At 71.9% G+C, this 56,356-nt stretch carries 56 protein-coding genes (1 of these 56 running past the window's edge); 12 read left to right on the top strand and 44 right to left on the bottom strand.

The features are described from left to right. A protein-coding gene (locus tag DEI84_RS09245; RefSeq protein WP_258371745.1) for an ATP-dependent DNA helicase RecQ crosses the window boundary here: on the top strand, nt 1–1,644 show its 3' portion. Its footprint begins 552 nt before the window's first position; only the last 1,644 of its 2,196 coding nucleotides appear in the window; its start codon lies beyond the left edge, outside the window; its stop codon occupies nt 1,642–1,644. 91 nt (nt 1,645–1,735) lie between these two features. On the opposite strand, the gene DEI84_RS09240 is transcribed toward DEI84_RS09245, so the two are convergent. From DEI84_RS09240 to DEI84_RS09165, 17 genes are all read right to left on the bottom strand, one after another. Then, the gene (locus DEI84_RS09240) at nt 1,736–2,611 is read right to left on the bottom strand and encodes an oxidoreductase (protein ID WP_110890583.1); all 876 of its coding nucleotides are present in this window, start codon (nt 2,609–2,611) and stop codon (nt 1,736–1,738) included. 79 nt (nt 2,612–2,690) lie between these two features. Further along, nucleotides 2,691–3,221, bottom strand: a complete 531-nt coding sequence (locus DEI84_RS09235; protein ID WP_181420399.1) for a hypothetical protein — start codon at nt 3,219–3,221, stop codon at nt 2,691–2,693. A gap of 175 nt (nt 3,222–3,396) precedes the next feature. After that, nucleotides 3,397–3,948 carry a hypothetical protein gene (locus tag DEI84_RS09230; RefSeq protein WP_146236338.1) on the bottom strand — a complete coding sequence of 184 codons (552 nt, stop codon included), beginning with the start codon at nt 3,946–3,948 and terminating at the stop codon, nt 3,397–3,399. 177 nt (nt 3,949–4,125) lie between these two features. Next, complete coding sequence (gene der / locus DEI84_RS09225; protein ID WP_110890580.1) at nt 4,126–5,646, bottom strand: ribosome biogenesis GTPase Der; 1,521 nt, start codon at nt 5,644–5,646, stop codon at nt 4,126–4,128. Nucleotides 5,647–5,718: 72 nt separating this feature from the next. Further along, nucleotides 5,719–6,414 carry a (d)CMP kinase gene (cmk, locus tag DEI84_RS09220; protein ID WP_110890612.1) on the bottom strand — a complete coding sequence of 232 codons (696 nt, stop codon included), beginning with the start codon at nt 6,412–6,414 and terminating at the stop codon, nt 5,719–5,721. Between the two features lie 164 nt (nt 6,415–6,578). Further along, nucleotides 6,579–7,718 carry a prephenate dehydrogenase gene (locus DEI84_RS09215; RefSeq protein ID WP_258371744.1) on the bottom strand — a complete coding sequence of 380 codons (1,140 nt, stop codon included), beginning with the start codon at nt 7,716–7,718 and terminating at the stop codon, nt 6,579–6,581. Nucleotides 7,719–7,812: 94 nt separating this feature from the next. Further along, entirely contained in the window at nt 7,813–8,565 is a 753-nt protein-coding gene (locus DEI84_RS15850; RefSeq protein WP_258365797.1) for a pseudouridine synthase, read from the bottom strand. A 518-nt stretch (nt 8,566–9,083) separates the two neighbouring features. Further along, nucleotides 9,084–9,974 carry a hypothetical protein gene (locus DEI84_RS15845; protein ID WP_220032884.1) on the bottom strand — a complete coding sequence of 297 codons (891 nt, stop codon included), beginning with the start codon at nt 9,972–9,974 and terminating at the stop codon, nt 9,084–9,086. Next, nucleotides 9,971–10,705: an SMC-Scp complex subunit ScpB gene (gene scpB / locus DEI84_RS09205; RefSeq protein WP_110890578.1), complete on the bottom strand. Its 735-nt coding sequence runs from the start codon at nt 10,703–10,705 to the stop codon at nt 9,971–9,973. The genes DEI84_RS15845 and scpB overlap by 4 nt, the downstream gene beginning before the upstream one ends. After that, nucleotides 10,695–11,588, bottom strand: a complete 894-nt coding sequence (locus DEI84_RS09200) for a segregation and condensation protein A (protein WP_375342343.1) — start codon at nt 11,586–11,588, stop codon at nt 10,695–10,697. The genes scpB and DEI84_RS09200 overlap by 11 nt, the downstream gene beginning before the upstream one ends. Continuing rightward, on the bottom strand, nt 11,572–12,450 hold the full coding sequence (locus tag DEI84_RS09195) for a ParA family protein (RefSeq protein ID WP_110824029.1): 879 nt from the start codon (nt 12,448–12,450) through the stop codon (nt 11,572–11,574). Before DEI84_RS09195 ends, DEI84_RS09200 begins: the two co-directional genes overlap by 17 nt. 106 nt (nt 12,451–12,556) lie before the next feature. Further along, on the bottom strand, nt 12,557–13,387 hold the full coding sequence (locus DEI84_RS09190; protein ID WP_110890577.1) for an SseB family protein: 831 nt from the start codon (nt 13,385–13,387) through the stop codon (nt 12,557–12,559). Nucleotides 13,388–13,390: 3 nt separating this feature from the next. Next, entirely contained in the window at nt 13,391–14,137 is a 747-nt protein-coding gene (gene priA, locus DEI84_RS09185; protein WP_110890576.1) for a bifunctional 1-(5-phosphoribosyl)-5-((5-phosphoribosylamino)methylideneamino)imidazole-4-carboxamide isomerase/phosphoribosylanthranilate isomerase PriA, read from the bottom strand. A gap of 20 nt (nt 14,138–14,157) precedes the next feature. After that, nucleotides 14,158–14,796 (bottom strand): imidazole glycerol phosphate synthase subunit HisH, encoded by a 639-nt coding sequence (gene hisH / locus DEI84_RS09180; RefSeq protein WP_110890575.1) that lies wholly within the window; start codon nt 14,794–14,796, stop codon nt 14,158–14,160. Continuing rightward, on the bottom strand, nt 14,793–15,395 hold the full coding sequence (hisB, locus tag DEI84_RS09175) for an imidazoleglycerol-phosphate dehydratase HisB (RefSeq protein ID WP_110890574.1): 603 nt from the start codon (nt 15,393–15,395) through the stop codon (nt 14,793–14,795). Before hisB ends, hisH begins: the two co-directional genes overlap by 4 nt. Next, on the bottom strand, nt 15,392–16,498 hold the full coding sequence (locus tag DEI84_RS09170; RefSeq protein WP_110890573.1) for a histidinol-phosphate transaminase: 1,107 nt from the start codon (nt 16,496–16,498) through the stop codon (nt 15,392–15,394). Before DEI84_RS09170 ends, hisB begins: the two co-directional genes overlap by 4 nt. Nucleotides 16,499–16,590: 92 nt before the next feature. After that, complete coding sequence (locus DEI84_RS09165) at nt 16,591–16,953, bottom strand: LysM peptidoglycan-binding domain-containing protein (protein ID WP_110890610.1); 363 nt, start codon at nt 16,951–16,953, stop codon at nt 16,591–16,593. A 256-nt stretch (nt 16,954–17,209) separates the two neighbouring features. Here DEI84_RS09165 and lexA point away from each other — a divergent pair, with 256 nt between their 5' ends. Next, nucleotides 17,210–17,854: a transcriptional repressor LexA gene (gene lexA, locus DEI84_RS09160; protein ID WP_110823889.1), complete on the top strand. Its 645-nt coding sequence runs from the start codon at nt 17,210–17,212 to the stop codon at nt 17,852–17,854. 142 nt (nt 17,855–17,996) lie between these two features. On the opposite strand, the gene hflX is transcribed toward lexA, so the two are convergent. Continuing rightward, entirely contained in the window at nt 17,997–19,541 is a 1,545-nt protein-coding gene (gene hflX, locus DEI84_RS09155; protein WP_110890609.1) for a GTPase HflX, read from the bottom strand. 61 nt (nt 19,542–19,602) lie between these two features. Here hflX and DEI84_RS09150 point away from each other — a divergent pair, with 61 nt between their 5' ends. Continuing rightward, nucleotides 19,603–20,214: a class I SAM-dependent methyltransferase gene (locus tag DEI84_RS09150; protein WP_110890572.1), complete on the top strand. Its 612-nt coding sequence runs from the start codon at nt 19,603–19,605 to the stop codon at nt 20,212–20,214. 162 nt (nt 20,215–20,376) lie between these two features. On the opposite strand, the gene dapF is transcribed toward DEI84_RS09150, so the two are convergent. From dapF to DEI84_RS09080, 14 genes are all read right to left on the bottom strand, one after another. Then, a complete protein-coding gene (gene dapF, locus DEI84_RS09145) occupies nt 20,377–21,267 on the bottom strand; it encodes a diaminopimelate epimerase (protein WP_110890571.1) in 891 nt (296 codons plus the stop codon). Beyond that, nucleotides 21,264–22,328, bottom strand: coding sequence for a tRNA (adenosine(37)-N6)-dimethylallyltransferase MiaA (miaA, locus tag DEI84_RS09140; RefSeq protein WP_375537650.1), 1,065 nt, complete (start codon nt 22,326–22,328; stop codon nt 21,264–21,266). Before miaA ends, dapF begins: the two co-directional genes overlap by 4 nt. Further along, nucleotides 22,315–23,808, bottom strand: coding sequence for a tRNA (N6-isopentenyl adenosine(37)-C2)-methylthiotransferase MiaB (gene miaB / locus DEI84_RS09135; RefSeq protein WP_110890570.1), 1,494 nt, complete (start codon nt 23,806–23,808; stop codon nt 22,315–22,317). Before miaB ends, miaA begins: the two co-directional genes overlap by 14 nt. A 62-nt stretch (nt 23,809–23,870) precedes the next feature. After that, nucleotides 23,871–24,812, bottom strand: a complete 942-nt coding sequence (locus tag DEI84_RS09130; RefSeq protein ID WP_110890569.1) for a regulatory protein RecX — start codon at nt 24,810–24,812, stop codon at nt 23,871–23,873. After that, complete coding sequence (gene recA, locus DEI84_RS09125) at nt 24,809–25,867, bottom strand: recombinase RecA (protein WP_110823884.1); 1,059 nt, start codon at nt 25,865–25,867, stop codon at nt 24,809–24,811. Before recA ends, DEI84_RS09130 begins: the two co-directional genes overlap by 4 nt. A gap of 261 nt (nt 25,868–26,128) precedes the next feature. Then, entirely contained in the window at nt 26,129–26,353 is a 225-nt protein-coding gene (locus DEI84_RS09120; RefSeq protein WP_110890568.1) for a DUF3046 domain-containing protein, read from the bottom strand. Between the two features lie 66 nt (nt 26,354–26,419). Then, entirely contained in the window at nt 26,420–26,728 is a 309-nt protein-coding gene (locus DEI84_RS09115; RefSeq protein ID WP_110823882.1) for a helix-turn-helix domain-containing protein, read from the bottom strand. Nucleotides 26,729–26,882: 154 nt separating this feature from the next. Beyond that, on the bottom strand, nt 26,883–27,389 hold the full coding sequence (locus DEI84_RS09110; protein WP_110890567.1) for a CinA family protein: 507 nt from the start codon (nt 27,387–27,389) through the stop codon (nt 26,883–26,885). After that, nucleotides 27,386–28,018, bottom strand: coding sequence for a CDP-diacylglycerol--glycerol-3-phosphate 3-phosphatidyltransferase (pgsA, locus tag DEI84_RS09105; protein ID WP_110890566.1), 633 nt, complete (start codon nt 28,016–28,018; stop codon nt 27,386–27,388). Before pgsA ends, DEI84_RS09110 begins: the two co-directional genes overlap by 4 nt. Nucleotides 28,019–28,022: 4 nt before the next feature. Next, nucleotides 28,023–30,974, bottom strand: coding sequence for a DNA translocase FtsK (locus DEI84_RS09100; RefSeq protein ID WP_110890565.1), 2,952 nt, complete (start codon nt 30,972–30,974; stop codon nt 28,023–28,025). Between the two features lie 100 nt (nt 30,975–31,074). Then, nucleotides 31,075–32,751: a ribonuclease J gene (locus DEI84_RS09095; RefSeq protein WP_110823878.1), complete on the bottom strand. Its 1,677-nt coding sequence runs from the start codon at nt 32,749–32,751 to the stop codon at nt 31,075–31,077. A gap of 48 nt (nt 32,752–32,799) precedes the next feature. After that, a complete protein-coding gene (gene dapA, locus DEI84_RS09090; RefSeq protein WP_110823877.1) occupies nt 32,800–33,777 on the bottom strand; it encodes a 4-hydroxy-tetrahydrodipicolinate synthase in 978 nt (325 codons plus the stop codon). Between the two features lie 109 nt (nt 33,778–33,886). Beyond that, complete coding sequence (locus DEI84_RS09085; RefSeq protein WP_110890564.1) at nt 33,887–34,411, bottom strand: dihydrofolate reductase; 525 nt, start codon at nt 34,409–34,411, stop codon at nt 33,887–33,889. Continuing rightward, nucleotides 34,411–35,214, bottom strand: coding sequence for a thymidylate synthase (locus tag DEI84_RS09080; RefSeq protein ID WP_220032700.1), 804 nt, complete (start codon nt 35,212–35,214; stop codon nt 34,411–34,413). Before DEI84_RS09080 ends, DEI84_RS09085 begins: the two co-directional genes overlap by 1 nt. A gap of 112 nt (nt 35,215–35,326) precedes the next feature. Here DEI84_RS09080 and DEI84_RS09075 point away from each other — a divergent pair, with 112 nt between their 5' ends. Further along, nucleotides 35,327–36,229: a TIGR01777 family oxidoreductase gene (locus DEI84_RS09075; protein ID WP_110890563.1), complete on the top strand. Its 903-nt coding sequence runs from the start codon at nt 35,327–35,329 to the stop codon at nt 36,227–36,229. A gap of 16 nt (nt 36,230–36,245) precedes the next feature. On the opposite strand, the gene DEI84_RS09070 is transcribed toward DEI84_RS09075, so the two are convergent. Together DEI84_RS09070 and DEI84_RS09065 are read right to left on the bottom strand one after the other, a co-directional pair. Beyond that, entirely contained in the window at nt 36,246–36,653 is a 408-nt protein-coding gene (locus DEI84_RS09070) for a tetratricopeptide repeat protein (protein WP_110890562.1), read from the bottom strand. A gap of 48 nt (nt 36,654–36,701) precedes the next feature. Continuing rightward, the gene (locus DEI84_RS09065; RefSeq protein ID WP_110890561.1) at nt 36,702–37,448 is read right to left on the bottom strand and encodes a 4-hydroxy-tetrahydrodipicolinate reductase; all 747 of its coding nucleotides are present in this window, start codon (nt 37,446–37,448) and stop codon (nt 36,702–36,704) included. Between the two features lie 22 nt (nt 37,449–37,470). On the opposite strand from DEI84_RS09065, the gene DEI84_RS09060 reads away from it, so the two are divergent. Further along, nucleotides 37,471–37,968, top strand: a complete 498-nt coding sequence (locus tag DEI84_RS09060; RefSeq protein ID WP_110890560.1) for a GNAT family N-acetyltransferase — start codon at nt 37,471–37,473, stop codon at nt 37,966–37,968. On the opposite strand, the gene DEI84_RS09055 is transcribed toward DEI84_RS09060, so the two are convergent. Beyond that, nucleotides 37,965–38,567: a histidine phosphatase family protein gene (locus tag DEI84_RS09055; protein ID WP_110823873.1), complete on the bottom strand. Its 603-nt coding sequence runs from the start codon at nt 38,565–38,567 to the stop codon at nt 37,965–37,967. The two genes, DEI84_RS09060 and DEI84_RS09055, sit on opposite strands and share 4 nt — an antisense overlap. An 8-nt stretch (nt 38,568–38,575) precedes the next feature. Next, on the bottom strand, nt 38,576–39,910 hold the full coding sequence (locus tag DEI84_RS09050; RefSeq protein ID WP_110890607.1) for a pitrilysin family protein: 1,335 nt from the start codon (nt 39,908–39,910) through the stop codon (nt 38,576–38,578). 246 nt (nt 39,911–40,156) lie between these two features. Between DEI84_RS09050 and DEI84_RS09045 the strand changes: the two genes are divergently transcribed. Both DEI84_RS09045 and DEI84_RS09040 read left to right on the top strand, forming a co-directional pair. Beyond that, nucleotides 40,157–40,828 (top strand): TetR/AcrR family transcriptional regulator, encoded by a 672-nt coding sequence (locus DEI84_RS09045; RefSeq protein WP_110823872.1) that lies wholly within the window; start codon nt 40,157–40,159, stop codon nt 40,826–40,828. Nucleotides 40,829–40,883: 55 nt separating this feature from the next. Beyond that, nucleotides 40,884–41,411 (top strand): YbhB/YbcL family Raf kinase inhibitor-like protein, encoded by a 528-nt coding sequence (locus DEI84_RS09040; RefSeq protein ID WP_110890559.1) that lies wholly within the window; start codon nt 40,884–40,886, stop codon nt 41,409–41,411. A gap of 115 nt (nt 41,412–41,526) precedes the next feature. On the opposite strand, the gene DEI84_RS09035 is transcribed toward DEI84_RS09040, so the two are convergent. After that, the gene (locus DEI84_RS09035; protein WP_110823870.1) at nt 41,527–43,815 is read right to left on the bottom strand and encodes a polyribonucleotide nucleotidyltransferase; all 2,289 of its coding nucleotides are present in this window, start codon (nt 43,813–43,815) and stop codon (nt 41,527–41,529) included. A 278-nt stretch (nt 43,816–44,093) separates the two neighbouring features. Here DEI84_RS09035 and DEI84_RS09030 point away from each other — a divergent pair, with 278 nt between their 5' ends. Next, nucleotides 44,094–45,332, top strand: a complete 1,239-nt coding sequence (locus DEI84_RS09030; RefSeq protein ID WP_146236337.1) for a lytic transglycosylase domain-containing protein — start codon at nt 44,094–44,096, stop codon at nt 45,330–45,332. A 22-nt stretch (nt 45,333–45,354) separates the two neighbouring features. Here DEI84_RS09030 and DEI84_RS09025 read toward each other — a convergent pair whose 3' ends face one another. From DEI84_RS09025 to DEI84_RS09015, 3 genes are all read right to left on the bottom strand, one after another. Continuing rightward, nucleotides 45,355–45,975, bottom strand: a complete 621-nt coding sequence (locus DEI84_RS09025; RefSeq protein ID WP_110890557.1) for a CE1759 family FMN reductase — start codon at nt 45,973–45,975, stop codon at nt 45,355–45,357. 184 nt (nt 45,976–46,159) lie between these two features. After that, nucleotides 46,160–46,429, bottom strand: coding sequence for a 30S ribosomal protein S15 (gene rpsO / locus DEI84_RS09020; protein WP_110823867.1), 270 nt, complete (start codon nt 46,427–46,429; stop codon nt 46,160–46,162). 141 nt (nt 46,430–46,570) lie between these two features. Then, on the bottom strand, nt 46,571–47,020 hold the full coding sequence (locus DEI84_RS09015) for a VanZ family protein (protein ID WP_181420398.1): 450 nt from the start codon (nt 47,018–47,020) through the stop codon (nt 46,571–46,573). A gap of 130 nt (nt 47,021–47,150) precedes the next feature. On the opposite strand from DEI84_RS09015, the gene DEI84_RS09010 reads away from it, so the two are divergent. The 3 genes from DEI84_RS09010 (at nt 47,151) to DEI84_RS09000 (ending at nt 49,691) form a co-directional block, all read left to right on the top strand. Then, complete coding sequence (locus DEI84_RS09010) at nt 47,151–48,173, top strand: glycoside hydrolase family 6 protein (RefSeq protein WP_110890555.1); 1,023 nt, start codon at nt 47,151–47,153, stop codon at nt 48,171–48,173. Nucleotides 48,174–48,242: 69 nt separating this feature from the next. Then, nucleotides 48,243–49,295 carry a M4 family metallopeptidase gene (locus DEI84_RS09005; protein WP_110890554.1) on the top strand — a complete coding sequence of 351 codons (1,053 nt, stop codon included), beginning with the start codon at nt 48,243–48,245 and terminating at the stop codon, nt 49,293–49,295. A 63-nt stretch (nt 49,296–49,358) separates the two neighbouring features. Further along, complete coding sequence (locus tag DEI84_RS09000; protein WP_110890553.1) at nt 49,359–49,691, top strand: protealysin inhibitor emfourin; 333 nt, start codon at nt 49,359–49,361, stop codon at nt 49,689–49,691. Nucleotides 49,692–49,761: 70 nt separating this feature from the next. Here DEI84_RS09000 and DEI84_RS08995 read toward each other — a convergent pair whose 3' ends face one another. From DEI84_RS08995 to DEI84_RS08985, 3 genes are all read right to left on the bottom strand, one after another. Further along, the gene (locus DEI84_RS08995) at nt 49,762–52,020 is read right to left on the bottom strand and encodes an ATP-binding domain-containing protein (protein WP_110890552.1); all 2,259 of its coding nucleotides are present in this window, start codon (nt 52,018–52,020) and stop codon (nt 49,762–49,764) included. 71 nt (nt 52,021–52,091) lie between these two features. After that, nucleotides 52,092–52,934: an aldo/keto reductase gene (locus DEI84_RS08990; protein WP_110823861.1), complete on the bottom strand. Its 843-nt coding sequence runs from the start codon at nt 52,932–52,934 to the stop codon at nt 52,092–52,094. Further along, nucleotides 52,934–53,305, bottom strand: a complete 372-nt coding sequence (locus tag DEI84_RS08985; RefSeq protein WP_110823860.1) for an FKBP-type peptidyl-prolyl cis-trans isomerase — start codon at nt 53,303–53,305, stop codon at nt 52,934–52,936. The genes DEI84_RS08990 and DEI84_RS08985 overlap by 1 nt, the downstream gene beginning before the upstream one ends. Before the next feature lie 69 nt (nt 53,306–53,374). Here DEI84_RS08985 and DEI84_RS08980 point away from each other — a divergent pair, with 69 nt between their 5' ends. Continuing rightward, nucleotides 53,375–54,694: an MFS transporter gene (locus tag DEI84_RS08980; protein WP_110890551.1), complete on the top strand. Its 1,320-nt coding sequence runs from the start codon at nt 53,375–53,377 to the stop codon at nt 54,692–54,694. 116 nt (nt 54,695–54,810) lie between these two features. On the opposite strand, the gene DEI84_RS08975 is transcribed toward DEI84_RS08980, so the two are convergent. After that, a complete protein-coding gene (locus tag DEI84_RS08975; RefSeq protein ID WP_110890550.1) occupies nt 54,811–56,292 on the bottom strand; it encodes an aspartate ammonia-lyase in 1,482 nt (493 codons plus the stop codon). Between the last annotated feature and the right edge of the window lie 64 nt (nt 56,293–56,356).

The raw sequence follows: 56,356 nt of genomic DNA, 5'->3' as shown, positions 1-56,356 counted from the left end.
TCCGACTGGGGGCACGACTTCCGACCCGACTACCGGCGCCTGGCCGAGCTGATCCGCTCCCTGCCGCACGGTGTCCCGGTGCTCGCGACGACGGCGACCGCGAACGAGCGCGTCGTCGAGGACGTCGCCGAGCAGCTCACCGCCGGCCCCGAGGACCCGGTGTTCACCATCCGCGGGTCGCTCGCCCGGGCCTCGCTGCGGCTCGGCGTGCTCACGCTGCCGGACGCCCGCGCCCGGCTCGGCTGGTTGCTCGCGCACCTCGGCGACCTGCCCGGCAGCGGCATCATCTACACGCTCACGGTCTCCGCTGCCGAGGACATCGCCCGCCTGCTGCGCGAGTCCGGGTACGCCGTCCGCGCCTACACCGGCCGGACCGACAACGAGGAACGCGAGCAGCTCGAAGGGCAGTTGAAGGGCAACGAGCTGAAGGCCCTCGTCGCGACGAGTGCGCTCGGCATGGGGTTCGACAAGCCCGACCTCGGTTTCGTCGTGCACATCGGCGCGCCGTCCTCGCCGGTCGCCTACTACCAGCAGATCGGTCGTGCGGGCCGCGCGACGGACAACGCCGACGTGCTGCTGCTGCCCGGACGCGAGGACCAGGAGATCTGGCAGTACTTCGCGAGCGCGTCCATGCCGACCGAGTCGCGCGCCTCGGCCGTGCTCGGTGCACTCTCCCCCGACAGCGCCATGTCGACCGTCGCACTCGAAGGGCTCGTCGACATCAAGCGGTCGACGCTCGAGCTCCTGCTCAAGGTGCTCGACGTCGACGGTGCCGTCCGTCGTGTCGGCGGCGGCTGGGTCACGACCGGCCGCCCGTGGGAGTACGACGCCGCCCGCTACGAGCGCGTCGCCGCTGCCCGTGCCGCCGAGGCCGCGTCGATGCTGGCGTACGAGTCGACCAGCGCGTGCCGGATGCAGCTGCTCCAGCAGGACCTCGACGACCCCACGGCCGAGCCGTGCGGCCGGTGCGACAACTGCGCCGGCGCCTGGTACCCGACGGACGTCTCCGACGCGGACCGCTCCGGTGCCGCCACCGCGCTCGACCAGGTCGGCGTCGAGATCGCCCCGCGTGCGCAGTGGCCCTCGGGCATGGCGTCCCTCGGGGTCGCGGTGAAGGGCAAGATCCCGGCCGGGGAACTCGTGGCCCCGGGCCGTGCGGTCGCGCGACTCACCGACCTCGGGTGGGGCGGGTCGCTCCGGGCGCTGTTCGCGACCGGCACCCCGGACGGGCCGGTGTCCCGCGAACTCGTCGAGGGCTGCGTCCGAGCGCTGAAGGACTGGCCCTGGGAGGTCCGACCGACCGGCGTGGTGGCCCTGTCCTCGCGCTCCCGCCCGCAGCTCGTCGCCTCGCTCGCGCAGGCCCTGTCCTCGATCGGGCGGCTGCAGCACCTCGGCACCCTGGACCGCGACGGCGGCGTCCCGCGCGGCGACGGTGCGACGAACAGCGCCTACCGGTTGTCCGGCGTCTGGGACACCTTCGTCGTGGGCCCGGAGCTGGCCGCCGCACTGCAGGCACACGAGGGGCCGGTGCTGCTCGTGGACGACCTGGTCGACAGCCGGTGGACGATGACGGTCGCGGGTCGCGAACTCCGCCGGGCCGGAGCGTCCGCCGTGCTGCCGTTCGCGCTCGCCACCGTCGCCTGACCGGCCGCCACCGACCGCCACCGACCGCCACTGACGAACGGCCGGGAGGGGCGTGGCGGGGTCGTCACGCGCCTCCCGTCCACCCCGGCCGCTACGCGGCCGTCCCGATCGCGTCGAGTTCCGCCACGGCGTCGTCCGGCAGCACGAACCCGGCGGACGCGACGTTGTCCCGGAGGTGCGCGACCGACGAGGTCCCCGGGATGAGCAGCATGTTCGGCGACCGCTGGAGCAGCCATGACAGGGCGACCGTGAGCCGCGACACCTCCAGGCGCGCCGCGACCCGGTCGAGGGCCCCGGACTGGATCGGCGAGAACCCACCGAGCGGGAAGTACGGCACGTACGCGATGCCCTGCGACGCGGTGAGGTCGACGAGGGCGTCGTCCTGTCGGCGGGCGACGTTGTACATGTTCTGCACGCAGACGATCGGCACGTAGCTCTGCGCCTCCGCGAGCTGCTCCGCGCTGACGGTCGACAGACCGATGTGCCGGACGAGCCCCTCCTCCTGCAGGCGGGCGAGTGCCTCGACCTGCGGGGCGATCGAACCCGGCTCCGGGGCGTCGAACCCGCCCATGCGGATGTTCACGACGTCGAGCCGGTCGAGTCCGAGGGTGCGGAGGTTCTCGTGCACCTGCGCGACGAGGTCGTCGGGCTCTCGGGTCGGCACCCAGTTGCCCTTCGCGTCCCGGACCGACCCGACCTTCGTCACGATGTGGACGTCCTCCGGGTACGGCGCGAGTGCTTCGCGGATGAGCTCGTTCGTGACGTGCGGGCCGTAGAACTCGGCGGTGTCGATGTGCGTGATGCCGAGGTCGACGACGGTCCGGAGCACCCGGACGGCCTCGTCGTGGTCGGCAGGCGGTCCGAACACGTGCGGCCCGGCCAGCTGCATGGCGCCGTACCCGACGCGTGTCAGGTCGAGGTCGTCAGCGATGCGGTAAGTGCCGCCGGGGAGGGAGGTGGTGGTCATACGACCCACGATGCTCCTCGTGGTCCGGGCGACACGCATCCTCGAATGGTCCTGGGGTACGCGGTCGGGTCCGCCCCGGCTACCGTGCGTCGCGGCGGGCCGGCTTCGGGAAGGTGCGCCGCATGTGGTCGCTCGTCAGCACGTCCCCGATCCCGACCATGAGGACCGAGAAGACGATCTGCTCGATGACCATCCAGAACGGGTACAGCCCGGGGATCGCCGCGATCACCAGCGTCACGATCGGGAAGACCCGGCTGAACAACCGCAGCCGCTGGTACGCCCAGTAGTACCCGAGCTGCGCCCGCCACGCGAACACGTACAGCGTCAGGGTGATGAGCAGCACGACCGTCGCGCGGAACCAGACCGCCCACGGGACGTCCTGGCCGGCCCGGGTCAGGAGCACGGCGACGAGGACCGCGGTCAGTCCGACGACGGTCTCGGCGACGAGCAGCCAGCGGATCCAGCGGAACGACCGGACGGTGTCCGGGTGGGCGAGCATGTCCTCCCGGATGACGTAGCCGCCCTGCCGTCCGCCTGCCAGGCGGTCGAGCCGGAGTCGTGTCCACGCACGGTCCGCCCGCGCGGAGAGGGCGGGCGGGTGCGGCGTCACCGTCCCATGGTGCCCCATCCGGCCACATCGCGGGGCCACCGGATCTATGGCGGGGCCCCGGGATCTGCGGCGTAGCCACGCGGGGTCCGCGCCGCGGTCACCGACCCTCCCTCGGACGAGCGGTCGGGCGCTGCCATCCATCCCGCACGCACCACAGCGCGCACGGCTGCCCCGGTCAGGAGACGGGCAGCAATTCCGCTCCGCCGAGCACGGCACCGGTGCCGGCGTCGACGAGCAGGACGGAGTGCACCACCGACGGCAGGTCCTGCGGGTCGACGATGACCAGCACGGGGTGTTCGCCGTCCGGCGTGAACGAGCCGAAGTCGGCCGGAACGTCGTCACCGGTCCACCGTGCTCGGTCGGTCCCCACGACGTCACCCGAGGACAGCTGGACCCGCACGGCACCGACGTGCGACCCGGTCGCCCCGGACCCCGCATCGACCCGGACACCGGTGAGGGTGATCTGGACGACCTGTTCCCCGACGACCTCGAGGCGGACGGTGCCCCGGACGTCACCTCGGATCGGAACGAGGTCGCCCGCGATCGGCAGAGCCCGTCGCCACCAGGGAGCCGACGCCTGCCCGTCGTCGACGGGCAGTCCGGTCGCGGCGTCGACCACGGTCGTGTCACCGCTGGTAGCAGCACCGGCGCCCGCGCCAGCGCCGGACGGGACGACCGTCGCGTCGGACGTCGGCTCGTCCGGGATGAAGCCGTGGCCGATGGCCATCCGGGGTCCGTCCGTGCTCGGGGACGGCGACGGCGTGGACGCCGACGTCCGGTCATCCGGAGCGGACCGCAGCGCGACCGCGCCGACGCCGACCGCGACGAGCAGGACCAGCCCCGCCACGAGGGGCGACCGACGCGGTGACGTCGATCGCTCCCCTCGCGGCGCGGCCATGACCGGTCAGCGCTTCCGGCGCTCGCGGACGCGCATGTTGACGATGATCGGGGTGCCGTCGAAGCCCCAGACCTCGCGGAGGCGCCGTGTGATGAACCGGCGGTACTGCGGGTCGAGGAACGCCGACGTGAACAGCACGAAGGTCGGCGGCTGGGTCGACGCCTGCGTGGCGAACAGGATGCGCGGCTGCTTGCCACCGCGGACCGGGTGCGGGTGCTCCTGCACGAGTTCGGCGACGAAGGCGTTGACCTTGCCGGTCGGGATGCGGGTGTCCCACGACTCGAGTGCGGTCTCGAGCGCCGGCACGAGCTTCTCGAGGTGGCGTCCGGTGCGGGCGGAGATGTTCACGCGCGGTGCCCAGGTGACGTGCGCCAGGTCCTGCTCGATCTCGCGCTCCAGGTAGCGGCGGCGCTCGTCGTCGAGCAGGTCCCACTTGTTGTAGGCCAGGACGAGTGCGCGCCCGGACTCGAGCACGAGGTCGATGATGCGGAGGTCCTGCACCGACACCGGTTCGGTCACGTCGAGGACGACGACGGCGACCTCGGCCTTCTCGAGGGCGGCGGTCGTGCGGAGCGAGGCGTAGAAGTCGGCACCCTGCTGCATGTGCACGCGCTTCCGGATGCCGGCGGTGTCGACGAAGCGCCAGGTCTTGCCACCGAGTTCGACCTGCTCGTCCACCGGGTCACGGGTCGTCCCCGCGAGCTCGTTGACGACCACGCGCTCCTCGCCGGCGGCCTTGTTGAGCAGCGAGCTCTTGCCGACGTTCGGCCGGCCGAGGATCGCCACGCGACGCGGGCCACCGATCTCCTGCTTCGCGACCGCGGACACGTCGGGCAGCGTCGCGATGATGAGGTCCAGGAGGTCCGCGACACCGCGACCGTGCAGGGCCGAGACCGGGTGCGGCTCGCCGAGGCCGAGGTTCCACAGCGCGTGGGCCTCGAGGTCGCGGCGCTCGTCGTCGGACTTGTTCGCGACGACGATGACCGGACGGTCGGTGCCGCGCAGCATCTTCACGACGTGCTCGTCGGTCGCGGTGATGCCGACCGTGACGTCCACGACGAAGAGCACCGCGTCGGCGAGGTCGATCGCGACCTCGGCCTGGGCGGCGACCGAGGCGTTGATGCCCTTCGCGTCGGGCTCCCACCCGCCGGTGTCGACGATGGTGAACCGCTTGTCGTTCCACTCGGCCTTGTAGCTGACGCGGTCACGCGTGACACCCGGGGTGTCCTGCACGACGGCTTCACGCCGCCCGAGGATGCGGTTCACGAGCTGCGACTTGCCGACGTTCGGACGCCCGACGATCGCGAGCACCGGCAGCGCCGGCAGGTACGCGACGCCGTCGACGCCGAGCTTGCCGGCTTCGAGGAGTGCGACGTCCTCCTCGTCGAGGTCGTAGTCCTCGAGCCCGGCACGGAGCGCGCTCGCACGCTGGTCCGCTTCGGCCTCGTCGATGTCGGCGAGCCGCTCGCCGAGGGAGTCGTCGTACTCGGGGAAGTCGTCGTCGCTTCGGTCGTCCAGCTGCGCCATGGTGGTTTCCTTGCCGGCGGCCGGTCGGCCGCGTGTTCGTGGTTCACGTGCGGCCGTGTGGCCGCCTCGTCGTCAGTTCGTGGCCGAGCGGGCCAGGTCGACCACCGCCTGCACGGTCTGGTCGAAGTCGAGGTCGGTGGAGTCGAGGGTGGTGACGCCGTCGGCGGCGTTCATGAAGTCGACGACCTTCGCATCGGCAGCGTCCCGACGGGCGAGGGCGGCCGACGTCTCTTCGGCCGACTGGGTCGTGACCTCTGCCGACCGACGTGCCATCCTAACGGATTCGTCGGCGGTCAACAGGATGCGGACTTCGGCGTCCGGTGCGACGACCGTCGTGATGTCCCGACCCTCGGTGATGATGCCCTGTCCGTCCGCCTTCCGCATGACCTGGCGGAAGAGCGAGACGAGCTTCGCGCGCACGTCGGGCAGCTTCGCGATGTGGGCGACCGCCGCCGTGACCTCGGGCGTCCGGATGGCGTCCGTGACGTCGACACCGCCGACGCGCACGAAGTAGTGGTCGGGGTCGGTGCCGATCTCGTAGTCGAAGTGGTCCCAGCTGGCCAGGACCGCGGCCGGGTCGTCGAGGTCGACGCCGAGCTGCAGGGCGTGCCACGCGAGCGCACGGTAGGCGGCGCCGGTGTCCTGGTAGCCGAAGCCGAGTGCGCGGGCAGCGGCGCGGGACACGCTCGACTTGCCGCTGCCTGCGGGGCCATCCACGGCGATGACGAACTTCGCGACGAACGCGCCGGCCGGGAGCCCGGCGGGCATCGGGTCACGCGTGGAGCCGAGTTCACCGGCACCCTGACCGTCCGCACCACCGGTGACGTCGCCGCCGCCGAGGGGTCCGGGCTGGTCGGCGGGGGTCGGCAGACCGGAGTCGGGGCCGTCCGGGCCCCCCGTCACGCCGGACTCGAGTGCGGTGTCGTGCTCGTTCAGGCCCATGCTGCTGCGATCCTCCATCCGCGACCCTCGAGTTCCTCGACGAGTCGCTGTTCGTGCTCGGGGACGACCGACACCTCGACGATGCCGATCTGCGCCCGTGGCGAGTGTTCGAGGTGCAGGTCCTCGAGGTTGATGCCGAGCTCCCCGATGGTGGTGAGGAGCGCGGCGAACTGTCCGGGACGGTCGTCGATCAGGACGACGACACGGGCGAACCGGGCGGTGGAGCCGTGCTTGCCGGGCAACCGCTCGACACCCCGGTTGCCGGACGCGATGGTCTCGGCCAGGCTGCGGGGCGACCCGGGGGCCGTCGGGTCGGCGAGCGCGTCGATCACCCGGTCGAGCTCGTCCCGCAGGTCGGTCAGCACCGGTCGGATGTGTGCGGCGTTCGCGCCGATGATCTGCACCCACAGACCCGGGTCGCTCGCGGCGATGCGCGTGACGTCGCGCACCCCGCCGCCGGCGAGCCCGAGGGCCTCCCCCGGAGCGTCCCGGAGTCGGGAGGCCATGAGCGTCGACACCAGTTGCGGGACGTGGGAGACGACGGCGACCGCCTGGTCGTGGGATGCGGGGTCCATCGGGACGACGGTCGCGCCGAGGTCGAGCGCCAGGTGCTCCACCGGGGCAGCTCGCTGGTGGGTGATGTCGTCGTGTCCGGCGATCACCCACGGACGGCCGATGAACAGGTCGGCCCGGGCGGCGGTCGGCCCGCTGCGTTCTCGGCCGGCCATCGGGTGCGAGCCGATGTAGCGCGAGACGTCGGCGCTGACGGCACGGAGTCGTTCGAGTGGCCCGGACTTCACGCTCGCGACGTCGGTCACGACGGCGTCCGGGAAGGCGGCGAGTTCGCGTTCCACGACGCTGGCCGTGACGTCCGGCGGCACCGCGACGACGACGAGCTCCGGCGCGTCACCCGGTGCAGGACGGCGTCCGGCGCCGTAGTCCACGGCGAGCGCCAACGCGGCCGGAGACACGTCGTCCAGGATGACGTCCACTCCCTTGTCCCGCAGGGCGAGGCCGATCGACGCGCCCAGCAGGCCGGTCCCGACGATCCGCACGGGCCCGCGGAGTCGCCGGTCGATCCCCGACGACACCCGGTCGTCGGGGAGGGCGGGCGGAGTGGCTTCGGTCACGCCGCAAGCCTAGCGAGCGGTGCGGCCCGGGAACGGGACGGCGCCGGGCCTGTGGGGAACTCCCCCACCTGCGCCGGCGCCGTCCGTGAGCCGGTCAGTCCGTGCTCTCCGCCTCGTCGTCACCCGTGCGGGTCCCCGCGGTCCGCGCGATGCCCAGCAGCTTGCCGAGCTCGACGGTGGTGAGTTCCCGCACCTGGCCCGGCGCGAGGCTGCCGAGCTGGAGCGGCCCGAAGGACCGTCGGACGAGTTCGAGGACCGGGTGCCCGATCGCCTCGAGCATCCGCCGGACGATGCGGTTGCGGCCGGAGTGCAGGGTGATCTCGACCAGGGACTCCCCGCGCGACGACTCGAGCAGGCGCGCCTTGTCGGCGGCGATCGGTCCGTCCTCCAGGTCGATGCCGTCGAGCAGCAGCTGCAGCGTGGAGGGCGTCATCGTGCCGTCGACCTTCGCGACGTAGGTCTTCGTCACGCCGAACGACGGGTGGGCCAGCACGTGCGCGAGGGCTCCGTCATTCGTCAGGATGATCAGGCCGGCCGTGTCGTAGTCGAGGCGGCCGACGTTGAACAGGCGCTCCTCGAACCGGTCGACGAACTGGGACAGGTCCGGGCGGTCGTGCTCGTCCTGCATGCTCGAGACCACGCCGGTCGGCTTGTTGAGGACGACGTACCGCCGCGAGGTGTCGGTCTGCACCGGCACACCGTCGACGGCGACCTCGTCGGTGTCCGGGTCGACGCGGCGACCGAGCATGTCCGCCACCTCGCCGTTCACCGTCACGCGCCCTTCGGCGATGAGGTTCTCCGCGACACGACGGCTGGCGACGCCGGCAGCGGCGATCACCTTCTGCAGGCGCTCACCACCCTCCTGGAGGTCCGGCTCGCCTCCGTCGGTCGTCGTCCCGTCCGCCGGGTCCCAGTCCGGGATGATCGGGCGTTCGGGCGTGCCCTCGGCGGGACGGCCCTCGTCGTCGCGTTCGCCAGCGGGCAGGGGCGTCGTGCGCTTGCGTGCGGGGTCGTTGCGCGGGCTGGTCGTGCCACCGACGTAGCGGCGGCCGTTGTGCCAGACGCTGCTCGGGGCGCCGTCCGGGCTCCGGCGGTCGTCGCGGCGCGGGTCGCCGCCACGCTCGGCACCCCGGTCGTCCGACCGACGGGTCGCCCCGCGGTCGTCACGGCCGCGGTACCCACCGCGCTGGTCGTCGCGGCCACCACGGGAGTCACGTCCCTGGTGTCCGCCACGCTCCGCGCCACGGTCGTCGCGCGGCCGGTCACCACCGCGGTAGCCGCCGCGCTGGTCGTCACGGGCGCCAGCAACGGGCCGACGGTCGGAGTCGTCGCGGCGCACGAAGCGGCCGCGGTCGTCGTCCCGACTCACGAAGCCGCCACGGTCGTCCGAGCGACGGTCGGAGCTGCGCGCCTCACGGTCCGGATGTCCGCGGAAGCCACCGGAAGACCGGTCGTCTCCGCCGCGGTACCCGCCGGAACGGTCGTCACGGCCTCGGAAGCCACCCGTCGGACGGTCGCCGCCACGGTCGTCACGCCCTCGGAAGCCACCGGAGGACCGGTCGTCACCGCCGCGGTACCCACCGGTCGATCGGTCGCCGCCCCGGTCGTCCCGCCCGCGGTACCCACCGATCGGACGGTCGCCGCCACGATCGTCACGCCCGCGGTACCCACCGGTCGGACGGTCGCCGCCCCGGTCGTCCCGCCCGCGGTACCCACCGGCCCCGCGGTCGTCGCTCCCGCGGTACCCGCCCCGGTCGCCGGCACCACGCTCGTCGCGACCGCGGTACGCACCGCGGTCCGAGGAGCCGCGGTCGTCGCGCCCGCGGTACCCGCCCGTCGAGCGGTCCCCACCGGCACGGTCGTCGCGCCCGCGGTACCCACCGGCACCCCGGTCGTCGCCGCCGCGGTACCCACCACGGTCCCCACCGGCACGGTCGTCGCGCCCGCGGTACCCACCGGCACCCCGGTCCTCGCCGCCGCGGTACCCACCACGGTCTCCGCCAGCACGGTCGTCGCGCCCGCGGTACCCACCGCGGTCACCGGCACCCGCACCACGGTCGTCGCGCCCGCGGTAGCCACCGCGGTCACCCGCACCCGCACCACGGTCGTCCCGCCCGCGGTACCCGCCGGAGCCGGCCCCGTCGCGTCCGCGGGGTGCGTCGTCACGGCGGCCCGCGCCTCCCGGCCGGCCACCGCCCGTGCGTCCGGAGCCGCCGCGGCGGTCGTCGTCTCGTCGTGGTCTGTCGTTCTGGTCAAACCCGGCCATCGGGGATCCCTTCGGTCTGCCCGAAGCCGTCCGCGCCGTCCTCCAGGAGGGGCGAGATGAGCGGAAGCTCGTCGAGCGAGTTGATGCCGAGCTGCTGGAGCAGCAACTCGGAGGTGACGTAGTTGATGGCGCCGGTCTCGGAGTCGGTGAACGACTCCTCGATGAGGCCGCGCGCGACGAGGGTCCGGACCACGCCGTCGACGTTGACGGCCCGGATCGCGGCGATCTGGGAACGGGTGATCGGCTGCTTGTAAGCGACCACGGCCAGCGTCTCGAGGGCTGCCTGGGACAGCCGTGCCGGACGCTCGGCCTCGACGAACTGCTCGACGACGGCGTCGAGTTCCGAGCGGACGTAGAAGCGCCAGCCCCCGCCGACCTCGCGGAGCTCGAACCCGCGACGGACCGTGCCGTCGACGCCGTCGAAGTCGGCCACCAGGCGGTCGACCGCCTGCCGGACGACGGCCACCGGCTCCCCGACGGCGGCGGCGAGTGCCACGAGCGACTGCGGCTGGTCCGCGATCATCAGGATCGCTTCGAGTTGACGGTCGATCGACGCCTCGACGGCAGGCGCGGCGTCGGCGGGCGCGTCGGCTCGTGCCGCTGCGGCAGCACGGAGCTCGGCTTCCAGGGCTCGGGCGTCCTCGATCTCGTCCGAGCCACCCGGCTCGGCGGACCCACCGGCGCGGGCGCGCGCACCGCGAGCCTGCACGTCATCCGTCATAGTCGGCTCCCAGGTTCGCGAGGCTCTCGTCCGTCCAGTCGAGCGCGGTCCACCGGAGGATCAGTTCCCCGAGTGGTTCGAGTTGCTCGAACGAGATGGAGGCGTTCCGGTACAGCTCCAGGATCGCGAGGAAACGAGCCACCACGATACCCGCCTGGTCGACGCCCGCGATCACCTCGCGGAACGTCACGTCCGGCGACCCCTCGTCGGCGCGGGTGCGCAGGAGGGACACGACGATGGCGGCCTGCTCCCGGATGCTCACGGCGGGGGCGTGCAGGTGGTCGAGCCCGACGGTCGGGATCTCCCGCGGGGCGAACGCCAGTGCCGCCAGCGCCGCGAAGTCCTGCACGGAGAGCGTCCACACCAGCTCCGGGGTCCGGGCGCGGAACCGTTCCTCGAGCCGGACGCTCCGGACGTGCCGTCGGGACTCGGTCGCCCAGCGGTCGCCGAACCAGTCCGCGGCCTGCTTGAACGCCCGGTACTGCAGCAAGCGGGCGAAGAGCAGGTCGCGGGCCTCGAGGAGCGCCACGTCCTCGGCGTCCACGAGTTCACCCTGCGGGAGCAGTCCGACGATCTTCAGGTCGAGGAGCGTCGCAGCGACGACGAGGAACTCGCTCGCCTCGTCGAGTTCGTCGCTCGACTCGGCCTGTCGCACGTACGCGATGAACTCCCCCGTGACCGCGCTGAGGGCGACCTCGGTGATGTCGAGCTCGTGCTTCGTGATGAGCGAGAGCAGCAGGTCGAACGGTCCGTCGAAGTTGCTGAGACGCACCCGGAACCCGGGTGCCGTCGTGGTGCCGACCGGCGCGTCGCGCTCGTCGTCGACGGGTCCGGGCGCGCCGGACGGGAGGCTCGTGGCCGGTTCCTCAGGCGACGGCGCCACGCTGGACGAGCTCTCGTGCCAGCGACCGGTAGGCGTGCGCCGCGGCGTGGTCCGGAGCCGTCTGTGTGATCGGACGCGCGGAGACGGTGGCGTCGGGGAACTTGATCGTGCGGCCGATGACCGTGTCGAGGACCCGGTCACCGAAGGTCTCGACGACCCGCTCCATGACCTCCCGCGAGTGCAGCGTCCGTGCGTCGTACATGGTCGGGAGGATGCCGTCGAGCGTCAGGGCCGGGTTGAGCCGGTCGCGCACCTTGTCGATGGTCTCGATGAGCAGCGCGACACCGCGGAGGGCGAAGAACTCGCACTCGAGCGGGATGAGCACACCGTGCGCGGCCGTCAGGGCGTTCACGGTCAGGAGGCCGAGCGAGGGCTGGCAGTCGATGAGGATGACGTCGTAGTCGTTCGACACCTTCCGCAGCACGCTCGCGAGGATCTGCTCCCGGGCGACCTCGTTGACCAGGTGCACCTCGGCCGCGGACAGGTCGATGTTCGCCGGGATGACGTCGAGCAACGGCACGTTCGTCGGCTGGATGACCTGGTTCGGGTCCTTCACGGCGCCCATGAGCAGGTCGTAGACGGTGGGGATGTCGTGCGTCCGCACGCCGAGGCCGGCGGAGAGGGCACCCTGCGGGTCGAAGTCGACCGCCAGGACCTTCCGCCCGTACTCGGCCAGCGCGGCACCGAGGTTGATGGCGGTGGTGGTCTTGCCGACCCCGCCCTTCTGGTTGCACAGGGAGATGATGCGCGCCGGACCGTGGCCGTCCAGCTCGTCCGGCACGGGGAACGCCCGCACGGGCCGACCGGTCGGACCCGTGACGATGTCGCCGGTACCGGAGGCTGTCGTCGGGATGCTGCTCACCCGGCCATCGTACCGGCGCACCCGCGGCTCACCCGGCCGCACCGCCGAGCGGGCAGACCCGCGGGTCGGACCGGACACGGGCCTCCCGGTCGTCGGAGGGCCGTGATCAGGCGGCGCGGAGGGCGACGCGCATGCTGTCGACGCGGTCCGCGATCACCGGGTCGGTGGCCCACCGCTGCTGCAGGCGCCCGACCAGTTCCGTCACCTGCTCGCGGTCGAGCCCGGCGATGAGGCGCAGGCCGACCGTGAGCTCGGGCCCGGCGAACCGGGAGAGCGGGTCCCCCGGCGACAGCTCGACCCGGACCACGGCCGGTTCGGTCTCGATCGTGCCGGCGAAGGCCCGCGCGACCTCGGGGTCCTCGGAGCACGGCGTCCAGGGCAGGTCCTGCCCGAGCGCCCACACCGCGGGCCGCCGCAGGACGAACTCGGTCGCTGCCGTGGGGTCGAGCACGACGAGTTGCGTGTCCTCGCTCGCCGCGGCCATCGCCACCCGGCGGGACTCGACCGGGATCGGACGGGCATCGGCGTCCCAGGCGCGCATCGCCTCGACCGAGGTGAATGCGGGCATGACGGCTCGGCCGTCCGGGCCGGCCACGGTCACGATCGACAGTTCCTGGGTCTTGTCGACGGTGCGCCCGTCCGGGGTCTCTCCGACGTCGCCCGCTTCGGCGACGAGCGGGATGAGTAGACGTGCCGAGCGGAGGGCGTCCACGACGGCGCCGTGCGGGCCTCCCGAGGCGACCGCGGTGATCGCGGCGACGAGGTCCGGGTCGGCCAGGCCGTCGTCCTCGGCGAACGTCGTGTCGTGTGCGTCGAACGTCCGACCGGCCCAGGGGTTCCCCGCGGAGTCGGCGGTGTGGTCGTGCGCCGCGTGCTCCTCGGCGGTCCGGTCGTCGGGTTCCGGACCCGTGCCGCGGCCGTTCGAGATCCCCGCCACGGACTACTCCGAGGCGATGTCGAGCGCGGCCGGGAGCGTGAACGCCCCCGAGTACAGCGCCTTGCCGATGATCGCGCCCTCGAGACCGTGCGGCACGAGTTCGCGGAGCGCACGCAGGTCGTCGAGCGTCGAGATGCCGCCCGAGGCCACCACGGGCTGGTCGGTCCGGTCGCACACCTGGCGCAGCAGGTCGACGTTCGGGCCCTGCAGGGTGCCGTCCTTCGTGACGTCGGTGACGACGTACCGGGCGCAGCCGGCTTCCTCGAGCCGGTCGAGCACCTCCCAGAGGTCGCCTGCGTCCTCGGTCCATCCCCGGCTTGCGAGGGTGGTGCCGCGGACGTCGAGCCCCACGGCGATCTGCTCGCCGTACTGCCCGATGACCCGCGCGGCCCAGTCGGGGTTCTCGAGGGCGGCCGTGCCGAGGTTGACCCGGGCGGCACCGGTGGCGAGGGCGGCCTCGAGCGAGGCGTCGTCGCGGATGCCGCCGGAGAGCTCGACGGAGACGCCCTCGACCTCGCGGACGGCGTGCGCGATCACCCTGCGGTTGTCGCCACGACCGAACGCCGCGTCGAGGTCCACGAGGTGGATCCACTCCGCCCCCTGGTCACGCCAGGTGCGGGCCGCGACGACGGGGTCGCCGTACCCGGTCTCGCTGCCGGCTTCGCCCTGGGTGAGGCGCACGGCCTGGCCGTCGACGACGTCGACGGCCGGCAGCAGGACGAGGGGCTGGGTGGTGGAGAGCTCGGTCATGGTCCCGTCGGGATCGGGGGTCACAGTGACGAGACCCAGTTGCGGAGGAGGCGGATGCCCGGCTCGCCGGACTTCTCCGGGTGGAACTGCGTGGCGCTCAGCGGGCCGTTCTCGACCGCGGCGATGAACCGTTCCCCGTGCTCGGCCCAGGTGAGCTTCGGCGCACGGAACGGCCCGTACGCCTCGAGCGGGAAGTCGGTGACGCCGTAGGAGTGCACGAAGTAGAAGCGCTCGTCGCGGAGGCCGTCGAACAGCACGGAGTCCTCGGGGGCCTCGACCGTGTTCCAGCCCATGTGCGGTAGGACCTCGGCCCCGATCGGTTCGACGACGCCGGGCCACTGCCCGAGGCCCTCGACGTCGGCACCGCGCTCGACGCCGCGCTCGAACAGGACCTGCATGCCGACGCAGATACCGAGCACGGGCCGCCCACCGGCCAGGCGGTGGTCGACGATCTCGCCGCCGCGCACCCCCTCGAGCTGGTCGACGACCGCGGCGAACGCGCCGACGCCGGGGACCAGGAGCCCGTCCGCCTCGAGCGCTGCCCGCTTGTCGCTCGACAGCGTCACGTCGGCGCCCGCACGTTCGAGGGCCTTCGCGGCGGAGTGGACGTTGCCGGAGCCGTAGTCCAGGACGACGACGTTCGGCCGGGTGGTGCTCACAGCGTGCCCTTCGTGGACGGGATGCCGTCGACGCGCGGGTCGAGTTCGACGGCGCGGCGCATCGCGCGGGCGAAGGCCTTGAACTCGGCCTCCGCGATGTGGTGGGGGTCGCGCCCGTCGAGGACGCGGACGTGGACGGTGATGCCGGCGTTCATCGTGATCGCCTCGAACACGTGCCGGACCATGGACCCGGTGAAGTGTCCGCCGATCCGGTGGAACTCGAAGCCGGCGGGCTCTCCGGTGTGGACGAGGTACGGACGACCGGACACGTCGACGACCGCCTGCGCCAGGGCTTCGTCGAGCGGGACGAGGGCGTCGCCGTAGCGGCCGATGCCCGCGCGGTCGCCGAGCGCCTGCCGGAGCGCCTGCCCCAGCACGATGCCGGTGTCCTCGACCGTGTGGTGCACGTCGATGTCCGTGTCACCGAAGCTCTGCACGCGCAGGTCGATCAGGGAGTGCTTGCTGAACGCCGTCAGCATGTGGTCGAAGAACGGCACGCTCGTCGCGATCTCGGACTTTCCGGTGCCGTCGAGGTCGAGCGACAGGGACACGGTCGACTCGCTCGTCGAGCGGGTGATCTCGGCGGTGCGCGCGGTCATGCTGCAACCCTAACGGGCGGCTGCTCGGCGGCGACCGCGCGCATGGCGTCGAGGAAAGCGGTCGTCTCCTCCGCCGTCCCGGCGCTCACGCGGAGGTGGTTCGGGATGCCGAGGTCGCGCACGATCACGTCGCGCTCGAGCAGCGACTCGAACGCTGCACGCGGGTCGGCGACCCCGCCGAACAGCACGAAGTTCGACCACGTCTCGTGCGGCTGGTACCCCATCGCGCGCAGTTCCGTCACCATGCGGTCGCGCTGCCCGCGGATGTCGTCGACCATGCGCAGCATCTCCGGGGCGTGCCGGAGGGCGGCGACGGCCGCGGCCTGGGTCAAGGCGGACAGGTGGTACGGCAGGCGCACGAGGCGGAGCGCGTCGATGACGGCGGGGTCCGCGGCGAGGTAGCCGACCCGGGCACCGGCGAAGGCGAAGGCCTTGCTCATGGTGCGGGACACGACCAGGCGCTCCCGACCGGGCAGGAGGGTGAGCGCGGTCGGCTGCCCGACGGGCATGAACTCGGCGTACGCCTCGTCGACCATCACGATGCCGTCGGTCGCGTCGTAGACGGCCTCGATCGTGGCGAGGTCGAGCGGCGTCCCGGTCGGGTTGTTCGGCCCGCAGAGGAAGACGAGGTCCGGCCGGTGGGCGGTGACCGCGGCCACGGCCGTCTCCGGCGAGATCCGGAACGCATCGTCACGCTCGGCGGGGATCCACGCGGTGCCGGTCCCCGACGCGATGATCGAGTGCATCGAGTAGGTGGGCGGGAACCCGAGCACGCTCCGCCCCGGTCCACCGAAGGCCTGGAGGAGCTGTTGGATGACCTCGTTCGAGCCGTTCGCCGCCCAGATCGACTCCGGTCCGAGTCCGTGCCCGAGGTACCCGGCGAGTGACTCCCGCAGCTCGGTGAACTCGCGGTCCGGGTAGCGGTTCACGGTCGTCAGCGCTCGGCGGACCGAGGCGACGATGTCCTCCGCGACGTCCTCCGGCACGGGATGCGTGTTCTCGTTGACGTTGAGCTGCACGCGGACGTGCTTCTGCGGGGCGCCGTAGGGGCTCTGCCCGCGCAGGTCGTCGCGGATGGGGAGGTCTTCGAGCGTGATTGCCACCGATCCATCGTAGGCCGCGCCACCTCGGGGCTCGCTGCCCGTCCGGACGGTGCGCGATCGGTGATCGCGTCGGACACCCGACGGTCGGACGGTCAGTTGCCGTACTGGGCCGGGATGGCGATCTCCTGGCCGGCCTGCACACCCGAGCCGTCGAGTGCGTTGAGGCTCACGACGTCCTGGACGAAGTCGCGCGGGTCGGAGTCGGGCGCGGTCTGCTCGGCCAGCTGCCACAGGGTCTCGCCCGGCTGGACCGTGACCGTGTCGAAGTGCACGTCGGCCGCCCGGTCACCGGCAGATGCCTGACCGCCGTTGAGCATCGCGATCCCGACGCAGAACAGCACGGGAAGGGCGGCGAGGGTCGTGAAGACGACCCGCCCGCGACGGGTGAGACGGAGACGCGTCCGCACTGCGGGTGCTGCGGTGTGCTGCGTGTCCGCGATGGCGTTGGTGCTCATGTCGTTGCCTTCCTGCTTGCCGTCGGAGTCCGACCGGTCCAGATGGGCCGACCGAAGCCGTGTACCGAACATACGTTCGATCGGGTGGATGCACAAGTCCCGCGGAGGGATCTGTGGGGGGATTTCCTGCGACACGCTCGAACAGGTGTTTGGCCCGGGTGTGTCGACCGGATACTGTTTCGAGCGACTGGAACGAGTCTCGCGGCGACCACCGACATTCCCGCGGACACCGATCCACCGCGACGAAGGGCGAGACGTGACGGACGAACTGCGCGGACAGAAACCGCTGACCGCGAAGCAGCAGTCGATCCTCGACGCCATCCGTGCGTCGATCGCCAGCCGGGGCTACCCGCCGAGCATGCGCGAGATCGGCGACGCCGCCGGCCTCTCGTCACTCTCGAGCGTCTCGCACCAGCTCGGACAGCTCGAGCTCGGCGGGTGGATCCGTCGTGACCCGAACCGCCCGCGCGCGCTCGAGGTCCTCGTCGACGAGCCGGCGCCCGGCACCGACGGGCCGGACGTGGACGCCACCACCCTCGTGCCGCTGGTCGGGCGCATCGCGGCCGGTGTCCCGATCACCGCGGAGCAGCACGTCGACGAGATCATCCCGCTCCCCCGTCAGCTGGTCGGGACGGGCGACCTCTTCATGCTCAAGGTCGTGGGCGAGTCGATGATCGACGCCGCGATCTGCGACGGCGACTGGGTGGTCGTCCGTGCACAGCAGACCGCCGAGAACGGTGACGTCGTCGCCGCCATGCTCGACGAGGAAGCGACCGTCAAGGTCTTCCGTCAGCGCGACGGGCACACGTGGCTGCTGCCCCGCAACTCCGCGTTCGAGCCGATCCTCGGCGACGCCGCGACGGTCCTCGGCAAGGTCGTCGCGGTCCTCCGCTCCCTCTGACACCACTCCCCGACACACGACGAGGGCGGCCGCACGCATCGCGAAGGCGGTGCGGGCAGCCGCCCTCGTCCCGGTCCCGGGGGACGCCGGACGGGAGGCACGGTGCGAGCGTGCACCGCGCCTCCCGTCCGGCGGACCAGCGTCAGACGGACGCGACCGACGCGACCACGTACGGGTCGAGTTCGGCGACCTCCCGCTGGAAGACCCGCACCCGGAGGCGCGTCCCCTCCGCCACGTAGTCGAGGGACTCGACCGCGCCGGCGTCGTGCAGCTGCGAGACCAGGTCGCCGCGGGAGAACGGCAGGACGACGGTCAGTTCGACGTCGGGCTCCGGCAGGCGAGCCTCGATCGCCGCGAGCAGGTCCGGGATGCCGGCACCGGTCCGCGCCGACACGAAGACGGCGTCCGGCGCGAGCGCCACGAGGGCCATGCGCTGGGTGTCGTCGATCAGGTCGGCCTTGTTGAACACGACGACCTCCGGGATGTCGCGCGCGCCGACGTCGCCGATCACGTCGCGGACGGTCGCGAGCTGCGCCGCCGGGTCCGGGTGGGAGCCGTCCACGACGTGCACGATGACATCCGCGTTCCCGACCTCCTCGAGCGTCGAACGGAACGCCTCGACCAACTGGTGCGGGAGGTTCCGGACGAAGCCCACGGTGTCCGTGAAGGTGAACTCGCGACCCTTCGACGTCTCCGTGCGCCGGACCGTCGAGTCGAGGGTGGCGAACAGCTGGTTCTGCACCAGGACGCCTGCGCTCGTCAGTCGGTTGAGCAGCGAGGACTTGCCGGCGTTCGTGTACCCGGCGATCGCGACGCTCGGGACGTCGTTGCGGTCGCGGTCGGCGCGCTTGGCCTCGCGGGCGGGTGTGAAGGACGCGATCTGACGGCGCAACTTCGCCATCCGGGTGTGGATGCGGCGTCGGTCGAGCTCGATCTTCGTCTCACCGGGACCACGGGAGCCCATACCTGCACCGCCGGAGACCTGACCACCGGCCTGTCGGGACATCGATTCACCCCAACCGCGCAGACGCGGCAGCAGGTACTCGAGCTGTGCGAGCTCGACCTGCGCCTTGCCCTCGCGGGTGGTGGCGTGCTGACTGAAGATGTCCAGGATCACGGCCGTCCGGTCGATCACCTTGACCTTCACGACGTCCTCGAGCGCGCGCCGCTGCGAGGGTGCGAGTTCGGTGTCGGCGATGACCGTGTCGGCACCGGTGGCCTTGACCACCATCGCGAGTTCCTGGGCCTTGCCCTTGCCGAGGTACGTCGCCGGGTCCGGGTTCGGTCGGCGCTGCAGGAGGCCGTCGAGCACCACGGCACCGGCGGTCTCGGCGAGGGCCGACAGTTCGCGGAGGGAGTTCTCGGCGTCGGAGGCGTCGCCCTGCGCGTACACGCCGATGAGGACGACCCGCTCGAGCCGGAGCTGCCGGTACTCGACCTCGGTGACGTCCTCGAGCTCGGTGGAGAGGCCGCCGACGCGGCGCAGCGCCGCACGGTCCTCACGGTCGTACTGTTCGCCGTCGCCGTCCCAGCCCTGCTCGTCCACCGAGCGGGTCTGGATCGCCTGCGCCGGCGCGAAGATGGAGGATGCTGCGCGCCGGTCGGCGTTGCGCAGCACCCGCTCGACGACACCGTCTGCGCTGTCGTCGTGGATGGTCTGTTCGTCCTGCTGATGGGATTCCGTCATGCTGTCCACAGGGTACCTCCGGAGCCCTCTGGACACACGGGGTTCCCGGTACGGTTCTTCCATGGCGAACGACCACTACTTCTCTGCCACTCCGGAGAGCCCGGCGCGGCCGCGCCAGATCCGCGTGACGCTCGCCGGTCGGACGCTCGACCTCACCACCGCCGCCGGCGTCTTCAGCCCGGACGGCATCGACCGCGGCACGAGCGTGCTGCTGCGCACCGTCCCCGCGCCCGCGCCCACCGGGGACCTGCTCGACGTCGGATGCGGGTGGGGTCCGCTGGCGATCACCATGGCGCTGCAGTCCCCCGACGCCCACGTGTGGGGCGTCGACGTCAACGAGCGCGTCCTCGACCTGGCGCGCACCAACGCCGCCACTGCCGGAGCGGACAACGTGACGGTGGGTCTGCCCGCCGACATCCCGTCCGACGCCACGTTCCGGACGATCTGGTCGAACCCGCCGATCCGGGTCGGCAAGGACGAACTGCACGACATCCTCCGCACGTGGATCCCCCGGCTCGCCGTCGGCGGGGACGCCTGGCTCGTGGTGTCGAAGGACCTCGGCGGGGACTCACTGCAGCGCTGGTTGCAGCAGACGCTGGCGGAGGGCTTCGCCGTCACGCGGGCGACGACCGACAAGGGCTTCCGCGTCATCCGGGTGCACCGGACGGCGTGACCGGTGCTGGCTGAGGCCTGCCCGGCCCCGCTCGGGCGGGCCCGGCCCAGCTCGGGCGGGCCCGGCCCAGCTCGGGCGGGCCCGGATCAGCTCGGACGGACCCAGACCCAGCTCGGACGGACCCAGACCAGCTCGGACGGACCCAGACGGGCTCGGGCCGCCTCAGACCGTGAGGTCCCCCGAGAAGACGAGTTCCGCCGGACCGGCGAGCGAGACGTGCTCGCCGTCCTCCGCGGCGAACATGCGCACGGTGAGCACGCCGCCCGGAACGCGGACGCGCCAGGTGTCGGGCGCTGCCGAGCCCGCCCAGTACCGGGTCGCGAGGGCCGCGGCGATCGCACCCGTCCCGCACGACAGCGTCTCGCCACTCCCACGCTCGTGCACGCGCATCGTGATCTCGCCGACACCGTCCGTGACGAGTGGGTCGCCGGGGAGCACGAACTCGACGTTCGCGCCCGAAGCGGGAGCCGGGTCGAGCACCGGCACGTAGGTCAGGTCGATGCCGGCGAGCTCCTCCTCGCTGGCGACCGCCACGACGACGTGCGGGTTGCCCACGTCGATGCCGAGGCCGGGCCGTGCGCGGTCGAGCTCCTTCGCGCGGACGAGGACGTCGTCCGACCCGCCACCGTCGATGCCGAGACGCCACCGGCCGAGGTCGGCAGCGAAGCCCGTCGACGACCGTTGGATGTCGACGACGCCCTTCCGGCTGCCCACGGTCAGGGTCTGTCCCGGGGCGAGGTCGACGAGTCCCGCCTCGGTCAGGTACCGGGCGAAGACGCGGATCCCGTTGCCACACATCTCGGCCACCGAGCCGTCGGCGTTGTGGTAGTCCATGAACCAGGTGGCGTCCGGGTCCTCGGCGAGGACCGCTCGGCCCTCGGGGATCGCGTCGGACCGCACCGCCCGGATGACGCCGTCGGCGCCGACGCCGAACCGCCGGTCCGCGATCGCACGGATCCGGTCCGGGGTCAGGTCGACCGTCGCGTCGGGGTCGGCGAACAGGACGAAGTCGTTGCCGGTCCCGTGGCCCTTGGTGAAGTGCAGCTCGGTCACGGGACGATCCTACGGGCCAGTCCCGACAGCTCCGCGGCCCCGGCGCCGGTGACGTCCACCGCGCTCACCCGGGTCGTCCCGGCGTCGGCGTACCGCTTGAACCAGGAGACCTGTCGTCGCGCGTACTTGCGCGTGGCGATGCTCGTCGCCTCCACGGCCTGGTCGACCGTCGCCTCCCCGCGGAGGACCTGGAGTGCCTGCGCGTACCCGATGGCGGCACGCGCCGTGCGACCCTGTTCGAGTCCCCGGTCCCGCAGGGTCGCGACCTCGTCCACGAGCCCGGTGGCGAACATGCGCTCGGCCCGGGTGCGGAGGCCCGCCACGAGCTGCTCGCGGTCGCGCCGCAGGTGCAGGACGTGCGCCGGTCGCCACGGGCGCGGCGCGGACGGGAGGCTCGGGGTGACGCGGTCCGACCGGCTCGCGATCTCGACGGCCCGGATCAACCGCCGCGGGTTGCGGGCGTCGATCACGGCCGCCGCGGCCGGGTCGAACGCTCGCAGTCGGTCGAGCAGGACGGTCGGCCCGAGCTCCCGGTGCTCCCGCTCGAGCTGCTCGCGGAGCACGGGATCGGTCCCCGGGAAGTCGAGGTCGAACAGCACGGCGGACACGTAGAGGCCGCTGCCGCCGACGAGCACGGCGACATCGCCGTCCGCCGTGATCTCCTCGATCACCGCGCGGGCGTCGCGCTGGTACGCCGCGACGCTCGCCTCGTCCGTGACGTCGAGCACGTCGAGCTGGTGGTGCGGGATGCCGCGACGTCCGGACTCCGGGACCTTCGCGGTGCCGATGTCCATGCCGCGGTAGAGCTGCATGGCATCGGCGTTGACGATCTCCGCCCGTCGTCCATGCGCACGGTGCCGTTCGGCGAGGGCCAGGGCGAGCTCGGACTTGCCCGTGCCGGTCGCCCCGACCACCGCGACGACGTCCGCGCCGGCGACCAGGTCGAGAGGTGCGCCCTGGTCGCTCCCGGCCCCCGCACCGACGCCCGGCCCGGCAGGTCCGTCGATCGCCGCACCGGAGCGGGACCCGGGGTCCGCCGAGCGTCCGTCAGCGTCCGACACGGAGCGTGGGAAGACCGAGCGACACCGGACGTGGTCCGGCACCGGGGACGGCAGGGGTGGGGACGCCGCACGACTCGGCCTGCGCGCGGTCCCACGCGTCGCCCGCTCGGGTGCGACGGATGCGGAGGGGGGCGTCCGAATCCGCGATGAGGAAGTGCGGCGCGGCCCTGGTCACCACGACGGAGACGACGTCGCCGGGTCGTGGCACGTCGGGCCCGGCCGGCACCGCGAAGTGCACGAGGCGGGAGTCCTCGGCGCGGCCGGAGAGGCGGTGCGTGCTGTCGTCCTTCTTGCCCTCCCCCGAGGCCACGAGGACCTCGACGGTGCGCCCGAGCTGTGCGCCGTTCTCCTCTGCGGTGATCCGCTCCTGCAGGGCGATGAGTCGCTCGTACCGCTCCTGCACGACCTCCTTCGGCAGTTGACCGTCCATCGTCGCAGCCGGGGTACCGGGGCGGATCGAGTACTGGAACGTGAAGGCCGTGGCGAACCGAGCCTGCTCGACGACGCGCATGGTGTCCGCGAAGTCCTCGTCCGTCTCGCCCGGGAAGCCGACGATGATGTCGGTCGAGATCGCAGCGTGCGGGATCGCGGTGCGCACCCGGTCGAGGATGCCGAGGAAGCGTTCGCTCCGGTAGCTGCGCCGCATGGCCTTGAGCACCCGGTCCGAGCCGGACTGCAGCGGCATGTGCAGCTGCGGCATGACGTTCGGCGTCTCCGCCATCGCGCTGATGACGTCGTCGGTGAACGCTGCGGGGTGCGGACTGGTGAAGCGCACGCGTTCCAGGCCGTCGATCTGCCCGGTGGCGCGGAGGAGCTTGCCGAACGCCTGACGGTCGCCGAACTCGACGCCGTAGGAGTTGACGTTCTGCCCGAGCAGCGTGACCTCGATCGCACCGTCGTCGACGAGGGCCTGGATCTCGGCGAGCACGTCGCCCGGCCGGCGGTCCCGCTCCTTGCCGCGGAGGGACGGCACGATGCAGAACGTGCACGTGTTGTTGCAGCCGACGGAGATCGACACCCAGCCGCTCGAGGTGGACTCCCGCTTCGTCGGCAGTGTCGAGGGGAAGACGTCGAGGGACTCGAGGATCTCGAGCTGTGCCTCGTCGTTGTGCCGGGCCCGCTCGAGCAGGGTCGGCAGGGAGCCCATGTTGTGCGTGCCGAACACGACGTCCACCCACGGCGCCTTCTCGAGGATGACGTCCTTGTCCTTCTGCGCCAGGCAGCCGCCGACGGCGATCTGCATGCCGGGGCGCTCGCGCTTGACGGCCGCGAGCCGGCCGAGGTTGCCGTACAGGCGCTTGTCCGCGTTCTCGCGCACGGCGCAGGTGTTGATGACGACGACGTCGGCCTGCGCGTCCTCCGCGGCGACGTACCCGGCGGCTCGGAGCGACCCGCTGAGCCGCTCGGAGTCGTGCACGTTCATCTGGCACCCGTAGGTGCGCACTTCGTAGGTACGCGGGCGCGCGGCGACGGTCTCCATGATCGTCCCAGTGTAGAACCGGGCGCACCCCGGAAAGCGGCCGGATCCGGACCGGAGCCGCTCTACTCGAACCGGACGGTGCCGCGGCCTCCGGTCGGCGGACGCCGCGGTCCGTCGAGCGCACGCTCGACCGCGATCCGCACGACACCGCCGTTGTAGCCCTTGCGCATGAGGAACCCGGACAGCCGCCGCTCGGCCGTCGCACGGTCGAGACCACGCATCTGGCCCGCACGCTTCGTGGCGAGCTCGATCGCCCGGATGAACTCGTCGTCCTCGTCGTCCGCGGCCGCATCGAGTGCTGCGTCGATCGCGGCCTGGTCGATGCCGCGGCGACGGAGGTCCGCCACGATCGCCTGCCGGCCCAGGCCCTTGCGCGAGTGCATCCGGTCCACCAGGTCGGTGGCCAGGGCGACGTCGTCGAGCAGCCCGACGCGGGTGAGCCGTTCGATCTCCTGCTCGATCACGTCGGAGTCGAACGCGTCCTGCTTGCTGAGCATCGCCCGGAGCTCGGACGTGCTCACGCCGCGGCGGCTGAGCGCGCGCATGCTGATGCGCTCGGCGTCGGCGCGCTGCTCGTCGAGCGGCCGCGGGGCGTCCGCCGGGTCCAACTCATCGCCGGTGATCGAGAAGACCGACGCTGTCTGCGCGTCGGCTTCCTCGTCGCCGTACCCGTCCTGCTCAGCGCGAGCACTCCGGCCCGAGCCGTCGCCGACGACCGGGGACAGCCAAGCCGCCTGCGCACCGCGGACGGGCAGCGGCACCGGGGCGTCGGCGTCGGACGGCGGAGCCGCAGGCACACGCTCCCGTCCGGAACCGGCACCGGCACCGGCACCGGCACCCGGATCATCGCTGCCGACATCCGCCCGGCTGGGGGCGTCCGCTGGAGCCACACCCGCGCCACCAGCGTCGCCGGCACCGGGCCGGGCACCGCCGGAGCGCCGGCGGGACCTCGCACCGAACAGGTCGGTGACCGGCGCGAGGTCCTCGCCGTCGTGGTCGGTCACGCGCCCTTGCGCTCCGCGAGCTTCGGCGCGATCGAGTCGACCGGCGCCGCTTCCTTCGCACCGCCGACGCCGAGCTTGGCGAGGATCTTGCCCTCGATCTCAGCGGCGATCTCGGGGTTCTGGATGAGGAAGGAGCGCGAGTTCTCCTTGCCCTGCCCGAGCTGGTCGCCGTCGTAGGTGTACCAAGCACCGGACTTCTTCACGATCCCGTGGTCGACGCCGAAGTCCAGCAGCGAACCCTCGCGCGAGATGCCCACCCCGTACAGGATGTCGAACTCGGCCTGCTTGAAGGGCGGCGCCATCTTGTTCTTGACGACCTTGACGCGGGTGCGGTTGCCGACGGCGTCCGTCCCGCTCTTCAGCGTCTCGATGCGACGGATGTCGAGGCGGACCGACGCGTAGAACTTGAGCGCCTTACCGCCGGAGGTCGTCTCGGGCGATCCGAAGAACACACCGATCTTCTCGCGCAGCTGGTTGATGAAGATCATCGTGGTCTGCGTCTGGTTCAGCCCACCGGCGAGCTTGCGGAGTGCCTGCGACATGAGGCGGGCCTGCAGACCGACGTGCGAGTCACCCATTTCACCCTCGATCTCCGCGCGGGGCACGAGTGCCGCGACGGAGTCGATGACGATGAGGTCGATGGAACCCGACCGGACGAGCATGTCCGCGATCTCGAGCGCCTGCTCGGCGGTGTCCGGCTGCGAGACGAGCAACGCGTCGATGTCGACCCCGAGCTTCTTGGCGTACTCCGGGTCGAGCGCGTGCTCGGCGTCGATGAACGCCGCGATGCCGCCGTTGCGCTGCGCGTTCGCGATGGCGTGGATCGTCAGCGTGGTCTTGCCGGAGGACTCCGGCCCGTAGATCTCGATTATGCGTCCGCGCGGGAGCCCACCGATCCCGAGCGCGACGTCCAGCGCGACGGAACCGGTGGGGATGACGGCCACCGGGGCACGCTCATCCGTCCCGAGGCGCATCACGGCACCCTTGCCGAACTGACGGTCGATCTGGGCGAGTGCGGTCTCGAGGGCCTTCTCGCGGTCTACTGGTGATGGCATGGGGTGCTCCTTCGTGCTGATGACGGCCGCCTGTAGGCTGTCGCGTCCGGACCGGCCGATGGTGCAAGGCCACTCGTTCTGCGACAAGGCTTCGGACGTGTTCCGATGTCCTCGAACCTACGGCCGCCCACCGACATCCCTGCCGTCAGGAGCGGAGGTCGTGGATGGGACACCCGGTCGACGTCGCTGTGGAGGAACGTAGCACCGACCGAACACGTGTTCGAGCGACACGCCGAACACACGTTCCCATCCTCCGCGGACTCAGTCGCGCGGCTCCTGCAGTCCCTTGCCGTGCCGACGCTCGAGCGGGACGTCCTGCGAGTCGCAGAGGGCGTCCCACACGGCACGCGCGTCGATGCCCGCTGCGAGGGCATCGGCGGCTGACCGGCCTCCGAGCTGTTCGAGCACGACGTCCCGGGACACGACCGCTCCGTACGCGTCCCCGAACACCTGGTCGACGGCTCGCCAGAACTCACTCACCCGCATCGGACCAGCGTAACAACGGGGAACGCCCCCGTCGGCGGACCGACGGGGGCGTTCGAGCGGTACGGGTCAGCGCACCGCGAGGTCGTTGTCGAACTCGGCGACGAGCTCGTCCGGGAGCGTGTCCGGGACACGCGTGAGTCCCTCGACCACTGCGAGGCGGTCGCCCACCTCGCGCATGATCGTCGAGATCGGGGTGTCGAGGGCGTCCGCCACAGAAGCGAGGATCTCGGAGCTGGCCTCTTTCTGACCGCGCTCCACTTCGCTGAGGTACCCGAGGGCAACACTGGCCTTGGACGCGACCTGACGGAGGGTCCGGCCCTTCTGCAAGCGGAAGTCCCGCAGCACGTCGCCGATTTCCTGACGAACGAGAACCATGAGAACTCCTCCTTCCTGTCATCTCCGCGCCCGCTCGATCCGGATGACCGAGCTCGGGTCCGGCGACCCTGAGGTTGCCGGTTGCAGCATGGTAGCCAGTGCGGCTGCCGTCCTGCTGGAGATTGCGTGAGATGTAACCTGACGGTCACGCCCGCTATTCCACGCCCTGGAGTCTGGATCGCAGACGTGCCAGGAGTTCGGAGACGACCGCCGCGCGGATTGCCCCGCGGTCCCCGTCCAGGTGGAGTTCGACCGCTGCGGCGCGCTCGGCGCTCGCGATCCCGATGAACACGGTGCCGACCGGTTTGCCGTCCTGCGGATCCGGTCCGGCGACGCCGGTCGTGCTGATCCCCCAGGTCGCGGGGACGCCGTCCACGGCCAGCGCGATCCGGACACCCGCGGCCATCTGGCGGGCCACCTCGGGGTCCACGGCGCCGTGCTCGGCGAGCAGGTCGGCATCGACACCGAGCACGGTCGCCTTCACGGGCGTGGCGTAGGCGACGACACCGCCGCGCACGACGGCCGACGCCCCGGGGACGCCGACCAGCTCCGACACGACGAGTCCGCCGGTCAACGACTCCGCGACCGCCACGGTCTCGCCGCGTGCGGTCAGGGCCGCCACGAGTGGCGCTGCGTGACCGCCGGAGTCGGCGTCGGTCACGCCGGGGTCCGGTTGTGCTTCCACGCCTGCACCAGGTAGTCGACACCGCTCGCCACGGTCGCCACGAAGGCGGCCGTCATGAAGACGCCGTTCACCCAGTGCGCGAGGTCGCCGACCAGGTGCCACCACGGGAACAGCGCGAGGGTGAGCGCGACGGCCTGCAGCACGGTCTTGACCTTGCCGCCGCGGCTGGCCGGGATGACCCGGTCGGACAGCACGGCGAACCGGAAGACCGTGATGCCGATCTCACGGACCATGATGAGCACCGTCACGTACCAGGGCAGTTCCCCGAGGATCGAGAGGGCCACGAGGGCGCCGCCGATGAGGACCTTGTCGGCGATCGGGTCGACGAGCTTCCCGAAGTCGGTGACCAGGTCCTGGCGCCGCGCGATGATGCCGTCGGCGCTGTCGGTGACGATCGCCACGACGAAGAGCACGGCGGCCCAGATGCGCACCGGCCCGTCCGCACCGGCGTCCGCCAGGAGCAGCACGAAGAACAGCGGCGCCATGAGGATGCGCACCACGGTGATGATGTTCGCGACGTTCGCGGTCGATGCGGGGCCGGGACCCTTCCGCAGGATCCGGCCGCGCCACGGGAACCGGTTGGTCGTACCGTCGGAGGCGGTCATGGTCTCACTCCCTGCCCGTCAGGCCCCAGGCGTCCTCGTCGGTGTCGCCGTCCACCTCATCGTACCCACGTGTCATGCCGGCCACCGGGTCGTCCCCGTACCGGTCGTCGGACCCCTCCGCCGGGTGCGTGGACCCAGCCGCGGCGGGGGCGGCGGGCGCGGCCGGCGGCTCCTCGCCCCGGAGCTTCGCGAGCACCGCGGGCAGCTGGTCCCCCGTCACGAGGACGTCACGTGCCTTGGACCCCTCGGACGGCCCGACGATGTCGCGGGACTCCATGAGGTCCATGAGCCGCCCGGCCTTCGCGAAGCCGACCCGGAGCTTGCGCTGCAGCATCGACGTCGAACCGAACTGCGTCGAGACGACCTGTTCGACGGCCGCCAACAGCAGCTCGAGGTCGTCGCCGATGTCGGCGTCGATCTCCTTGCGCTCGACCACGGCCGCGACGTCCTGCCGGTACTCGGGCTGGGCCTGTCGCGTGACGTGCTGGACGACCTCGGCGACCTCGGTCTCCTGCACCCAGGCGCCCTGCACGCGGACCGCCTTGGACGACCCCATGGGCAGGAACAGGCCGTCGCCCTGGCCGATGAGCTTGTCGGCGCCGGGCTGGTCGAGGATGACGCGGGAGTCCGTGACGCTCGTGACGGCGAAGGCGATGCGCGACGGCACGTTCGCCTTGATGAGGCCCGTGATGACGTCCACCGACGGGCGCTGCGTCGCGAGCACCAGGTGGATGCCGGCGGCGCGGGCGAGCTGGGTGATGCGGACGATCGACTCCTCGACGTCGCGCGGGGCGACGAGCATGAGGTCGGCGAGCTCGTCCACGACGACGAGCAGGTACGGGTACGGCTTGAGCTTCCGCTCACTGCCGGCCGGCAGCACGATCTCCTCGTTCTGGACGGCCTTGTTGAAGTCGTCGACGTGCCGGAAGCCGAACGACGCCAGGTCGTCGTACCGCATGTCCATCTCCTTCACGACCCACTGCAGCGCTTCGGCCGCCTTCTTCGGGTTCGTGATGATGGGGGTGATGAGGTGCGGGACGCCGGCGTAGATCGACAGCTCCACGCGCTTCGGGTCGACGAGGACCATGCGTACCTCGGACGGCTTCGCGCGCATGAGCAGCGACGTGATCATCGAGTTGATGAAGACCGACTTGCCGGAGCCCGTGGAGCCCGCGACGAGCAGGTGCGGCATCTTCGCCAGGTTCGCCACGACGAAGCCGCCCTCGACGTCCTTGCCGACACCGATGGTCATCGGGTGCTTCGACTTCGTGGCCGCGCTCGACCGGAGGACGTCACCGAGGGAGACGATCTCGCGGTCGGTGTTCGGGATCTCGACGCCGATCGCGCTCTTGCCCGGGATCGGCGAGAGGATGCGGACCTCGTTCGAGGCGACCGCGTAGGACAGGTTCTTCGACAGGGCCGTGACGCGCTCCACCTTGACGCCCGGGCCGAGCTCGATCTCGTACCGCGTGACCGTCGGGCCGCGGGAGAACCCGGTGACCTTCGCGTCGACCTTGAACTCGGTCAGGACGCCGGTGATGGCGGCGACGATCTCGTCGTTCGCCTGGCTGCGGGCGACCGAGGGGGTGCCGGGGCTCAGTGTCGTCGCCGCCGGCAGCCGGTACGGGTGCGACGGGTCCTCCTCGGTCGCGACCGGCGGCAGACCCTCGGGCTCGTCGTCCACGCCGACGTCGCCGAGGTCCGACTCCGCCGACACGACGGGGACGCTCGCCGGAGCGACGGGCGCCGGTCCGGTCGGGAGGCCGGTGGCGACGGCAGCGGCCACGTCACGGTCCGGACGGAACGCCTCCGTCGGGGACGCCGGCGCCGGCGACCCGAAGTCGCGCAGTGCCTGCTCCGCGCGGTCGAGGTCGTCGGCGACCTCCTGCTCGACCGAGTCGTTCAGGTTGACCGAGACCGGCTCGGCGGGCGTCAGGTCGCGGAGACCGGCCGCGGCCCCCGGGGCCGGGACGGCTGCGGGCGCGACACCGGTCGGCGGGATGACGGGGCTGTCGTACGCCGGGTCCTCTTCGCGTCCGGACTTGTTGCGGCGCCACCACGGCAGGTGCCCGTCGGCGCCGTCCTCGACGGGGGTGCCGTCCTCGTCGAACCCGAGGTCCTCGAACAGCGGGAAGTCCTGCGACTGCCCCTTCGGGCTCCGCTTGCGGGTCGGCTTCGTCGCCGGCGCGGTGTCGTCCTCGGCGACGGGTGCCTCGGCGGCCGGGCCGGGAGCGCCGAACAGGTACGCGTACAGCTCGTGCAGCCGCCGGCCGAGCTTGTTCGGCGGGGTCTTGGTGATGATGAAGAGCGAGAGCGCGAGCAGGACCACCGCCACGGGGACCGCGACCCACGCGGTCGCGACGGCGACGAGCCAGCCGATGACGACCCATCCGAGCACGCCGCCGGCCGCGGCCAGGGCGGGCATGCCGTCCGCGGCACTCGGCTGTCCGCCGAACACGTGGCAGAGCGAGGCGATCGACACGAGCATCAGCCCGAGGCCGATCCCGATCCGGGTGTTGTCGTGCACGGACGCCGGGTGTCGGAACAGCCAGCCGGCGAACACGACCATGATGACGGGCAGCGCGAACGCCAGGCGCCCGAACAGGCCACCGAACGTGTAGGCGTCGAGCCCGATCGACACCGGGTTCGTGGGGTTGAGCCACTCCACCACGGCGCCGAGGACCGCGAGGACGAACAGCAGGAACGGGAACCCGTCGCGCCGCTGGTCCTTCTCGAGCGACTCCTTGCCGAGCAGCCGGAAACCGGCGCCGACGCCGTGCGCCACGCCCATCCACGCGGTCACGAGCGGGTTCTGCTCACGGAACACCGGCGTGGGTGCAGCCTGCGGCAGCTTCTTCGTCGTCGCCTGGGTGCGCGTCGTCCCGCGCGCCCCGCTTCCACGGGTCGACGACGAGGACGCGCGCGAGCGCGTGGTCGACTTGGTGCCTCCGGCCATGGGCAGAACCCTAATCGTTCCCGGGGACAACGACGGGAGGCCCGCCGCAACGTCCGGAGCGGACGTGCAGCGGGCCTCCCGGTGCGGCGGGGCGGAGCCCCTATGCCTCGATGACGACCGGCACGATCATCGGGCGACGGCGGTGCTTCGTGTTCACCCAGCGGCCGACCGTGCGCCGGACGACCTGCGTGAACGCGTGCTGGTCGCGCGTGCCGTTGCCGGCGGCGTCCGCCAGGGCCTTCGCGATCTGCGGACGGACGTCGTCGAAGACGGAGTCGTCCTCGGCGAATCCGCGGGACTGGATCTCCGGACCGATGACGCACTGGCCGGTGGTGAAGTCGACGGCGCAGAAGACCGAGATGAAGCCCTCCTCGGCCAGCACGCGGCGGTCCTTCAGGTCGGCGTCGGTGATCTCACCGACGGTGGACCCGTCCACGTAGACGTACCCGATGTCGAGCTGACCGGCGATGGTCACGACGCCGTCCTTGAGGTCGACGACCGTGCCGTCCTCCCCCAGGACCACGTTGCGCGGCGGGACGCCGGTCTGGATCGCCAGGTCGGCGTTCGCGTACAGGTGACGGTGCTCGCCGTGCACGGGCATGACGTTGCGCGGCCGGAGGATGTTGTAGCAGTAGAGCAGCTCGCCGGCGGACGCGTGCCCGGAGACGTGCACCTTCGCGTTGCCCTTGTGCACGACCTTCGCGCCGAGCTTGGTCAGCCCGTCGATCACGCGGTAGACGGCGTTCTCGTTGCCCGGGATGAGCGACGACGCGAGGATGACGGTGTCGCCCTCGCCGATCTCGATCTGGTGCTCGAGGTTCGCCATGCGCGCGAGGACGGCCATCGGCTCGCCCTGGGACCCGGTCGACATGTAGACGATCTGGTCGTCGGGGACGTTCTTCGCCTTCTTCGTGTCGATGAGCACGTTCTCCGGCACCCGCAGGTACCCGAGCTCGGCGGCGATCGTCATGTTGCGGATCATCGAGCGGCCCATGAACGCGACCTTGCGGTTCGCGGCTGCGGCGGCGTCGAGGACCTGCTGCACGCGGTGCACGTGGGACGAGAAGCTCGCGACGACGACCTTCTTGCGGGCGCGCGTGATGATGTTCTCGAGCACGGGGCCGATGTCGCGCTCCGGGGCGGTGAAGCCCGGCACGTCGGCGTTCGTGGAGTCCGGCAGGAACAGGTCGACGCCCTGCTCGCCGAGACGCGCGAACGCACGGAGGTCGGTGATCCGGTCGTCGAGCGGCAGCTGGTCCATCTTGAAGTCACCGGTGTGCAGCACGCGGCCGGCCGGGGTCGTGATGGCGACGGCGAGGGCGTCCGGGATCGAGTGGTTCACGGCGACGAACTCGAGGTGGAACGGACCGAGCTGCTCGGTCTGGTCCTCGGCCACGTTGAGCGTGTACGGCTTGATCCGGTGTTCCTTGAGCTTCGCCTCGACGAGTGCGAGGGTCAGCGTGGAGCCGATGAGCGGGATGTCGCCGCGGAGCTTCAGCAGGTACGGGACGGCGCCGATGTGGTCCTCGTGCCCGTGCGTGAGCACGACACCGAGGACGTCGTCGAGGCGGTCCCGGATCGGCGAGAAGTCCGGCAGGATCAGGTCGACCCCGGGCTGGTGCTCCTCCGGGAAGAGGACGCCGGCGTCGACGATGAGGATCTTGCCCTCGAACTCGTAGACGGTCATGTTGCGACCGATCTCGCCGAGTCCCCCGACGGGGATGACTCGGAGCGTTCCGGGTTCGAGCGGCTGCGGTGTGGAGATCTGTGTGGGCATTCGGTCCTACGGATTCGGGCGACGCACGTCGTGCGTCGCGGTGTTCGTCTAGCGGGTGGTGCCTGGCACCTTCGGTAGTGCGCCGCCGGCCGCTGCGTTGCGGTCGGGGCGGAAGTTGGAGAAGTCGGCGCCGGGGACGTCCCGGACGGCCTCGAGCGAGGTCTCGATGGCGTACGCCTCGGAGTCCTCGGGCCCGACGAGGGGCAGCCGGACACGCGGGCTGCCGATGCGGCCGAGCCCGTGCAGGACGTACTTCGCGGCGACGGTGCCGGGCACGTGGGTCATGACCGCGCGGACGAGGGGTTCGAGGCGCTTGTGCTCGGCCGTCGCGGTGGCCAGGTCGCCGCGGTTCACGGCGTCGACGATCGTGCGGTACGGCGTGCTCGTGATGTTCGCCGTGACACCGATGAGGCCCGTGGCACCGATCGACAGGTGCGGGAGCACGTTCGTGTCGTCGCCCGAGAAGTACATGAGGTCCGTGTTGTTGAGCACCCGCGAGACCTCGGCGAAGTCGCCCTTGGCGTCCTTCACCGCGAGGATGTTCGGGTGCTTCGACGCGCGCAGGATGGTGTCGTACGTGATCGGGATGCCGGTGCGGCCCGGGATGTCGTACAGGATCACCGGCAGGTCGGTCGCGTCGGCGATCATCCGGAAGTGCGTGAGGACACCGGCCTGGGTCGGCTTGTTGTAGTACGGCGTGACGATCATGACCCCGTCGGCACCGGCGCGCTCGCTCTGCTTGTAGAGCTGCATGGCGTGCGCGGTCTCGTTCGAGCCACCGCCGGTGATGATCTTCGCGCGACCCGCGGCGACGGACTTGCCGACCTCGACCAGCCGGAGCTTCTCCGGGTCGGTGAGGGTCGACGTCTCGCCGGTGGTGCCGGTCACGACGATGCCGTCGGCACCCGCCGTGATGCAGTCGTCGATGTGCTGCTCGACGCCCGGCCAGTCCACCTCGCCGTCGGCGGTGAACGGGGTCACGAGCGCGACGAGGACCTGGCCGAAGGGATTCTCACGCGTGGACACGGAGTCCAGCGTACCGGGCGCGATGGACCGGGCGTCCGTCCGCCCGGACGGTGCCCCGCCGGGAGGCCCGGATCACCTCCGACAGGCGCGTAGCGGTCGATGACAGCGCTTAGCGGCGAGACCATTCCGTGAAGCGGAACCGGAGCCCGGTCTTCGACTTCAACCACGTTCTACCTCTACGCAGCTCTTCTTCTTGCTCTTTCCACTCGCGCCCAAGTTCTGGGGCCATGGTGTCGCCCGGAACATCCAAGTCGATGAGCGTTTCGCAAATACGGCTTGCATACGGAAGGGCTTCAGAATAAACCTGCCCCCCACCTATTACCCAAACTTCTTCGTCGGTGTCGAAGGCAGATCGAAGGTCATGGTGAACCTCCACACCTCTGGCACCCCAGTCGGCTCGCCGGGTGAGGACGATGTTTCTCCGTTGTGGAAGAGGCCGGGACCGCGCGGGAAGAGAGTCCCAAGTTCTATGCCCCATGATCACAACACGGCCTCGAGTTACTTCGCTGAAATGCTTCAGATCTTCGGGGAGATGCCAAGGCATATCACCACGGTGACCTATAACCCCGCGGGTCGTTCTAGCCCAAATCAGACCGACATTAGGCCTCGGGACCACAACCTGAGGATTTTGCATCAGACCGCGACCTTGCCGGAGATCGCCGGGTGGTGCTCGTAGCCGACGACGGTGATGTCCTCGTACTCGTAGTCGTCGATCGAGTCGCGCGGGGCGAGCTCGAGCGTCGGCAGCGGGTACGGCGTCCGGGTCAGCTGCTCCTGCACCTGCTCGACGTGGTTGTCGTAGACGTGGCAGTCGCCACCCGTCCAGATGAAGTCGCCGACCTCGAGTCCGGTCTGTGCCGCGACCATGTGCGTCAGCAGGGCGTACGAGGCGATGTTGAACGGGACGCCGAGGAACATGTCCGCGCTCCGCTGGTACAGCTGGCACGAGAGCTTGCCGTCGTTGACGTGGAACTGGAAGAACGCGTGGCACGGGGCGAGCGCCATGCTCGGGATGTCCGCCACGTTCCACGCCGACACGATGAGGCGACGCGAATCGGGGTTCGACCGGATCTGCTCGATGACCTGGGCGATCTGGTCGACGTGCTCGCCGGACGGGGTCGGCCAGGAGCGCCACTGCACGCCGTACACCGGCCCGAGGTCGCCGTCCTCGCCCGCCCACTCGTTCCAGATCCGGACGCCGTGCTCCTGCAGCCAGCCGACGTTCGAGTCCCCTCGGAGGAACCACAGCAGCTCGTACGCGATCGACTTCATGTGCACGCGCTTCGTGGTGACGAGCGGGAACCCCTGCGACAGGTCGTAGCGCAGCTGCGCACCGAACAGGCTGCGAGTACCGGTGCCGGTCCGGTCGCCCTTCGGGGAGCCCTCCTCGAGCACTCGGCGCAGCAGGTCTTCGTACGGCGTGGGGATCTCGGTCACGACGTCGAGCCTAAGCGTGCACCGCGGTGGAGGCGAGCCGGGCGACCGGCGGGGTGTCGGGCCTCCCGGCAGCGCCGCGGCGGGTCGTCAGGTGCGTGAGTACCGTGGCGGCATGACGTCACAGCCCCTATCGGTCCTGGTGGCCGGCGCATCCGGCTTCATCGGCACGCCACTCGTCCGTGCCCTGCGCGAAGCGGGGCACCACGTCTCGACGCTGGTGCGGCGCGAGCCGCGGACGCCGACCGAGTTCCGGTGGGCGCCCGGGGAGCGTCCGCTCGACCCGGCCGTCCTGGACGGCGCCGACGTCGTCGTCAACCTGTCCGGCGCGAACCTCGGCAAGCTGCCCTGGACGGACTCCTACCGACACGCGATCCGGTCCTCCCGGGTCGACGCCACGACGACCCTGGTCGACGCGATGCGTGCCGCCACGACACCGCCCCGCGTCTTCCTGTCTGGGTCCGCCTCGGGGGTCTACGGCGACCGGCCGGCCGACGTCCTCGACGACGACGCGTCGTCCGGCAGCGGGTTCCTCGCCGACGTCTGCACCGCCTGGGAGGCAGCGGCCCGCCGCGCGCCCGACGGCGTGCGCGTCGTGCTGCTGCGCACCGGCATCGTCATCGGTCAGGGCGGTGGCGCGCTCGCCCCACTCGTCCCGCTGACGAAGGCGGGTGGCGGCGGTCGTCTCGGCACCGGTGGCCAGTGGTGGCCGTGGATCGCCCTCGAGGACGAGGTCGGCGCGATCGTGCACCTGGTGACCGCCGACGACGTGTCCGGTCCGGTCAACCTGTCGGGCCCGGAGCCGGCCGTGGCCGACCGCATCACCAAGCGCGTCGCCGAGGACCTGCACCGCCCGTACCTGTTCCGGGTCCCGGCCTTCGCGCTCCGCAGGCTGCTCGGGGACGCGGCGGACGAGATGCTCCTGTCCAACCAGCGGATGGTCCCGGCGAAGCTGCTCGACTCGGGCTACACGTTCCGGTACACGCGGGCCGAGGACGCGGTCGACGCGGCGTTCTGACCCGGGCCCCACACCGTCAGCGTGCGTTCGCGAGGGCGGTCCGCATCGCGGCGCGGGCGCGCTTCCGGTCCCCCGCCGCGTCGTAGACGACCCCGAGGCGGTACCAGGCACGCCAGTCGTCCGGGGCGGCCTCGACCGCGGCGCGGTAGCGCGGGAACAGCTCGTCGGCGGCGCCCCGGTCCGGACGCCCGGAGGGGCGCACCGGGACGACGTCCGACGGTGCGCCGCCGTCGCGTTCGAGCCGGGCGCCGAGGCGCGTGATGCGCAGTCCGAACCGGAGTTCCAGCACGAGGAGCAGTGCCCCCACCAGGGCCACGACGACCAGCGCGACACCGATGCCGATGCCGACCGGGAGGCCGGTCGCGATGAACGCCACCGCCCGCTGCCCGACGAGCACGATGTACACCACGAGCAGGACGGTCATGAGCAGGACGCCCCAGAGCGGTGACCGCAGGCCTCGCACGAGCGTCGCCTACCCGATGCCGAGCACGGAGCCGAGGCCGACCGTCAACCCGCGCATCGACCCGACCGCCTGCAGCGCGGCGCGGATGCCCGGCAGGTAGGCGGCGTCGTCCCCGGTGTCGTGGCGGATGGTCAGGGTCTCGCCGGGACCGCTCAGCACCACGTCCTGCACGGCCTTCACCCCGGGAAGCCGGAGCGAGTGGATCGGCACGCTCGCGACCTGCTGCCCGCGCGCACGCTGGTCGACGTGCGGGGCCTCGACCGGCCCGACGTCGCGCCGGGCCTCGGCGATGAGCTCGGCGGTGCGGACGGCGGTCCCGGACGGCGAGTCGATCTTGCCCGCGTGGTGGCTCTCGACGATCTCGACGGAGGGGAACCACGGGGCCGCGATCGTCGCGAGGTGCGTGCCGATCACCGACCCGATCGAGAAGTTCGGCACGACGAAGGCGCCCTGCTCGGGCCGGTCGACGAGCGACGACCGCAGTCTCCCGAGTCGCTCCCCCGACCACCCCGAGGTACCGACCAGGACGTTCGCGCCGCTGGCCAGGGCGTTCTCGACGATGGCGGGGCTGAGCGCGGGCACCGTGACGTCGACGACGAGCTCCGCACCCGCGAACACCGAGCCGGGGGCGTCGTGCGCGCTGTCCCGCGAGGACAACCGCGCGACGAGCTCGAACTCGGGCAGTTCCTCGACGACGGCGGCCACGAGGCCCCCGAGCCGACCGGAGGCGCCGACGACGGCGACGGGAGTGACCATGTCCCCATCCTAGGATCGGAGCATGTCCGACGATCGCAGCCAGGTCAGCGTCCGCGTCGTCCCCGCCGACCTCCCCGAGGTCGACGCCCTGCTCGACCGGTACCTGGACGAGCGCGAGGCCACGTTCCCGAGCGCGCAGGGCAGCTACTCGCGGAAGCGGACACCGGCCGCCGAGTTCGTGCCGCCGAACGGCGTCTTCGTGGTCGCGACCGACGGAGCCGTCGCGGTCGGCTGTGGCGGGCTGCGCCGCATCGCCGACGACGGCGACGACGTGCGCTTCGAGGTCAAGCACGTGTTCGTGACGCCGGAGGGTCGGGGCCGCGGCGTCGCGACCGCGATGATGGACGTCCTCGAGACCGCCGCCACGGACTTCGGCGCGACGAGCATCGTCCTCGACACGAACGACTCGCTCGTCGCCGCGGGCGCGATGTACCGCGGTCGGGGCTACGAGCGGGTGCCGGCCTTCAACGACAACCCGAACGCGACCGCCTGGTACCGCAAGCCCGTGCGCCGGCCCTAGAGCGGCTGCGGGACGGGCAGCCCGGTGCGGAGCTCGACCGGCAGGTGCGCGAGGTCGTTCAGGGTGACGAGCTCGGCGGGCTTCGCGGACCGGATCCGGATGATCGTCAGCGAACTGTGCGCCACGTTCGTCCCCATCCAGCGCCACTCCGGGGCCTGGAAGACCTCGCGGACGAACCAGCCGATGACGGCGTTGTGCGTGATGAGCAGGTCGTGGCGGTCCTCCATCGCGGGCGTGAACCACTCCGCGACGGCGTCCTCCATCTGCGCCTGTCCCGCGACGATCTCCTCTTCCGTGACGCCCCCGTACCAGCCCTTGTAGGCGTGCGGCATGTCGGGTGTCGGTCCGGAGGGGATGCAGTCGAAGAGCAGGGTCGACGGCTCGGGCTGGATGGCCGGGAGGCGCTGCTGCAGGAAGGACGCGGTCTCGCTCGGGGCGTCGAGCGGGGAGTGCCACACGCCGTCGAACGGCACGCCGCCCAGACGGTCGGCGATGAGCATCGCCTGGCGCTTGCCGCGTTCCGAGAGCTTGCCGTCCCGCAGACCGTGCTCGGCGTCCTGGTGTTCGCCGTGCCGGACGAGGTAGAGGTAGTGCGACATCGTGGAGGTCAACCGTCGATCCCGAGGGCGGCCGCCAGCCGGTCGCGCTGCACGTCCCCGACCACGGCGGTCACCGTCGGTCGGGTCAGGAGGTCGCGGGACAGGTCGAGCACGTCGGCGGCGGTGACGCGGTCGACACGCTCGAGGGCGGTCGCGAGGTCGGTGAACTCGCCGGTCCCGAGCTCGGCACGGCCGAGGCGGGTCATCCGGGCGTCGGAGTCCTCGAGCGAGAGCGTCAGCGCGCCCTCGATCTGCCCCTTGGCGCGACGGAGCTCGTCCTCGGTGATGCCGTGGTCGACCATGCGGCGGAACTCCCCGTCGATGATGTCGACGACCCCGGCGACGTTGTCGGGAGCGCAGCCGGCGTAGACACCGAACGCCCCGTTGTCGAGGTAGGCGGGTGCGAACGAGGACACGGCGTACGCGAGGCCCCGGCGTTCGCGGACCTCCTGGAAGAGCCGGGAGCTCATGCCCCCGCCGAGCACGGCGTTGAGGATGCTCAGCACCGGGCGGCGGTCGTCGCGGAGGTCGAGCCCCTGGGACCCGCGGAGCATGCTGACCTGCTCGGTCGGACGGTGGACGACCCGCACGGTGGACTCGACGGGGTCGGCGACGGGCTGCGCGGTGCGACGGGCGAGCGGCACGGCGGCTCCGGCGTCCGCGAAGACGGCCTCGACGAGCGCACAGAACCGGTCGTGGTCGACGGCCCCCGCAGCGGTGACGACGATGCCGTTCGGCTCGTAGTGCTCGGCGTAGTGCGCCATCACCTCGTCCCGCTGGACCTCGCGGATGGACTCCGGGGTCCCACCGATCGGGCGGCCGAGGGCGTGCCCGTCGAAGGTCGCGGCGAAGAACGCCTCCCCCGCCACGTCCGCCGGGTCGTCGGCCGCCATCGCGAGTTCCTCGAGGATGACCCCGCGCTCGACGTCGAACGCGGCCGGCTCGAGGGTCGAGTTCGTCACCATGTCGCCGATCACGCCGACCGCCATCGGGACGTCGGTGTCCCGGACGCGGGCGTAGTAGCAGGTGTACTCCTTCGCGGTCGCGGCGTTGTGCTCACCGCCGACGGAGTCGAACGCGACCGCGATGTCGAGCGCGGTGCGCTCCGCGGTGCCCTTGAACAGGAGGTGCTCGAGGAAGTGCGTGGAGCCGTACTGCCCGGCACGTTCGTCGCGGGAGCCGACCCCCACCCAGAACCCGATGCTCGTGGAGTGGACGGAGGGGACGGACTCGGTGAGCACACGGACGCCCGAGGCGAGAACGGTGCGCCGGACGAGGGCTCCACCGGACGTCACGAAGGACGTTTCCGGAGCCTCGAGCGGCAGCGGCACTGGGCGGTTCATCGTCATGACTCTACTGAAGGCCGGGCCGGGATCGCCCAGGCAGACCGCCGTCGGGAGAGGACACCCGAAGAGGGGTACAAAAAAGAAGGACAGACGGACTCGTCTGTCTGTCCTCATCGTGCTACAGTGGTGTCACCGGATCGGGAGCCCCCCTAGATCTCGATCCGGTGGCTCGGGACATCAGTCCTGCGCGGCACGAGTCCCCCCGCTCCGCCGCGGAGCCGATGACCCAAGGAGAGCCACGCTGTGACGGTCGATTCCCCCCAACCGACCGTCCAGCGTCTCCTGGGTCAGCGTCTGCAAGGACGGGCCCCGAGCAACCAGAACCTCGCGTCGCCGGACGGGTCGAGCGTCCCCCCGGCTCCCCGCTCCGGCGGCGCGAAGGTCCGCATCCTCGAGACGGCCACTCGCCTGTTCTACGAAGAGGGCATCCACGGTGTCGGCGTCGACCGCCTCATCTCCGAGGCGAGCGTCACGAAGGCGACGTTCTACAAGCACTACGGCTCGAAGGACAACCTGATCCTCGCCTACGTGCGTGAGCAGCACACCCGCGTGCAGGCCTGGATGGAGTCCGTCGTCGGCGACGCCGAGTCCCCACAGGCCGCCGTCCGCGCGTGGGTCGACGCCCTCGCCGCCGACGTGAACCGACCGGACTTCCGCGGCTGCGCGTTCCTCAACGCGGCCGCCGAGTACCACGACCCGCGGGACCCGGTGCGCCAGGTCGTCGCCGTGCACCGCGACTGGTACACGGAACGCCTCGGTGACCTGCTGCAGGCCGCTGGACACCCGCTCCCCGGGGACGGTGCCGACGAACTCATGCTCGCCCGCGACGGCGCGATGTCCGGTGCCTACGCCGGTGACGCGATCGCGGCGACGGCAGCACTCAACCGGGTCGCCGAGCGGGTCCTCGCCGCCTGAGCGCCGACCGGAGCGCTCCCGGGATCCACCGGGCGCACGGGTGTTGGCTCGGAGCATGACGAACCACCCGAACTGGAACCTGCCCGACGTCCCCTCCTTCGACCTGTCCAGCCCCGACTTCACGGACGGCGGCCAGCTGCCCGACTGGGCCCGCGGCTCCGACGCCGGTGGCGAGGACCGTTCCCCGGCCCTGGCGTGGTCCGGTGCCCCCGAGGGCACGCAGAGCTACGTGCTCACGGCCTACGACCCGGACGCCCCCACCGGTTCCGGCTTCTGGCACTGGGCCGTCTCGGACATCCCGGCATCGGTGACGTCGCTGCCGCAGGGCGCCGGCACGGACGACTCGCTCCTGCCCGACGGCGCCACCCGCCGCCGCAACGAGTTCGGCACCGACACGTTCCTCGGGGCCGCTCCGCCCGCGGGCCACGGTCCGCACCGGTACTTCTTCACCGTGAGCGCGCTCGACGTCCCGACGCTCGACGTCCCCGCCGGCGCGACGCCGGCCGTCGTCGGTTTCATGCTCCGCGAGCACCTGCTCGGTCGCGCGCAGCTCGTCGGCATCCAGGAGACGCCCGCCTCCTGACCCGGGCAGGACCGCGCGTCGAGCCCGGCCCCGACGGACGGCGTTGCCCGCGACGGCGGACGGCCGCCGACCCCATCGGGGTCGGCGGCCGTCCGTGCGTCGGGACGCGGGTCGATCAGCCCTCGGCGGGCATCTCGGCGTGGGTGCCGTGGTCGTCGCGACCCTCGGTGTCCACGTCGTCGGCCACGACCGGCGCGAGCGACAGCTTGCCGCGGTCGTCCACCTTGGTGACCTCGACGAGGATCTTCTGACCGACGCCGAGGACGTCCTCGACGTTCTCCACGCGCTTGCCACCGGCGAGCTTGCGCACCTCGGAGACGTGCAGCAGACCGTCACGGCCCGGGAGCAGCGACACGAAGGCGCCGAACGTGGCGATCTTCACGACGGTACCGAGGAACTGGTCCCCGATCTCCGGGTTCGTCGGGTTCGCGATCGCGTTGACCTGCGCACGCGCGGCCTCGGCGGACGGACCGTCGACGGCGCCGATGTAGACCGTGCCGTCGTCCTCGATGGAGATGTCGGCGCCGGTCTCGTCCTGGATCCCGTTGATCGTCTTGCCCTTCGGGCCGATCAGCTCGCCGATCTTGTCGACCGGGATGTTCACCGAGATCACGCGCGGCGCGGTGTCGGCCATCTCGTCCGGACCGTCGATGGCCTCGTTCAGCACACCGAGGATGGCCGAGCGGGCCTCCTTGGCCTGCTTCAGCGCGGCGTCGAGGACGGACGACGGGATGCCGTCGAGCTTCGTGTCGAGCTGGATGGCCGTGACGAAGTCCGAGGTACCGGCGACCTTGAAGTCCATGTCGCCGAGGGCGTCCTCGGCACCGAGGATGTCGGTCAGCGCCGCGTAGCGGGTCTGGCCGTCGACGGTGTCGGAGACGAGGCCCATCGCGATGCCCGCGACCGGGGCGCGCAGCGGCACACCGGCGTTGAGGAGCGACAGGGTCGACGCGCAGACCGAGCCCATCGAGGTCGAGCCGTTGGAGCTCAGCGCCTCGGAGACCTGACGGATGGCGTACGGGAACTCCTCGCGCGACGGCAGCACCGGCACGAGGGCGCGCTCGGCGAGGAAGCCGTGCCCGATCTCGCGACGCTTCGGCGACCCCACGCGGCCGGTCTCACCGGTCGAGTACGGCGGGAAGTTGTAGTGGTGCAGGTAGCGCTTCTTGGTGACGGGCGACAGCGAGTCGATCTGCTGCTCCATCTTGAGCATGTTCAGCGTGGTGACGCCGAGGATCTGCGTCTCGCCGCGCTGGAAGACCGCGGAGCCGTGGACACGCGGGATCACGGCGACCTCGGCGTCGAGCGGACGGATGTCGGCGAGGCCGCGACCGTCCATGCGGACCTGCTCGGTCAGGATGCGGCCGCGGACGACCTTCTTCGTGACCGACTTGTACGCGGCGCTGACCTGGCTGGTGGCGACCTCGGGCAGCGTGCCCGCGGCGACCTGCTCGGCGATGGCCGCCTTGACGCGCGACTTGAGCGCGTCGTCGGCGTCCTGACGCTCCGCCTTGCCGGCGATCTGGTACACGTCCCCGAGCTCGGAGAGGGCGAGGGACTCGACGGCGGCGTAGACCTCGTCGGCGTACGGCGGGAAGACCGGGTAGTCCTGGATCTCCTTGGCCGACTGCGCGGCGAGCTTCGCCTGCGCCTCGACGAGGGACTTGAGGAACGGCTTGGCCGCCTCGAGGCCCTGCGCGACGATGGCCTCGTCGGGCTTGGTCGCGCCGCCCTCGATGAGGTTCCAGGCGTGCTCGGTGGCCTCGGCCTCGACCATCATGATCGCGACGTCCTCGTTGCCCGCCTCGTCGGTGACGACGCGGCCGGCGACGGTGAGGTCGAAGACGGCGTCGGCCAGCTGCGACGCCTTCGGGAACGCGACCCACTGGTCGGTGCCGTTCGCGCCGGGGATGAGCGCCAGGCGCACACCGGCGATCGGGCCGGAGAACGGCAGACCGGAGATCTGCGTCGACGCGGACGCGGCGTTGATGGCCAGCGCGTCGTAGAACTCGTCCGGCGCGATGCTCAGGACGGTGATGACGATCTGGACCTCGTTGCGGAGGCCGTCGACGAACGACGGGCGCAGCGGCCGGTCGATGAGGCGGCAGACCAGGATCGCCTCGGTCGAGGGGCGGCCCTCACGACGGAAGAACGAGCCGGGGATCTTGCCGGCGGCGTACGAGCGCTCCTCGACGTCGACCGTCAGGGGGAAGAAGTCGAAGCCCTCGCGCGGGTGCTTGCCGGCGCTGGTGGCCGACAGCAGCATGGTCTCTTCGTCCAGGTACGCGGCGACGGCACCCTGTGCCTGCTGCGCGAGACGACCGGTCTCGAACCGGACCGTCCTGGTGCCGAAGCGACCGTTGTCGATGGTCGCTTCAGCGAACTTGATCTCGGGACCCTCCAAGAGGATGCCTCCTTGCGTGTGTGAGCAGCAGACCCGGCCTCGGGCACACGCGTGCACGTGCGCTCCACGACGCGGAACGCATGTCTGGCCAGCAGTGGGAGCACTCGGGATGCGGTTCGGCCCGGATGCCACCACCGATGACCAGCTTCGTGCCGGTCTGCGTGCGGTGTTGTGTGTCGTCGCGGGGAACGGTCCCCAGACCAGCCGACCTTAGCATTCCGAGGTGGACCGACGGCGGTGCCCGTGGCGAACGGGCGTGTCCTCGGTAGCCTGCTCCCATGCGCGGGGAAGCAGCACGACGGACGGCAGGACCACGGGTCGCAGCAGCACCACGGCGGGCACCTCGGCGGGGTCGTGCCCGGGGCACCCTGCTCACCGTCGGGGTGCTGGTCGGCGCCCTCGTGGTCCCCGCGGTGACGGCGGCCCCGTCCTCGGCGACCGACTACCCGACGTGGCAGGACGTCCAGCGGGCGGAGGGCGACGAACAGGCGAAGCAGGCCGAGGTGGCGGAGGTCCGGGCCGCGCTCCGGTCGGTGCAGGCCGAGGCCGCGGAGAAGTCGCAGGTCGCCCTCGACACCGCCGCCGCGGCAGCCGCTGCCGAGGCGGACCTGGCCGAGGCCACCCGCACTGCCACGAGCCTCCAGGCCCACGCCGACGAGGCGTCCGCGACGGCCGAGCGCGCGCGGACCCGGGCCGGGCGCCTCGCGGCCGACCTGTACCGGGACGGCTCGACCGACCAGATGACCACCCGGATCGCGACGGCGGACGACCCCGACCAGCTGCTCTACCAGCTCGGCGCGCTCGACCAGCTGTCGACGACGTGGGACGGCGTCATGGACGAGGCCGCGGTCGCCGCCAGGACGGCGGCGTCGCTGCACGACCAGGCGGAGCGGGCCGAGGACGAGCGGGCGTCGCTGGCGGACCAGGCCGAGGCGACCGCCACCGCCGCCCGCGCGGCACAGCGACGGGCGGACGCGGCGGTCGCGGAGACCGAGTCGCACAGCGACGAGCTGTACGCGCAGCTCGCCGCGCTCCGGGACTCCACCGCCGAGACGCAGCGTCGCTACGAGGTGGGCCAGGCCGTCGCCGCGCAGGCGGCGGCGCAGGCGGCCGCCGCACGGGCCGCGGCCGAGACCGCGCGTGCCGCCGGCGGCGCTGCCAGCTCGGCGGACAACGCCTACCCGAGCACCGAGGGCGTCACCGTCGACCCGGCGGCCGCGCAGGCCTACGCGCGCAGCGCCATGGGTGCCCACGGCTGGGGCGACGACCAGTTCGGCTGCCTCGTCTCGCTGTGGACGCAGGAGTCCGGGTGGCGGGCGAACGCGCTCAACGCGTCGAGTGGCGCGTACGGCATCCCGCAGGCCCTGCCGGCGTCGAAGCTCGCCGCCGCGGGCGCGGACTGGCGGACGAACGCCGAGACGCAGATCGACTGGGGTCTGGCGTACATCGCGGACCGCTACGGATCGCCGTGCGGCGCGTGGGACCACGAGATGAGCGTCGACCCGCACTGGTACTGACCCGGCGGGCGCGACACCGGTGTCACCGGTGCTGCAGACCGCCGAGCAACGACGAGAAGTCGGTGACCGCCGGGAGCGCGTCCGCCTGCTGCGGCTGCCGCCGGGAGGCCCGGAGCGCCCAGGCAAGGTCGGCTCCACCCCGGCGGATGCGCGCGTCGAGCACGCCCGCGTCGTCGCTCCCCCAGTCGTCCGTGGCGGCGAAGACCGCGGTGGGGACGACGGCGGCCCGGAGGTAGGCGAACACCGGTCGGATGCCGTGCTCGAGGGCGAGCGAGTGCCGTGCGGTCCCGCCCGTCGCGCCGAGCAGCACCGGCATGTCGGTGAGGGCGTCCTTGTCCAGCACGTCGAGGAAGGACTTCGCCAGGCCGCTCATGCCCGCCGTGAAGACCGGCGTGACGAACACGACCGCGTCCGCCTCGACGACCGTGGCCGTCGCCGCCGCGAGTGCCGGAGCGGAGAAGCGGGTCAGCATCGCGTCGGTGATCTCGTGGGCAAGCGGGCGGAGGTCGACGTTCCGGACCTCGACCGGGCCCGCTGACTCCCCCGCGAGCGCGGCACCGGCTGCGGCTGCGAGTCGGTCGGCGAGGAGGCGGGTCGAGCTGGGCTCGGAGAGCCCGGCGGAGACGACGGCGATGGTGGTCATGGAGGCTCCCGACTTTCAATGCGTTTGCATAAACAGTAGACGGAACCGCGGCGGACGGGGAGGCATTCCCGTCCGCGTCGGACGCCGACGCACCCGCCGGGGAACGACAGGAGCCCCGGCCCTCACGAGGAGGGACGGGGCTCCGGACCAGCAGGGCTGCGACGAGGCAGCACCCTGACGATGACTAGCGGCGCAGGCCGAGGCGCTCGATGAGCGCGCGGTAGCGGGCGATGTCGACGTCGGAGAGGTAGCCGAGGAGACGGCGACGCTGACCGACCATGAGCAGCAGACCACGACGCGAGTGGTGGTCGTGCTTGTGCTCCTTGAGGTGCTCGTTGAGGTCGTTGATACGACGCGTCAGAACGGCGACCTGGACCTCGGGGGATCCGGTGTCGCCCGGGTGGGTCGCGTACTCTTCGATGATCTCCTGCTTGATCTTCGCGTCAAGTGCCATGGAGGATCCCCTTTCCTGCTCTGCGTGAGAGCGTGTCCGTTGCGCGGTGCCCACACCTGCTGTGTGAGCGCTCTTGATCCGCGGCCGTTCGACGGCAACCGAACGAGCATACCAGAGCGCGTCCCGCTCGACGAGCGGCGGTCAGACGGTCCGGGCCCGCAGGGGACGCCGCCGCCGGCGCTCCGGCAGCAGGCTCCGGACGAAGCCGACGAGCGTCGCACCGAGCAGACCACCCATACCGTTCGACAGCACGTCGCGGGGGTCGGCGACCCGGTAGGGCAGGTACACGGCCTGCGCGAACTCGATGCCGACCGAGAGCGCGACGGCCACCACGGCACCGAGGACCCACCAGCGCCGGGGCAACCACAGCGCCGCGATCAGCCCGACCGGCACGAACATGGCGACGTTCGCCAGGAACTCGGTCCGGTCGTAGGTGAACCACGCCCCGTGCGGCAGCTGCTGGACCCAGGCGACGGCGCGGAGCACGAGGGAGTTCTCGGCCTCGGTGAAGACGTGCGGGGTGAGCGTCATGCGCCAGATCACCCAGGCGTAGCCCGCCGTCAGCGCGAGGAGGAGCAGTTTCCGGAGCATCGGGCCAGTCTGGGGCACCCCTGCTGGCCGGGCCCTGGGCGGCACCCTGGCATCCGGTGCCGATCGGGTGGGAACATGGCGGGCGAGAGCGACGCCGACCGGGGGCGGCGCCCGAGCGGGAGGACGGCCCATGCCGGGAGCGCAGCGCACCTCGACCCGCCGACAGTGGGTGTGGATCGGGGTCGTCGCCGCGCTCGTCACGGCCGTCGTCGTCGCGGTCACGGTGGTCCTCCCGGGCACCGGCGACCGCCAGGTCGTGCACCGGAAGAGCGTCGCCGAGGCGTGGCCGGGCGGCCTCGCCCGTCAGCCGGCGAGCGCGAACCAGCCACGCTGGCACGTGACCGCGGCGCGGGACGCGGGCCGGGTGACCACGGCCGAACGCCTCGCCGTGATCGCCGACCAGCCCCTCGCGACGTGGCTCACCGACCCGTCCGTCCCGGAGACCGTCGACACCGTCCGGAGCGTCCTCGCCGCGGCCCGGGCGCAGCAGGCGACCCCGGTGTTCGTGCTCTACGCGATCCCGGACCGCGACTGCGGCCACTGGTCGCGCGGCGGCACCGCCGAGGACGACTACCTGCCGTGGGTCCGCGCGGTCGTGCGTGCGCTCGCGGGCTCGCACGCGGTGGTCCTGGTCGAGCCGGACTCGATAGCGCAGATCGCCGTGTGCGAGCGGCTGCGGGACACCCGGCTGCCGCTCCTCCGGAAGGCGGTCGGGGCCCTGACCGGGCACGGCCTGACGGTGTACCTGGACGGCGGGAACGAGAACCGGGTCCCGGTGGACACGATGGCCGGGTGGCTCCGCCGGGCGGGCGTCGACCGCGTGCAGGGCTTCGCCACGAACGTGTCGAACTTCTACCGCGTGGACCAGGAGCGCGCCTACGCCGACGAGCTCGCCGACGCGATCGGGGGCGACCCGCACTTCGTCATCGACGTCTCACGGAACGGGCAGGGGTGGCGGGGTGACTGGTGCAACCCCGACGGCGCCGGCCTCGGCCAAACCCCGCACGTCACGCGCGGCACCACCCGGCTCGACGCGCTGCTGTGGGTGAAGACGCCCGGGCTGAGCGACGGCGCGTGCAACGGCGGACCGGCCGCCGGCGAGTGGTGGGAGTCGTACGCACTCGCCCTGGTCGCGAACCGCAAGCGCGACTGACGGCGGAACCGACAGCCGGGAGGCCCGGTCGCCGAACCGGCTGTCGGCCCCCGGTGGTTGCATGTCGCCATGACCAGCCGCTCGCCGCGCTCCGTCGTCCCGCCGTACCTCCTCCGCGCCGTCGCCGACGCACCGGAGGACCGGTTCCCGCGCGCTGCCGCCGCAGCCCGGACCGCCCTCGCCTCGATGGACCGCGTCCAGGAGCCGAAGCACGTGACCGGCCTCCGCGCGGCCAGGACCGCCGGGGCGCCGGACGTCGCTCCGCGGCGCACGATCGCGGACGCCGCCGGCACGACGACGCTGCCGGGCAGGGTCGTGCGGCGGGAGGGTGACGGCGACACCGGGGACCCCGCGGTCGACGAGGCGTACGCGGGCCTCGGCGCGACGCACGCGTTCTGGCTCGAGGTGTTCGGACGGGCGTCGATCGACGGCGCCGGACTCCCCCTCGGCGCCACCGTGCACTACGGGCGGGAGTACGACAACGCCTACTGGGACGGGCAGCGGATGGTGTTCGGCGACGGAGACGGCGAGGTCTTCCGGCGGTTCACCGTCGCGGTCGACGTCATCGGGCACGAGCTGGCCCACGGCGTCACGCAGTACACCGCGGACCTCGTCTACCAGGGGCAGTCCGGAGCGCTCAACGAGTCGATGAGCGACGTCTTCGGCGTGCTCGTCGCCCAGTACGCCGCCCGGCAGACCGCGGAACAGGCGTCCTGGCTGATCGGCGAAGGGCTGTTCGCGGACGCCGTGCACGGGGTCGCCCTCCGCTCGATGCGTGCGCCGGGCACGGCCTACGACGACCCGGTGCTCGGGGCGGACCCACAGCCCGCGACCATGGCCGACTACGTGGAGACCGCCGAGGACCGGGGCGGCGTGCACCTGAACTCCGGCATCCCGAACCACGCGTTCTTCCTCGCCGCGACCACGATCGGCGGGCCGGCCTGGGTCGGCGCGGGACAGGTGTGGTGGGACGCCCTCACCTCGGCCGAGGTGTCGGCGTCCATCGACTTCGCCGGCTTCGCGGCCGTCACGGTCCGAGCAGCGGCGGCGCGGTTCGGAGCGGGCTCGCGCGAGCACACCGCCGTCGCCGGTGCCTGGCAGCGCGTCGGGGTGACGGCCTGAGCCGCAGCAGCGCTGCTCGACCGGGCACTCCGGAGCGGATGCGGAGGGCGTAGGTTCCGGGGCATGCAGATCGTCGTGCGCCGCAGTGGTGGGTTCGCCGGCCTCCCGCGGGCATGGCGGGTCGACACCGATGCCCGTCCGGACGCCGACCGGTGGACGGAACTCGTCGGGGCACTCCCCGGCGACGGGTCCGTGGCACCCGGGGCGGCTCCGGACGGTGCGGGTGGGGAGGGTGTGGGTGGGGAGGGTGCCGATCGTGACGACAGCGCCGTCCGCGACGACTACGTGTGGACGGTGACCGTCGCCCGGACCACGGTGACGATCCCGGGTCGTCGCCTGGACGGCCCGTGGGCGGCCCTCGTGGAGCAGGTACGCGACCAGGGCGAGCCGGCCTGACGGGGTCGCTCCCGAGCCTCCCGGCGGTTCGGATGCACCGCAGGAGGCACCGGCCCGACCGGCGGGACGGTCAGGCGACCTCGATGACCGTGAGCCGGCGGGTGGGACGGGTCATCGCGACGTAGACGGCCGCGGCGGCCCGAGCGGCGTCGGAGCCGACCCGGTCCGGGTCGACGAGCAGCACGCCGTCGAACTCCAGGCCCTTCGCGTCCGCGCCGGTGAGCACCGTGACCGACCCCGGCCGGGGTGACCCGAGCCCGCGGACGTCGGCCTCGGTCCGGGCCAGGCGCTCGCGGACGGCGGCCACGTCGGCCTCCGGCACGATGACGCCGATCGTCCCGGAGCCGATCAGCTCGCGCTCGCCGTCGACCCGGTCCGCGACCGTGTCGAGCAGGTCCGCCCGGTCGACGCGCAAGCGCTCGACGGGGTCGCCGTCACGGACCGCCTCGTTCGCGGTCACCGTGAGACCGGCCGCCGCGGCGAAGGCCCCGGCCGCCTGGACGATCGAGCGCGGGGTGCGGTAGTTGACGGTGAGCTCCTCGAGGCGGGAGTCCAGCGGCACCTGCGGGGCACGACCACGACGACGACGGGCGAGCGCACCGCGGACGTCGTCCCACGTGCGGGCGGCACCCGGCGAGGAGCCCTGCGCCATGTCACCGACGATCGTGAAGGACCGCAGCGGGTTACGGCGTGCCAGGACCCGCCACTGCATCGGTGAGAGCTCCTGCGCCTCGTCGACCACGATGTGCCCGTAGGTCCACTCGCGGTCCTCGGCGGCACGCTCGGCGGTGGAGCGCGGGTCCCCGCCCTCCGCGAAGGCACCGGCGACCTGCTCGGCGCTGACGATGCCCTCGACGCCCATGTTCTCGATGGCCTGCCGGGCGTTCTCGATGTCCCGGTTCCGGGTCGCCTTCGCCTGCCGCTTCGCCGCACCACCGGTCGGGTCGAACACCCCGAGCAGCTCGGCCGCCTCGTCCAGGAGCGGCACGTCCTCGACCGTGAAGCCGGCCCCGCGCTCGCGCCGCAGCAGTGCACGGCGCTCGGGCGACCAGTTCGGCGTGAGGGACGCGAGCCAGTTCGGCCGGGCGTACAGGTCCTCGAGGAGCTTCTCGGCCGGCAGCGGCAGCCACGCCGTGTTGAGCAGGACCCGGGCGTCGTACGAGCTGCGGATGTCCTCGCGCAGCACCTTCTCGTCGGCCTCGTCCACCGTCGTCCCGCGGTGCCGCAGCTGGTCGGCGAGCAGTCGCGTCATGGCGTCGAGCGCGTTCTTGTTGAACGTGACGCGGGCGACGTTGTGCGGCTTGCCGCGGTCCTGGGCACGGCGCATGGCGTCGGCGACCAGCTGCGGCGGGACGACGAGCCGTTCGCCCTCGACGTCGAGCGTGACGGACTCGGTCGGGACGACCTGCCGCGACCGGACCGCGCGGCGGAGCAGGTCGGCCATCTCGCCGGACCCCTTCACGGCGGCGACGTCCCGACGGTCGTGCACGGTGGTGTGGAGCCCCGGGTGGAGCGACCCGAGGGACGCCATCACGACACCGGTCTCACCGAGGGACGGCAGCACCTGCTCGATGTACGTCAGGAACGCCGGGGACGGCCCGACGACGAGCACACCGGAACCGCGCAGACGCTCCCGGTAGGAGTAGAGCAGGTACGCCGCACGGTGCAGTGCGACGGCCGTCTTGCCGGTGCCCGGCCCGCCCTGCACGATGAGGACGCCCTCGAGCGGGGAGCGGATGATCCGGTCCTGCTCGCCCTGGATCGTCGCGACGATGTCGGTCATGCGCCCGGTACGCTCGGCGGTGACGGCCGCGAGCAGGGCTCCCTCGCCCTGCAGGTGCGTGCGCTCGTCGTCGTAGAGCGTGGCGTCGAACACTTCGTCCTCGACGCCGACGACCGTGCGGCCCTCGAGCGTCAGGTGACGTCGGGCCCGCATGCCCATGGGATGCGCCGCGGTGGCCTGGTAGAACGCGCTCGCACCCGGTACGCGCCAGTCGAGCAGCAACGGCCGGTGGTCCGCGTCCCGCAGCCCGACGCGCCCGATGTACCGGAAGGCGTCCTCGTCGGCGGGCGGGTCCTGGACCTCGAGCCGCCCGAACACCAGGCGGTCGCCCACGCGCCGCAGGGTGGCGACGGTGTCCTCGTAGAGCCGGGCGAAGGCGTCGCGCTCGGTCCGGCTCTGGTGGTTGCCACCGACTGTTTGCCGGCGGGTCTCGACGAGCCGCTGCTCGGCCTCGGTGGTCAGTTCGTCGAGTCGGTGGAACAGACCGTCGACGTAGCCGCGTTCACGGTCGATCTCGGTCGGTTCGGAAACACGCGGTTCGGACACTCGCAACCCTTCGGGACAGGGGTACCGATGATATCCCCCTGCCCCGGTCGGGTCCGAACGCGAGCGCCCGCCTACATCTCCTCGTGCGTGTCCGGGTCGCCGTCCCAGAGCCGCCCGCGCTCGAGCGCGGAGATGGCCTGGACCTCGTCGTCGGTGAGCGAGAAGCCGAACACGTCGAGGTTCTCGCGCTGGCGGTCCGGGTCTCCCGACTTCGGGACCGGCACGGCGCCGAGCTGGACGTGCCAGCGCAGCACGACCTGGCCGGCCGAGACACCGTGCGCTGCGGCCGCGGCGGTCACGGGTCCCTCGGTGAGGAGCTCGGACTGCTTCGCCAGCGGGCTCCAGCTCTCGGTGACGATGCCGAGACGCTGGTGCACGGCGCGGAGGTCGGCCTGCGGGAAGTACGGGTGCAGCTCGACCTGGTTCACCGCCGGGGCGACCCCGGTGGCGTCGAGGATACGGTCGAGGTGCTCGGGGGTGAAGTTCGAGACACCGATCGAGCGGACCTTGCCGCTGTCCCTGAGGTCGACGAACGCCTTCCAGGTCTCGACGAACTTCCCGACGGACGGGTTCGGCCAGTGGATGAGGTACAGGTCGAGGTGGTCGAGCCCCAGGTTCGCCAGGGTCTCGTCCACCGAGCGGTGTGCCTCGTCGTAGCCGTGGTGGCGTCCCGGGAGCTTCGACGTCACGACGAACTCGTCGCGCGGCACGTCGGACTCGCGGACCGCACGGCCCACCGCGTCCTCGTTGCCGTAGTTCAGCGCGGTGTCGAGCAGACGGTACCCACTCGTGATCGCCGCACCGACCGCCGCGACCCCCTCGTCCCCGTCGAGCGAGTACGTGCCGAGGCCGAGCGCCGGGATGCGGTGTCCGTCGTTCAGTTCGAGGGTCGGGACCTCCGGGACGCCCGCCATCAGCGGACGCCGAGCAGGTCGATGACGAAGATGAGCGTCTTGCCGGAGAGGAAGTGTCCGCCGCCGGCCGGGCCGTAGGCGAGCTCCGGCGGGACGACGAGCTTGCGGCGACCGCCGACCTTCATGCCGGGGATGCCCTCCTGCCAGCCGCGGACGAGCGCCGCGAGCGGGAAGTCGATCGGCTCGCCACGGCCCCAGGAGCTGTCGAACTCCTCGCCGGACTCGTACTCGACGCCGGCGTAGTGGACCTTGACGGTCGAGCTCGCCTCGGCGACGTCGCCGTCGCCCACGACGATGTCGGTGACCACGAGGTCGGTGGGGGCGGGGCCCTCGGGGGCGTCGAACTCGGGCTTGCTGTTCAGGTCAGTCATGCCCGACAGTCAACCAGAGGACGTGCACGTGCCCCGCAGGAGCCCTCCAGGCCACAGAATGGTTCCACTGTGACACCAGACGCCCCCGCGAAGCCCCGCCGCTCCCTGCTCGCCGACCTCACCCCGCTCCGCCGCTCCCCCGCGTTCGCGCGGCTCTGGATCGGCAGCTCGATCGCGGGCATCGGCACCATGATGACGAGCGTCACGGTCGGGCTCGAGGTGTACGAGATCACGCGCTCGACGTTCATGGTGTCGCTCGTCGGCGTCATCTCGCTCGTGCCGATGATCCTCGCCGGGCTGTACGGCGGCATGCTCGCGGACGCCTTCGACCGCCGCACGGTGGCCCTGGTCTCCGCCGTCATGGCCTGGGTGTCGACCGCGATGATCGCCGCGCACGCCTGGCTCGGGCTCGACAGCGTCGTGCTGCTCTACGTGCTCGTGACCGTCAACGCCGTCGCGGGCACCGTGATCGGCGCGTCCCGGGCGGCGATCGTCCCGCGGCTGGTGGGCAACGACCTGCTCCCCGCGGCGAGCGCCCTCAACAGCATCAGCGCCGGGTTCTCCGTGACGGTCGGGCCGGCGGTCGGCGGTGTGCTCGTCGCCGCGTTCGGCTTCGCCCCGACCTACACGGTGGACGTCGTGCTCTTCAGCGCCGCGTTCCTCGGCGTGGTGACGCTGCCACGGATGGCTCCCGAGCACGACGCCCTCCGTCCGGGCCTGTCGTCGCTCGTCGAGGGTGCGCGGTTCCTCCGCCGCTCCCGGAACATCACGATGACCTTCGTGCTCGACATCATCGCCATGACGTTCGGGCAGCCCCGGGTGCTGTTCCCCGCGATCGGTGCCCTGGTCGTCGGCGGCGGGTCGATCACGGTCGGCACCCTCTCGGCCGCCTACGCGGTCGGTGCGCTGCTGTCCGGTGTCTTCTCCGGCCCGCTCGGGCACGTCCGCCGACAGGGCGAGGCGGTCGGCTGGGCGATCACGGTCTACGGCGGCGCGATCGCCGCGTTCGGCGTCGTCGTCGCGGCCGCGCACCTCCTCGGCGGACGGGCGTCGGAGACGTTCTCGACGGGGATCCTGCCGGCACTGGCGCTCTGCGCGCTGGCCCTCGCGGTGGCCGGCGGCGCGGACAACGTGAGCAGCGTGTTCCGCGGGACGATCCTCCAGGCCGCCGCGCCCGACGGCATGCGCGGCCGACTGCAGGGCATCTTCATCGTCGTGGTCACCGGTGGGCCGCGCGTGGGTGACCTGTACGCCGGACTGGTCGTCGCCGCGGGTTTCGCCTGGCCGCCGCTCATCGGCGGCGTCCTCATCATCGCGCTCGTCGCGCTGCTGCTCCGGCTCGTCCCGTCGTTCCGCCGGTACGACGCGCTGCACCCGAACGCGAACTGACGCGCCGCGTCGCGTCTCCGTCGTGCGCACGGACGCGCCACGTTGCGTCCGCCCCGCGCACGGTGCGGACGGGAGGCTGCGCGCCGGACCCGGGCGTGCCTCCCGTCCGGCAGCGGTCAGGACCGGCGACGGGCCTCGGCGTCCCGGGCGGCCTCGTCGAGCATCTCCTCGGTCACGACCGGGATGGCACCGGTCGCCAGCTCGATGCCGGACAACCGGGCGGGGCTGAGCACCCGGTGCACCTGGTCCGCGTCCATGAGACCCGCGGCGATCACCAGGGTCGAGATCGGGGTCGACGTCGTCAGGGCGGTGTGCGCGATGGACGCCGCCGCTGCGTAGCCGATGTACGGCGTCAGCGCGGTGACGACGCCGACGTTCGTGTCCACCTGGGCGGCGAGCCGTAGCTCGTTCGCCCGGATGCCGGTCACGCAGTGCTCGCGGAGCGTCGCGCACCCGCGGGTCATCCACTGCAGGGACTGCAGGATCGAGTGCGCGATGATCGGCTCGAACGCGTTGAGCTGGAGCTGACCACCCTCGGCCGCCATCGTCACCGTGGTGTCCGCGCCGGCGACCGCGAAGGCGATCTGGTTGACGACCTCCGGGATGACCGGGTTCACCTTGCCGGGCATGATCGACGAACCGGCCTGCCGCGGCGGCAGCGTGATCTCCCCGAGGCCCGCCTGCGGGCCGGACGCCAGGAGCCGCAGGTCGTTGCAGATCTTCGACAGCTTCATCGCGCTGCGCTTCACCGTGCCGGACAGGGTCATGAACGCGCCGGCGTCACTCGTCGCCTCGATGAGGTCCGGGGCCGTGACGACGTCGATGCCGCTCGCCTCCTGCAGCTGCCGCCGCACCTCGTCGCGGTACAGCGGGTCGGCGGTGATGCCCGTCCCGATCGCGGTCGCGCCGAGGTTCATCTCGCCGAGGAGCGGCACCACCCGGCGGAGCTGGACGACGTCCTCGGCGATGGTGTGGGCGAAGCCGGTGAACTCCTGGCCGAGCGTCATCGGGACCGCGTCCTGCAGCTGCGTGCGGCCGACCTTGAGGACGTCGGCGAACGCCTCCCCGCGCTCCGCGAACGCTGCCGACAGCTGCTCGAGCTGGTCGGCGAGCCGGCGCACACCGGTGATCATCGCGATCTTGATGCTCGTCGGGTACGTGTCGTTCGTCGACTGGCTGCGGTTCACGTGGTCGATCGGGTGCAGGTACGCGTAGTCGCCGCGCTCCCGGCCGAGCAGTTCGAGGGCCCGGTTCGCCAGGACCTCGTTCGTGTTCATGTTCGTGCTCGTCCCGGCGCCACCCTGGACCACGTCGACGACGAACTGGTCCCGCAGGGCCCCGTCGCGGACCTCCTGCGCGGCACGGTCGATCGCGTCGGCCCGCTCGGCGTCGAGGACACCGATCGCCTTGTTCGCCCGGGCCGCCGCCTGCTTCACGGTCACGAGGGCCGCGACGAGGTCCGGGTAGACCGCGATCGGCACCGAGGCGATCGGGAAGTTCTCCATCGCCCGGAGGGTGTTGATCCCCCAGTAGGAGTCGACCGGCACCTCCCTCGAGCCCAGGGAATCGGTCTCGGTGCGGGTGGCAGCGCTCGTCACGTCGTGGTCCTCTCCGTCGCGGTCACCTCCCGAGGCTAGCCCGCGACCGTCCAGCCGGTGCGGC

The organism is Curtobacterium sp. MCBD17_023, from assembly GCF_003224415.1.
Lineage (GTDB): Bacteria > Actinomycetota > Actinomycetes > Actinomycetales > Microbacteriaceae > Curtobacterium.
This window is presented reverse-complemented; position numbering and strand designations above follow the sequence as displayed.

Bases quoted from the DNA above. Each gene is read 5' to 3' on its own strand.
- DEI84_RS09055 (WP_110823873.1), bottom strand. From the start codon at position 38,567: ATGTCGCACTACCTCTACCTCGTCCGGCACGGCGAACACCAGGACGCC.
- DEI84_RS09060 (WP_110890560.1), top strand. From the start codon at position 37,471: ATGTCCGACGATCGCAGCCAGGTCAGCGTCCGCGTCGTCCCCGCCGAC.
- DEI84_RS09010 (WP_110890555.1), top strand. From the start codon at position 47,151: ATGCCGGGAGCGCAGCGCACCTCGACCCGCCGACAGTGGGTGTGGATC.
- pgsA (WP_110890566.1), bottom strand. From the start codon at position 28,018: ATGACCGCCTCCGACGGTACGACCAACCGGTTCCCGTGGCGCGGCCGG.
- DEI84_RS09070 (WP_110890562.1), bottom strand. From the start codon at position 36,653: ATGACCGTCCTGCTCGTGGTGTACATCGTGCTCGTCGGGCAGCGGGCG.
- scpB (WP_110890578.1), bottom strand. From the start codon at position 10,705: ATGACGGATGACGTGCAGGCTCGCGGTGCGCGCGCCCGCGCCGGTGGG.
- DEI84_RS09040 (WP_110890559.1), top strand. From the start codon at position 40,884: ATGACGAACCACCCGAACTGGAACCTGCCCGACGTCCCCTCCTTCGAC.
- DEI84_RS08985 (WP_110823860.1), bottom strand. From the start codon at position 53,305: ATGACTGACCTGAACAGCAAGCCCGAGTTCGACGCCCCCGAGGGCCCC.
- recA (WP_110823884.1), bottom strand. From the start codon at position 25,867: ATGCCATCACCAGTAGACCGCGAGAAGGCCCTCGAGACCGCACTCGCC.
- priA (WP_110890576.1), bottom strand. From the start codon at position 14,137: ATGACCGAGCTCTCCACCACCCAGCCCCTCGTCCTGCTGCCGGCCGTC.
- DEI84_RS09030 (WP_146236337.1), top strand. From the start codon at position 44,094: ATGCGCGGGGAAGCAGCACGACGGACGGCAGGACCACGGGTCGCAGCA.
- DEI84_RS09085 (WP_110890564.1), bottom strand. From the start codon at position 34,411: ATGCAAAATCCTCAGGTTGTGGTCCCGAGGCCTAATGTCGGTCTGATT.
- hisB (WP_110890574.1), bottom strand. From the start codon at position 15,395: ATGACCGCGCGCACCGCCGAGATCACCCGCTCGACGAGCGAGTCGACC.
- DEI84_RS09150 (WP_110890572.1), top strand. From the start codon at position 19,603: ATGGCGAACGACCACTACTTCTCTGCCACTCCGGAGAGCCCGGCGCGG.
- DEI84_RS09230 (WP_146236338.1), bottom strand. From the start codon at position 3,948: ATGGCCATCGGCCACGGCTTCATCCCGGACGAGCCGACGTCCGACGCG.
- DEI84_RS09075 (WP_110890563.1), top strand. From the start codon at position 35,327: ATGACGTCACAGCCCCTATCGGTCCTGGTGGCCGGCGCATCCGGCTTC.
- DEI84_RS09025 (WP_110890557.1), bottom strand. From the start codon at position 45,975: ATGACCACCATCGCCGTCGTCTCCGCCGGGCTCTCCGAGCCCAGCTCG.
- miaB (WP_110890570.1), bottom strand. From the start codon at position 23,808: ATGGAGACCGTCGCCGCGCGCCCGCGTACCTACGAAGTGCGCACCTAC.
- DEI84_RS09095 (WP_110823878.1), bottom strand. From the start codon at position 32,751: ATGCCCACACAGATCTCCACACCGCAGCCGCTCGAACCCGGAACGCTC.
- DEI84_RS09000 (WP_110890553.1), top strand. From the start codon at position 49,359: ATGCAGATCGTCGTGCGCCGCAGTGGTGGGTTCGCCGGCCTCCCGCGG.
- DEI84_RS09050 (WP_110890607.1), bottom strand. From the start codon at position 39,910: ATGAACCGCCCAGTGCCGCTGCCGCTCGAGGCTCCGGAAACGTCCTTC.
- DEI84_RS09065 (WP_110890561.1), bottom strand. From the start codon at position 37,448: ATGGTCACTCCCGTCGCCGTCGTCGGCGCCTCCGGTCGGCTCGGGGGC.
- DEI84_RS09120 (WP_110890568.1), bottom strand. From the start codon at position 26,353: ATGCGGGTGAGTGAGTTCTGGCGAGCCGTCGACCAGGTGTTCGGGGAC.
- DEI84_RS08990 (WP_110823861.1), bottom strand. From the start codon at position 52,934: ATGGCGGGCGTCCCGGAGGTCCCGACCCTCGAACTGAACGACGGACAC.
- DEI84_RS09115 (WP_110823882.1), bottom strand. From the start codon at position 26,728: ATGGTTCTCGTTCGTCAGGAAATCGGCGACGTGCTGCGGGACTTCCGC.
- der (WP_110890580.1), bottom strand. From the start codon at position 5,646: ATGGCGCAGCTGGACGACCGAAGCGACGACGACTTCCCCGAGTACGAC.
- DEI84_RS09240 (WP_110890583.1), bottom strand. From the start codon at position 2,611: ATGACCACCACCTCCCTCCCCGGCGGCACTTACCGCATCGCTGACGAC.
- cmk (WP_110890612.1), bottom strand. From the start codon at position 6,414: ATGCCCGCCGGGCTCCCGGCCGGCGCGTTCGTCGCGAAGTTCGTCATC.
- hflX (WP_110890609.1), bottom strand. From the start codon at position 19,541: ATGACGGAATCCCATCAGCAGGACGAACAGACCATCCACGACGACAGC.
- DEI84_RS09165 (WP_110890610.1), bottom strand. From the start codon at position 16,953: ATGAGCACCAACGCCATCGCGGACACGCAGCACACCGCAGCACCCGCA.
- DEI84_RS09005 (WP_110890554.1), top strand. From the start codon at position 48,243: ATGACCAGCCGCTCGCCGCGCTCCGTCGTCCCGCCGTACCTCCTCCGC.
- DEI84_RS09100 (WP_110890565.1), bottom strand. From the start codon at position 30,974: ATGGCCGGAGGCACCAAGTCGACCACGCGCTCGCGCGCGTCCTCGTCG.
- rpsO (WP_110823867.1), bottom strand. From the start codon at position 46,429: ATGGCACTTGACGCGAAGATCAAGCAGGAGATCATCGAAGAGTACGCG.
- DEI84_RS09015 (WP_181420398.1), bottom strand. From the start codon at position 47,020: ATGCTCCGGAAACTGCTCCTCCTCGCGCTGACGGCGGGCTACGCCTGG.